This is a genomic window from Qipengyuania marisflavi (genome assembly GCF_005884405.1).
In the GTDB taxonomy this organism is placed as follows: Bacteria; Pseudomonadota; Alphaproteobacteria; order Sphingomonadales; family Sphingomonadaceae; genus Qipengyuania; species Qipengyuania marisflavi.
The window spans coordinates 1-53,359 of record NZ_VCAO01000006.1; the positions used below are offsets into that span (position 1 = coordinate 1).

General features: G+C 62.4%; 62 protein-coding genes and 1 tRNA gene (1 of these 63 cut by a window edge). 26 read left to right on the forward strand and 37 right to left on the reverse strand.

What is annotated here, in order from left to right; genetic code table 11:
- The coding region (locus FEV51_RS10505; RefSeq protein WP_138615238.1) for an IS3 family transposase at positions 1 to 261 on the forward strand (261 nt) is incomplete at its 5' end.
- A gap of 26 nt (positions 262 to 287) precedes the next feature.
- On the opposite strand, the gene FEV51_RS13485 is transcribed toward FEV51_RS10505, so the two are convergent.
- A complete protein-coding gene (locus tag FEV51_RS13485; RefSeq protein ID WP_425466622.1) occupies positions 288 to 485 on the reverse strand; it encodes a helix-turn-helix domain-containing protein in 198 nt (65 codons plus the stop codon).
- Between FEV51_RS13485 and FEV51_RS13365 the strand changes: the two genes are divergently transcribed.
- Positions 429 to 575 (forward strand): hypothetical protein, encoded by a 147-nt coding sequence (locus FEV51_RS13365; protein ID WP_246034534.1) that lies wholly within the window; start codon positions 429 to 431, stop codon positions 573 to 575. The two genes, FEV51_RS13485 and FEV51_RS13365, sit on opposite strands and share 57 nt — an antisense overlap.
- Before the next feature lie 78 nt (positions 576 to 653).
- Here the strand turns inward: FEV51_RS13365 and FEV51_RS10515 are convergent, their stop codons facing one another.
- The 9 genes from FEV51_RS10515 to FEV51_RS10555 all read right to left on the reverse strand — a co-directional run bounded on the left by FEV51_RS10515 (position 654) and on the right by FEV51_RS10555 (position 9,622).
- On the reverse strand, positions 654 to 1,013 hold the full coding sequence (locus tag FEV51_RS10515; RefSeq protein WP_138618704.1) for a TrbC/VirB2 family protein: 360 nt from the start codon (positions 1,011 to 1,013) through the stop codon (positions 654 to 656).
- Entirely contained in the window at positions 1,010 to 1,984 is a 975-nt protein-coding gene (gene virB11 / locus FEV51_RS10520) for a P-type DNA transfer ATPase VirB11 (RefSeq protein ID WP_138618706.1), read from the reverse strand. The genes FEV51_RS10515 and virB11 overlap by 4 nt, the downstream gene beginning before the upstream one ends.
- Before the next feature lie 2 nt (positions 1,985 to 1,986).
- Positions 1,987 to 3,036 (reverse strand): TrbI/VirB10 family protein, encoded by a 1,050-nt coding sequence (locus FEV51_RS10525; protein WP_138618708.1) that lies wholly within the window; start codon positions 3,034 to 3,036, stop codon positions 1,987 to 1,989.
- Complete coding sequence (locus FEV51_RS10530; RefSeq protein WP_138618710.1) at positions 3,029 to 3,748, reverse strand: TrbG/VirB9 family P-type conjugative transfer protein; 720 nt, start codon at positions 3,746 to 3,748, stop codon at positions 3,029 to 3,031. The genes FEV51_RS10525 and FEV51_RS10530 overlap by 8 nt, the downstream gene beginning before the upstream one ends.
- Complete coding sequence (locus tag FEV51_RS10535; protein ID WP_138618712.1) at positions 3,745 to 4,491, reverse strand: VirB8 family type IV secretion system protein; 747 nt, start codon at positions 4,489 to 4,491, stop codon at positions 3,745 to 3,747. The genes FEV51_RS10530 and FEV51_RS10535 overlap by 4 nt, the downstream gene beginning before the upstream one ends.
- Positions 4,488 to 5,693 (reverse strand): type IV secretion system protein, encoded by a 1,206-nt coding sequence (locus FEV51_RS10540; protein WP_138618714.1) that lies wholly within the window; start codon positions 5,691 to 5,693, stop codon positions 4,488 to 4,490. The genes FEV51_RS10535 and FEV51_RS10540 overlap by 4 nt, the downstream gene beginning before the upstream one ends.
- A gap of 1 nt (position 5,694) precedes the next feature.
- Positions 5,695 to 8,070 (reverse strand): VirB4 family type IV secretion/conjugal transfer ATPase, encoded by a 2,376-nt coding sequence (locus FEV51_RS10545; protein WP_138618716.1) that lies wholly within the window; start codon positions 8,068 to 8,070, stop codon positions 5,695 to 5,697.
- Positions 8,049 to 8,336 (reverse strand): VirB3 family type IV secretion system protein, encoded by a 288-nt coding sequence (locus tag FEV51_RS10550; RefSeq protein ID WP_138618718.1) that lies wholly within the window; start codon positions 8,334 to 8,336, stop codon positions 8,049 to 8,051. Before FEV51_RS10550 ends, FEV51_RS10545 begins: the two co-directional genes overlap by 22 nt.
- A 1,195-nt stretch (positions 8,337 to 9,531) precedes the next feature.
- Positions 9,532 to 9,622 (reverse strand) — tRNA-Ser (locus FEV51_RS10555).
- A 456-nt stretch (positions 9,623 to 10,078) separates the two neighbouring features.
- Here FEV51_RS10555 and FEV51_RS10560 point away from each other — a divergent pair.
- A complete protein-coding gene (locus FEV51_RS10560) occupies positions 10,079 to 11,122 on the forward strand; it encodes a peptidylprolyl isomerase (RefSeq protein ID WP_138618720.1) in 1,044 nt (347 codons plus the stop codon).
- Positions 11,119 to 11,433, forward strand: a complete 315-nt coding sequence (locus tag FEV51_RS10565) for a DUF1905 domain-containing protein (RefSeq protein ID WP_246034535.1) — start codon at positions 11,119 to 11,121, stop codon at positions 11,431 to 11,433. The genes FEV51_RS10560 and FEV51_RS10565 overlap by 4 nt, the downstream gene beginning before the upstream one ends.
- Here the strand turns inward: FEV51_RS10565 and FEV51_RS10570 are convergent.
- The 4 genes from FEV51_RS10570 to FEV51_RS10585 form a co-directional block, all read right to left on the reverse strand.
- Positions 11,430 to 11,792, reverse strand: a complete 363-nt coding sequence (locus tag FEV51_RS10570) for a VOC family protein (protein WP_138618879.1) — start codon at positions 11,790 to 11,792, stop codon at positions 11,430 to 11,432. The genes FEV51_RS10565 and FEV51_RS10570 overlap by 4 nt on opposite strands.
- Positions 11,792 to 13,882 (reverse strand): RelA/SpoT family protein, encoded by a 2,091-nt coding sequence (locus FEV51_RS10575; RefSeq protein WP_138618722.1) that lies wholly within the window; start codon positions 13,880 to 13,882, stop codon positions 11,792 to 11,794. The genes FEV51_RS10570 and FEV51_RS10575 overlap by 1 nt, the downstream gene beginning before the upstream one ends.
- 58 nt (positions 13,883 to 13,940) lie before the next feature.
- Entirely contained in the window at positions 13,941 to 15,143 is a 1,203-nt protein-coding gene (locus FEV51_RS10580) for an MFS transporter (RefSeq protein WP_138618724.1), read from the reverse strand.
- A 72-nt stretch (positions 15,144 to 15,215) separates the two neighbouring features.
- Complete coding sequence (locus tag FEV51_RS10585) at positions 15,216 to 16,214, reverse strand: hypothetical protein (RefSeq protein ID WP_138618726.1); 999 nt, start codon at positions 16,212 to 16,214, stop codon at positions 15,216 to 15,218.
- A 127-nt stretch (positions 16,215 to 16,341) separates the two neighbouring features.
- Between FEV51_RS10585 and FEV51_RS10590 the strand changes: the two genes are divergently transcribed.
- Genes FEV51_RS10590 through FEV51_RS10600 form a run of 3 tightly spaced genes read left to right on the forward strand, consistent with a single transcriptional unit; the run spans position 16,342 to position 18,919 of the window.
- On the forward strand, positions 16,342 to 17,787 hold the full coding sequence (locus FEV51_RS10590; RefSeq protein WP_138618728.1) for a cytochrome ubiquinol oxidase subunit I: 1,446 nt from the start codon (positions 16,342 to 16,344) through the stop codon (positions 17,785 to 17,787).
- On the forward strand, positions 17,787 to 18,782 hold the full coding sequence (gene cydB, locus FEV51_RS10595) for a cytochrome d ubiquinol oxidase subunit II (protein ID WP_138618730.1): 996 nt from the start codon (positions 17,787 to 17,789) through the stop codon (positions 18,780 to 18,782). Before FEV51_RS10590 ends, cydB begins: the two co-directional genes overlap by 1 nt.
- Complete coding sequence (locus tag FEV51_RS10600; protein WP_138618732.1) at positions 18,779 to 18,919, forward strand: DUF2474 family protein; 141 nt, start codon at positions 18,779 to 18,781, stop codon at positions 18,917 to 18,919. The genes cydB and FEV51_RS10600 overlap by 4 nt, the downstream gene beginning before the upstream one ends.
- Here the strand turns inward: FEV51_RS10600 and FEV51_RS10605 are convergent.
- Positions 18,906 to 20,810 carry a M1 family metallopeptidase gene (locus FEV51_RS10605; protein ID WP_138618734.1) on the reverse strand — a complete coding sequence of 635 codons (1,905 nt, stop codon included), beginning with the start codon at positions 20,808 to 20,810 and terminating at the stop codon, positions 18,906 to 18,908. The genes FEV51_RS10600 and FEV51_RS10605 overlap by 14 nt on opposite strands.
- 191 nt (positions 20,811 to 21,001) lie before the next feature.
- Between FEV51_RS10605 and FEV51_RS10610 the strand changes: the two genes are divergently transcribed.
- The gene (locus tag FEV51_RS10610; protein ID WP_222927455.1) at positions 21,002 to 21,901 is read left to right on the forward strand and encodes a glycoside hydrolase family 16 protein; all 900 of its coding nucleotides are present in this window, start codon (positions 21,002 to 21,004) and stop codon (positions 21,899 to 21,901) included.
- Between the two features lie 4 nt (positions 21,902 to 21,905).
- Here FEV51_RS10610 and hemF read toward each other — a convergent pair whose 3' ends face one another.
- A complete protein-coding gene (hemF, locus tag FEV51_RS10615) occupies positions 21,906 to 22,763 on the reverse strand; it encodes an oxygen-dependent coproporphyrinogen oxidase (protein ID WP_138618736.1) in 858 nt (285 codons plus the stop codon).
- 45 nt (positions 22,764 to 22,808) lie between these two features.
- Between hemF and pdeM the strand changes: the two genes are divergently transcribed.
- The 6 genes from pdeM (at position 22,809) to FEV51_RS10645 (ending at position 29,482) form a co-directional block, all read left to right on the forward strand.
- On the forward strand, positions 22,809 to 23,513 hold the full coding sequence (gene pdeM / locus FEV51_RS10620; protein WP_138618738.1) for a ligase-associated DNA damage response endonuclease PdeM: 705 nt from the start codon (positions 22,809 to 22,811) through the stop codon (positions 23,511 to 23,513).
- A 136-nt stretch (positions 23,514 to 23,649) separates the two neighbouring features.
- A complete protein-coding gene (gene infC, locus FEV51_RS10625; protein WP_138618740.1) occupies positions 23,650 to 24,168 on the forward strand; it encodes a translation initiation factor IF-3 in 519 nt (172 codons plus the stop codon).
- A 230-nt stretch (positions 24,169 to 24,398) separates the two neighbouring features.
- Positions 24,399 to 25,547, forward strand: coding sequence for a DUF547 domain-containing protein (locus FEV51_RS10630; protein ID WP_138618742.1), 1,149 nt, complete (start codon positions 24,399 to 24,401; stop codon positions 25,545 to 25,547).
- A 98-nt stretch (positions 25,548 to 25,645) separates the two neighbouring features.
- Positions 25,646 to 27,133 carry an SLC13 family permease gene (locus FEV51_RS10635; RefSeq protein ID WP_138618744.1) on the forward strand — a complete coding sequence of 496 codons (1,488 nt, stop codon included), beginning with the start codon at positions 25,646 to 25,648 and terminating at the stop codon, positions 27,131 to 27,133.
- A gap of 140 nt (positions 27,134 to 27,273) precedes the next feature.
- Complete coding sequence (locus tag FEV51_RS10640) at positions 27,274 to 28,587, forward strand: cystathionine gamma-synthase family protein (protein ID WP_138618746.1); 1,314 nt, start codon at positions 27,274 to 27,276, stop codon at positions 28,585 to 28,587.
- 7 nt (positions 28,588 to 28,594) lie between these two features.
- Positions 28,595 to 29,482, forward strand: coding sequence for an ATP-grasp domain-containing protein (locus FEV51_RS10645; RefSeq protein ID WP_246034536.1), 888 nt, complete (start codon positions 28,595 to 28,597; stop codon positions 29,480 to 29,482).
- Between the two features lie 19 nt (positions 29,483 to 29,501).
- On the opposite strand, the gene FEV51_RS10650 is transcribed toward FEV51_RS10645, so the two are convergent.
- Positions 29,502 to 29,840: a PilZ domain-containing protein gene (locus tag FEV51_RS10650; RefSeq protein WP_171033107.1), complete on the reverse strand. Its 339-nt coding sequence runs from the start codon at positions 29,838 to 29,840 to the stop codon at positions 29,502 to 29,504.
- Positions 29,841 to 29,957: 117 nt separating this feature from the next.
- Positions 29,958 to 30,491: a J domain-containing protein gene (locus FEV51_RS10655; protein ID WP_138618750.1), complete on the reverse strand. Its 534-nt coding sequence runs from the start codon at positions 30,489 to 30,491 to the stop codon at positions 29,958 to 29,960.
- 175 nt (positions 30,492 to 30,666) lie between these two features.
- Between FEV51_RS10655 and FEV51_RS13165 the strand changes: the two genes are divergently transcribed.
- A complete protein-coding gene (locus tag FEV51_RS13165; protein WP_171033108.1) occupies positions 30,667 to 30,816 on the forward strand; it encodes a hypothetical protein in 150 nt (49 codons plus the stop codon).
- A 76-nt stretch (positions 30,817 to 30,892) separates the two neighbouring features.
- On the opposite strand, the gene pal is transcribed toward FEV51_RS13165, so the two are convergent.
- From pal to hisB, 13 genes are all read right to left on the reverse strand, one after another.
- Positions 30,893 to 31,408, reverse strand: a complete 516-nt coding sequence (gene pal / locus FEV51_RS10660) for a peptidoglycan-associated lipoprotein Pal (RefSeq protein ID WP_171033109.1) — start codon at positions 31,406 to 31,408, stop codon at positions 30,893 to 30,895.
- Between the two features lie 71 nt (positions 31,409 to 31,479).
- A complete protein-coding gene (gene tolB, locus FEV51_RS10665) occupies positions 31,480 to 32,865 on the reverse strand; it encodes a Tol-Pal system beta propeller repeat protein TolB (protein ID WP_138618751.1) in 1,386 nt (461 codons plus the stop codon).
- Positions 32,862 to 33,674, reverse strand: a complete 813-nt coding sequence (locus FEV51_RS10670; protein ID WP_246034537.1) for an energy transducer TonB — start codon at positions 33,672 to 33,674, stop codon at positions 32,862 to 32,864. Before FEV51_RS10670 ends, tolB begins: the two co-directional genes overlap by 4 nt.
- Positions 33,675 to 33,684: 10 nt before the next feature.
- Entirely contained in the window at positions 33,685 to 34,164 is a 480-nt protein-coding gene (locus FEV51_RS10675; protein ID WP_138618755.1) for an ExbD/TolR family protein, read from the reverse strand.
- Positions 34,165 to 34,863 carry a protein TolQ gene (gene tolQ, locus FEV51_RS10680; protein ID WP_138618757.1) on the reverse strand — a complete coding sequence of 233 codons (699 nt, stop codon included), beginning with the start codon at positions 34,861 to 34,863 and terminating at the stop codon, positions 34,165 to 34,167. It lies immediately after the preceding gene.
- On the reverse strand, positions 34,860 to 35,312 hold the full coding sequence (locus FEV51_RS10685) for a YbgC/FadM family acyl-CoA thioesterase (RefSeq protein ID WP_138618759.1): 453 nt from the start codon (positions 35,310 to 35,312) through the stop codon (positions 34,860 to 34,862). Before FEV51_RS10685 ends, tolQ begins: the two co-directional genes overlap by 4 nt.
- 107 nt (positions 35,313 to 35,419) lie before the next feature.
- Positions 35,420 to 35,800: a histidine triad nucleotide-binding protein gene (locus FEV51_RS10690; protein WP_138618761.1), complete on the reverse strand. Its 381-nt coding sequence runs from the start codon at positions 35,798 to 35,800 to the stop codon at positions 35,420 to 35,422.
- Positions 35,800 to 36,114, reverse strand: coding sequence for a phosphoribosyl-ATP diphosphatase (locus FEV51_RS10695; RefSeq protein WP_138618763.1), 315 nt, complete (start codon positions 36,112 to 36,114; stop codon positions 35,800 to 35,802). Before FEV51_RS10695 ends, FEV51_RS10690 begins: the two co-directional genes overlap by 1 nt.
- Positions 36,115 to 36,181: 67 nt before the next feature.
- A complete protein-coding gene (locus FEV51_RS13170; RefSeq protein WP_171033110.1) occupies positions 36,182 to 36,343 on the reverse strand; it encodes a hypothetical protein in 162 nt (53 codons plus the stop codon).
- Between the two features lie 80 nt (positions 36,344 to 36,423).
- On the reverse strand, positions 36,424 to 37,182 hold the full coding sequence (hisF, locus tag FEV51_RS10700; protein WP_138618765.1) for an imidazole glycerol phosphate synthase subunit HisF: 759 nt from the start codon (positions 37,180 to 37,182) through the stop codon (positions 36,424 to 36,426).
- Complete coding sequence (gene hisA, locus FEV51_RS10705) at positions 37,182 to 37,907, reverse strand: 1-(5-phosphoribosyl)-5-[(5-phosphoribosylamino)methylideneamino]imidazole-4-carboxamide isomerase (protein ID WP_138618767.1); 726 nt, start codon at positions 37,905 to 37,907, stop codon at positions 37,182 to 37,184. Before hisA ends, hisF begins: the two co-directional genes overlap by 1 nt.
- Positions 37,904 to 38,530 carry an imidazole glycerol phosphate synthase subunit HisH gene (hisH, locus tag FEV51_RS10710; protein ID WP_138618769.1) on the reverse strand — a complete coding sequence of 209 codons (627 nt, stop codon included), beginning with the start codon at positions 38,528 to 38,530 and terminating at the stop codon, positions 37,904 to 37,906. Before hisH ends, hisA begins: the two co-directional genes overlap by 4 nt.
- A complete protein-coding gene (hisB, locus tag FEV51_RS10715; RefSeq protein ID WP_138618771.1) occupies positions 38,523 to 39,116 on the reverse strand; it encodes an imidazoleglycerol-phosphate dehydratase HisB in 594 nt (197 codons plus the stop codon). Before hisB ends, hisH begins: the two co-directional genes overlap by 8 nt.
- Before the next feature lie 138 nt (positions 39,117 to 39,254).
- Between hisB and FEV51_RS10720 the strand changes: the two genes are divergently transcribed.
- The 3 genes from FEV51_RS10720 to gmk all read left to right on the forward strand — a co-directional run bounded on the left by FEV51_RS10720 (position 39,255) and on the right by gmk (position 40,919).
- Complete coding sequence (locus FEV51_RS10720; RefSeq protein WP_138618773.1) at positions 39,255 to 39,758, forward strand: SspB family protein; 504 nt, start codon at positions 39,255 to 39,257, stop codon at positions 39,756 to 39,758.
- A 37-nt stretch (positions 39,759 to 39,795) separates the two neighbouring features.
- The gene (locus FEV51_RS10725) at positions 39,796 to 40,209 is read left to right on the forward strand and encodes a hypothetical protein (RefSeq protein ID WP_138618775.1); all 414 of its coding nucleotides are present in this window, start codon (positions 39,796 to 39,798) and stop codon (positions 40,207 to 40,209) included.
- Positions 40,210 to 40,271: 62 nt separating this feature from the next.
- Entirely contained in the window at positions 40,272 to 40,919 is a 648-nt protein-coding gene (gene gmk, locus FEV51_RS10730; protein ID WP_138618777.1) for a guanylate kinase, read from the forward strand.
- A gap of 54 nt (positions 40,920 to 40,973) precedes the next feature.
- On the opposite strand, the gene FEV51_RS10735 is transcribed toward gmk, so the two are convergent.
- The 5 genes from FEV51_RS10735 to FEV51_RS10755 all read right to left on the reverse strand — a co-directional run bounded on the left by FEV51_RS10735 (position 40,974) and on the right by FEV51_RS10755 (position 45,135).
- Complete coding sequence (locus tag FEV51_RS10735) at positions 40,974 to 41,186, reverse strand: helix-turn-helix transcriptional regulator (protein ID WP_138618779.1); 213 nt, start codon at positions 41,184 to 41,186, stop codon at positions 40,974 to 40,976.
- Positions 41,176 to 41,598, reverse strand: coding sequence for a hypothetical protein (locus FEV51_RS10740; RefSeq protein WP_138618781.1), 423 nt, complete (start codon positions 41,596 to 41,598; stop codon positions 41,176 to 41,178). Before FEV51_RS10740 ends, FEV51_RS10735 begins: the two co-directional genes overlap by 11 nt.
- Before the next feature lie 384 nt (positions 41,599 to 41,982).
- Complete coding sequence (locus tag FEV51_RS10745; protein ID WP_138618783.1) at positions 41,983 to 42,780, reverse strand: SDR family NAD(P)-dependent oxidoreductase; 798 nt, start codon at positions 42,778 to 42,780, stop codon at positions 41,983 to 41,985.
- A 48-nt stretch (positions 42,781 to 42,828) separates the two neighbouring features.
- Complete coding sequence (locus tag FEV51_RS10750) at positions 42,829 to 43,968, reverse strand: acyl-CoA dehydrogenase family protein (RefSeq protein WP_138618785.1); 1,140 nt, start codon at positions 43,966 to 43,968, stop codon at positions 42,829 to 42,831.
- Positions 43,969 to 43,971: 3 nt separating this feature from the next.
- A complete protein-coding gene (locus tag FEV51_RS10755; RefSeq protein ID WP_138618787.1) occupies positions 43,972 to 45,135 on the reverse strand; it encodes an acyl-CoA dehydrogenase family protein in 1,164 nt (387 codons plus the stop codon).
- Between the two features lie 172 nt (positions 45,136 to 45,307).
- Between FEV51_RS10755 and FEV51_RS10760 the strand changes: the two genes are divergently transcribed.
- The 8 genes from FEV51_RS10760 (at position 45,308) to FEV51_RS10795 (ending at position 53,097) form a co-directional block, all read left to right on the forward strand.
- Positions 45,308 to 46,168 (forward strand): SDR family NAD(P)-dependent oxidoreductase, encoded by an 861-nt coding sequence (locus FEV51_RS10760; protein WP_138618789.1) that lies wholly within the window; start codon positions 45,308 to 45,310, stop codon positions 46,166 to 46,168.
- Complete coding sequence (locus FEV51_RS10765) at positions 46,168 to 47,604, forward strand: MFS transporter (RefSeq protein WP_138618791.1); 1,437 nt, start codon at positions 46,168 to 46,170, stop codon at positions 47,602 to 47,604. The genes FEV51_RS10760 and FEV51_RS10765 overlap by 1 nt, the downstream gene beginning before the upstream one ends.
- A 92-nt stretch (positions 47,605 to 47,696) precedes the next feature.
- Entirely contained in the window at positions 47,697 to 48,992 is a 1,296-nt protein-coding gene (locus tag FEV51_RS10770) for an acyl-CoA dehydrogenase family protein (RefSeq protein WP_138618793.1), read from the forward strand.
- A gap of 10 nt (positions 48,993 to 49,002) precedes the next feature.
- The gene (locus tag FEV51_RS10775) at positions 49,003 to 50,094 is read left to right on the forward strand and encodes a Zn-dependent alcohol dehydrogenase (RefSeq protein WP_138618795.1); all 1,092 of its coding nucleotides are present in this window, start codon (positions 49,003 to 49,005) and stop codon (positions 50,092 to 50,094) included.
- Positions 50,094 to 51,197, forward strand: coding sequence for a phosphotransferase family protein (locus FEV51_RS10780; protein ID WP_138618797.1), 1,104 nt, complete (start codon positions 50,094 to 50,096; stop codon positions 51,195 to 51,197). The genes FEV51_RS10775 and FEV51_RS10780 overlap by 1 nt, the downstream gene beginning before the upstream one ends.
- Positions 51,198 to 51,228: 31 nt before the next feature.
- Positions 51,229 to 52,053, forward strand: a complete 825-nt coding sequence (gene dapD, locus FEV51_RS10785) for a 2,3,4,5-tetrahydropyridine-2,6-dicarboxylate N-succinyltransferase (RefSeq protein ID WP_138618799.1) — start codon at positions 51,229 to 51,231, stop codon at positions 52,051 to 52,053.
- 68 nt (positions 52,054 to 52,121) lie between these two features.
- A complete protein-coding gene (locus FEV51_RS10790; protein ID WP_138618801.1) occupies positions 52,122 to 52,415 on the forward strand; it encodes a hypothetical protein in 294 nt (97 codons plus the stop codon).
- Between the two features lie 277 nt (positions 52,416 to 52,692).
- The gene (locus FEV51_RS10795) at positions 52,693 to 53,097 is read left to right on the forward strand and encodes a potassium channel family protein (RefSeq protein WP_138618803.1); all 405 of its coding nucleotides are present in this window, start codon (positions 52,693 to 52,695) and stop codon (positions 53,095 to 53,097) included.
- A gap of 2 nt (positions 53,098 to 53,099) precedes the next feature.
- Here the strand turns inward: FEV51_RS10795 and FEV51_RS10800 are convergent, their stop codons facing one another.
- Positions 53,100 to 53,359 carry the 3' portion of a dipeptidase gene (locus FEV51_RS10800; RefSeq protein WP_138618805.1) on the reverse strand. 1,018 nt of this gene lie beyond the right edge of the window, so 260 of the gene's 1,278 nt are visible here — the last part of the coding sequence; its start codon lies beyond the right edge, outside the window; its stop codon occupies positions 53,100 to 53,102.

Sequence of the window (53,359 nt, forward strand, 5' to 3'; positions counted from 1 at the left end):
TCCTACGATTATCAAAAGATGCTGCAGGCTTACGGCCTGCGGCCATCGATGAGCGGCAAGGGTAATTGCTATGATAACGCCTCTGTCGAGACATTCTTCAAAAGCCTGAAGGCGGAACTAATCTGGCGGCAGAGCTGGCCAACACGGCGACAAGCCGAGGCCGCCATCTTCCAGTACATCAACGGGTTCTACAATACCCGCCGCCGCCATTCATATCTGGGCGGCATCAGCCCGCTCGCATTCGAAGCCAAAGTGGCATAATGAGATCAGTGACCGGCACAAAACCGTTACAAGTCCATGGCGGGACCGCGCTTGCCGGGAGTGCGGGCGAGCACTTCGCCGACCAGCAGCTCGTCGAAGGAGAGGTCGAGCAGCTCTGATAGGACCGGCAGCATGGCCGCGCCGACCCCGACGCGCCCGACCTCGTAATGGGCGAGGGTCTGCTGGGAGACGCCGAGCTGGTCGGCGAGCGCCTGCTGGGTCAGCCCGCGTTCCTTGCGCGCGGCGGCGATGCGCGCGCCCAGTTACTTGAAGAAGGCTTCGTTCCTGATGGCCATGCCTGCGATGATCCCTAGAATCGTCGGTTGGGTTCTGGCCACGCTAAACCTCCCAGTTTGGTGACGATGAGAACATCGTCTTAGTCACAGCTCCTCTTAATCCCGCCGCAACGAAGCCCCCGCATAGGGATCATAATCCGCTGCCGGTAAATTTCCGCGCGGGTCGGCTGCGGGCAGCGCTGAATAGGCTGGTCCCGGGGGCAGTGGTTCGCTGCGGAATGCGCCGGTGAAGCTGGCTGCGATGATCGGTGCGCCGAGCAGGATGAAGCAGCCCAGGATAACACGCGCGCCGCGGCGCAGGGGCAAACGTCCTTCGAGCATCAGGAGCCCCACCGTTGCCACCGCAATCACGCACAGCCCGATGGCGAGACTGCCGAGCATTGTGCCAGTCAGCCAGCCGGCTGCGCCCTCCAGCGGGCCGTTGGAGAATGTCGGGAAGGGCACTGGCCCGCTCATCCTTCTTCCCGCACCATGATCTGCGCGATGCGGCGCTTGCCGCTGCGCCGTTCGAGCTGGACAAAGACATCGATGCTTTCGCGCACATAATGCCGCACATCTTCGCGGGAGAGGCGCGATCCGGCTTTCAGCACCAGCAGCGCGAGCTGTTCGATCGCGCGGCGCGGGGTGTCGGCGTGAATGGTGGTCATCGAACCGGGGTGGCCGGTGTTGACCGCGCGCAGGAAGGTGAAGGCCTCGCCCCCGCGTAGCTCGCCCAGAATGATCCGGTCTGGGCGCATCCGCAGGGCTGCGATCAGCAGGTCTTCGGCGCTCACATCTGCTTCGGACAATTGCCCGCGCGCGGCGATCAGCCCCACCGCATTGGCGTGGCGCAATTTCAGCTCTTCGGTATCCTCGATCAGGATTAGCCGTTCGTCCGCTGGAATTTCTGCCAGCAGCGCGTTGAGGAAGGTGGTTTTGCCGGTCGATGTGCCGCCGGAGATCAGGATGTTGCGGCGCTGGCGCACGGCGTCGCGCAGGGCGTCCTCCGCCCCGCTGGCGGCGATGTCGCGGAATTGCGGTTCGGCTGGCTCGATTGCGGCGCCTGCAGCCAGTGTGTCCATCGCGCCCGCTTCTGCCCAGTCGGACAGCGACAGATCGGAGGAGACATGACGGCGGATCGCCAGCGCATGGCCGCTGCGCGTGGCAGGCGGAGCCACCACTTGCACACGGGACCCATCAGGCAATGATGCGGCCAGCAGCGGCTGCGCGCGGTTGATGCCTTGTGCGCCATGGGCGGCGATCTGGCGGGCCATTCGTTCGAGCAGGGTTTCGGTTAGGCTGGCATCCTCATGCCGCTCGATACCGCCGCCAACACGTTCGATCCAAAGCTCGCCGGGGCGGTTGATCCAGATGTCGGTGATGTCCGCATGCGCCAGCCATGGTGCCAGCGGGGCGAGGAAGGAATCGAGGTAGTAACCAGCATCCACAGTCAGGAATCGACGCCTGAGAAATCCAGATCGCGCGCGACGAAGACCGAGACGCTGGTGCCGTGCCTGACCTTGAGGGTCGGGCGGATTTCGTCGGAGCGGGCGCCGGAAATGTTCTGGGTGCTACCGGGTAATGCGACCACCACGCCATCGTTCGACCGGCGGGTTGCCACCCCGACCCCGATGTCGAGCGCGGTTTGCAGGATGGCGCTGCCGAACTGTTGCAGGAACTTGCCATCGACTTTCCCCTTAACACCGGCACGGCCCAGCGGGTCGGAGGCGGGCGAATCCAGCGAGATGATCGCGCCATCGGGTCGCAGCAGGCGGGTCCACCGGACTAGCGCGCGGTTCTGTCCGCGTTCCAGATCGGATTCATATTCGCCATAAAGGCGGCTGCCCCGCGGGATCAGCACGCGCGATCCGTCGAAGCCGAAAATATCACGCTGGACCAGCGCGCGGACCAGGCCGGGGCGGGTAGAATCCAGTGCGGTTTCGAGCACTGCGGGGATCACAGTGCCCAATGGTACGGTCAGCGATGGGTTTGTCAGCCGGGTCGCGCGGGCGCGCTCGCCAGAACTATCGCTGCTCGCCGCCGCCGCCTGCTCTGGCGCAGGCTCACCGCCAAAGAAAGTGGTGGCGGGCTGCGGTGCGGGAACGGGATAGGTAATCGGGGCCGGGGTGAAATCGACCGGACGCTGCGGCGGCGCAGGATAGCGGTCGGGGGCCGGTGTGACCGCACGCGGCAGGACCACGGGCGGCAACTGGCGGCGTGCCAGCAGCGGATCGCGCGCGGCCTCTGCGTCAAGGAACCGGTCGGGCACGGCGATTGGCGGCGGCGCAGCAATACGGCCAGCGCCGACGCCCGCCGGGATGGTGGTTGGCAATGCGCCCTGCTCGGCGCGATGGCTGCTTAGCAGGGAGAATATCCACGCTCCGCCCAGCAGCAGCACGACCACAAAGGCCCACAGGCCCAGATTGCTGGAGCCTGAAGTGCGCACGACCGGGCGGACATCCTGCGGGTCCGGGGCTGATGCTGCGGCTGTATCAGCCATTGCCACCCTCCGGCTGCGGTTCACGCCGCGCGGTCGCGCGTTTTTTGTCGATGCGGAACACCAGTTCGCTCCACACGCGGTCGATTACGAAGCGGTCGCCGCGCATGTAGCCATTGACCAGCTGCTCGTCGCCCGTGGCTCCGATGGCAAAGATGGCCGGTAGCGGGGCGTCCTGTGCGAATTCGATAAAGGTATGGCGGCCATCGTCGCGCACGCTGAGCGGTTGGACGACTTTGTCACCCTTTAGCCGGTATGGCCAAACCGGGCCAGCCGCCAGTTCCACGGGGGATGTGGGGGCGGCATCATAGCTTTGCGGAGCGGTGTCGGCATAGGCGAGCTGGACGAGATAGGCCGCCAGCAGATCGTTGCCCGTGCGCAGCGTAAAACGATAATTGCGGCGGTCGGTTGCCACCACCACCGAACCCAGATCGCCGGGTTGACGGGGGAACAGCAGGAAGCTGTCGCGCTCTGCCGAAATGCGCACGTCGAGACGGCTGGGATCGGCCAGTGTGACGCTGGAAATCTGTTCGCCGCGTTCGAGCACGACGGTCAGCCCAGTCGCAGGCAGCGCGGTCAGCCAGATTTCCTCACCCGCTTGCCAGAGCACGGTTTGCAAGCGCGGATTTTCCAGACCGGGTTGCGGCACAATTTGCGCAGCGGTGGGCGCGGCCAGTGCGGCAAGCGCGAGGAAAGGTGCAACCAGCACCCTCATTGCGAAGCGCGCGCGGGATTGGCGCGAACAGCGGGAATGGCGGCAGGCGTGGCGGTAACCGGCTCAGGCAGCGCCTCGGCATCGCGGCGATAGCGTGTCACCTGGAAACCCAGTGGATTGACCAAGCGGTCCGCCGCACTCATCTCAGCATCGCTGAAGCCGTAATTGACGACCGCAGCCCAATGCTCGGGCGCCTGCGGCTGCGCGCCAGGATCGGTGCGAATGGTGTCGAACCGCACCAATGCGCTGGCAGCGGAGAGCGAGGAAAGCGATTTCACTTCCACTGCAATGGTCCCGCCGCGCGGCATATAGCTGAGCGGGCTAAGCGGATTGTTCGCCTGCATCAGATTGACATATTGCTGACGTTCACGCCCCTGCGACCACAGCGCCACCTTGCGGTAATCATTGCCCACGCTGTCAGCATAGAAGCTCTCGCGTGCGATCACATATTGGACCAGGAATGACCGGGTCAGCGCGGCGTCGGGCGCAATGATCTGCCCGTCCAGCGGCGAAAGCCGTTCGACATGGCCAGTCTGCCTGTCGACCAGCAAAGTATAGGGTTCGACCGTTTTGAGCGGGAGCAGGATGACCAGCGCCGCCGCCAGCAACAGCGCGATCAGCGCCGCGACTGTGGCGACAATCCATGCCGTCCGGCGCGAGCGTTCCAGTGCATCGGTCACCGAATGCTCCCAGCTATCGGCAATCTCGATCTGCGACAGGTCGATGTCTTCGCGAGCGCTCACTTACCCAGATCCCTCTTTGTCCCTGCCGCCGATGTCCGGCGCGCTTCGCGGCGATAGGAACTGCCCAGCCGCTGCGGCTCTGCATAGCTGGGGGCAGGCCCGGAGTCACCCGGCGCACTGCCCGCCGCTGCGGGCGCAGGTGTCATTCCGCGATAGGCGCTCCGCTGATGCTCGATCCGTTCTTCATGGCGCATTTGCAGCGCCACGCTGTCGGAAATACGCTCGGCGCGATTGACGACCAGCGGTGGCTGGGTGGCGCGCGCATCAGCCTGCTGCACCCTTGCCGGAACCGCGTTTGCCACCTGTTCACGTATATCCTGCCAGCCGCGGGTGAAGGCGATCTTTCCCAGCAGCCAGACCATGCCAACCAGCACCAGCGCAAAGGCCAAGGTGAGTGCGAACAGTTCGATCGGAGCAGCTGGCGTGGCATAACCGAGCGAGCGGATCCGCAGCGCATCGGCAAGCCACGGTTCGACGACCGACAGCTCGACCGCCAGCACGACGCCTGCGCCCAGCGTGCCTAGCAAGGTCAGCACCAAACCCCTCAGCCAGCCTGAGAACAGCCCGCGTGTTGCCCCGAACAGCAGCAGTCCAGCCGCCAGCGGTGCCAGTGCCAGCAGCAATCCAGCCGCCAGTCGCATCAGCGCGAGCGAGCCGATCACCCCGGCAAGATAGAACAGCCGCGCATAGCCCAGCGCTTCCTCATCACGCAGCGCGGTGCCTGAGAAATTGCCGCCCAAGGCATCGTTTTGCAGGATAGCGCCATTCGCCCGCCCCGTACCTGCGGAAGTCAGTGACACCATCGCGCGGTCGGCGGCTTGCAACCGTGCCGGCAGTCCGCGCCCCTCGCGCGATAGCGATGACGGCGCGATACTGGCGGCGATCTGCGCCGGCCCGTCGAGCACCACATCATGGACCAGCGTCTTCCACGCGGGCCATGAGAATGCGAGCGTCAGCACCACGCCGATCTTCACCACATCCATCACAGTATCGCGCATTCCGGGGCCGGGGCCGAACAACAGGCGCAGACCATAGAGCGCGACAAACAGCGTCAGCAAACCGGCCATAAATTGTGCAGCGAAAGATCCCGGATCGGCCAGAGACTGATAGCCAAAAGTGCCCAGCTGGCGTGACTGGCAATCGATATGCATCAATACGCGCAGCAGGAATTCGTCGCCGGTTACGATGGTGGGGCAACTCATGTCAGGCCGCCCGTTCCAGCAGCGACTTCATCCAGTTCGCTGGATCGGTGCCGGTGCGTGTGACCAGATCGTCAAACAGCCGCACCGTGCTTTCCCGGCCCGACAGGATCGTCAGCAAATCCTTTTCGCCCGACAAATCCAGCCGCGCTACCACGCTATCATTGCCGTGACGGATCAGGAAGCAATGCGAATTGTCAGGCAGCGTCTTCACCAGATTGAATTCGTGCTGCGACAGCCCGAAACCGTTCATGTAATCCTCGGCGCGCGCCTTGGGATTGATCATGAAAATCTGGGTTGCAGCCTGTTCTATGATGGCGCTGGCAATCTTGCTTTCCAACGCATCCTGCGCGCTTTGGGTGGCAAAGCCGACAATACCATTGCGCTTGCGGATCGTCTTTTCCCAATCCTTGATGCGGCGCACGAAAACCTCGTCATCGAGCGCTTTCCAACCTTCATCGACCACGATGATCGCCGGTGTTCCGTCGAGCCGTTGTTCGACCCGATGGAAGAAATACAACATCGCAGGGGTGCGCGAGACCGGATCGTCCAGAATCGCGGTCATATCGAACCCGACGGTCTCCTGCGTCAGATCGGTATCGTCACGCGCATTGTCGAACAGCCAGGCGCGGTCGCCCTCGCCCCACCAGGGGCGCATTCTGGCATAGAGGTCACCCGCATGGGGCCGGTCACCGCCGCGAAACAATTCAACCAGATGGCGCAATCGGCGGCGTTCGGGTGGCTGCTGGAAACTGGTCTCGACCGCGTCGCGAATCGCCTCCTGCTCCGCCGCATCGGCCCCGCCTGCCAGCAATTGCAGCCATTCGGTCAGAAACGCGCGATTGGCAGCGTTATCCTCAATCTGCAGCGGGTTGAGCCCAGATGCCTCGCCCGGCCTCAGCCTGTCATACGTGCCGCCGATGGCGCGGATAAACAGCTCGGCACCGCGATCCTTGTCGAAGAAGATCGTGCGCGGGCGATATTTGCGCGCCTGTGCCAGCAGGAAGTTAAGCACCACGGTCTTGCCCGAGCCAGAGGGACCGATAACTGTGAAATTGCCCAGGTCGCGCTGGTGAAAATTGAAGAAATAGGGACCGGCGGCGGTGGTTTCGAACAGCGTTACCGCCTCACCCCAGTGATTTCCGCGTTCGCGCCCGACCGGGAAATTGTGCAGGCTGGCCAGTCCGGCAAAATTTGTGGTTGAGACCAGACCGCGCCGCGCGATATATTTGAAATTGCCCGGAAACTGTGCCCAGAAGGTTGGCTCCAGAGCGATATCCTCGCGCACGGCGTTGATGCCGAGATCGGCCAGCAGCGCGATAGTTTCGGCGACATTGCTGTCGAGCAGTTTCAGATCATCCGCATGGATCGCAATGGTGGTGTGATGCTCGCCAAATCCGGCACGCCCAGCCGCCACCTCATCCTTGGCGATGGCGAGTTCATCACGCAGCGACAGCGCCTCGTCCTCGGCAGCGCGCATTCGCCGCAGCGCCAAATTCATCTTGCCCAGCGCCGCCCCGCGCTCGACGAAAGCGAAGCTCTGGCTCACCGTCATTTCGAATGGCAGGCGGTGCAATTCGTCAAACATGCCCGGCATGGTGCGGCTGGGCCAGTCCTTGATCGACACCAGCGCAGAGAAGCGCCGCGCCAGCGGGCCTGCCGGTGCCAGCTCGACCGTATCCTGTCCAAAGCTGACCCGCCGCGACGGGATATGATTGCCCAGATCGCCGTGCGGAACCACTGCAGGGCGCATATCGCCATTGAACAGATAGGACAGGAATTCGAGCGGTTCGGACCGCGTTCCGTCATCGGCATCATAGGTCGACAGGACGTGCGGATCATACTGTCCCAAGGCCGCAACCAGCGCCTCGCGCGCATTATCGAGCGAGTGTTTCTCGCCCGCGATCATCGCGGCATGATCCTGAGTGCTCAAGGCGAACAGGCCGCGCAGCCGGTCGGCAATCCCCACGCGTCCCTGCATAGGTCGGCGCACAATGGTCAGGAACAGTTCGTTGACATAGAGTTGTTTGCGCCCCAGCCGGGCGCGCCAGCGCTGGTCCAGCCGCCGTGAAAACGCGTCCGGCCATTCCGCGTCCAAGGCCACATCGGCGCGGCGGCGAACCAGATGGTGATAGATCGCAAATTGCGAGCTACCCACTGCGCGCAGCATCGCATCGCGCAATTCTGCGCGGTAATTCAGCTCTTCGCTATCAGCGGTTTCGAACAGCAGACCGCCCAGCCGCACCGTCTGCATCAGCATCCCGTCGCGCGTTTGCAGCGTCACATCATCGATATGTCGGGCATAAGGCAGGTGCCGACCGGCAGGCGCTTCGCGCGCAGCGACCTTCGGGTCACGGGTCAGGGGCGGTAGGAATTGCATTGCCACAAGTCATGGTTGCGCACGCGCGGACAATTGCGCACGCGGGTAATCCATAGGTCGAAAAAGCGCGGTTCCCGCAGGCACAGCAGTACCCCGGCCCCGTGCAGCGCCAGTGCAATCAGCAGCACCCACCAGGCGCGGAAAATCAGGATCAGCTCAACCGCGATAACCGCGTTGATGATGAAAAACGTGTAAGTCACGCCGACAAACATCTGCGGCCGCGTTAATGCGGTGAACAATGTATCGCTGCGCAATTGTTCGGCCATCGAAAACAGCACCCCTCACGAATCCCAGAGCGGCAATGTCAACTAATCGGCCCAAAATACAAGTGCAGCCTGCGTATTGGGGATTGAGCGCCAACTCAATCGGGTCGTGAGAAGATCACCATTCCACTTTTGTCGACAGGATACGGGACTGTTCGGTGCCGCATACAAGACCAAGGTGGGCACCCAAATCGATGGTCGACCCGAGTCAATTTCCTGTAATTTGGTCAGCTTTGCGCCCCAGTCCTCGCCGTTCGAGGTGGCCGTCGCAGTGGTCGCAAGCTGTCGTTCGCTTGTCCAAACAATGTACAGGTAACGATCCGGCACATACCAAGTAGGAGGTCGATGATGTATGTGTTCAAATATTGTTTTGGTTCAATGGTATGGCCCGCATAGCCGAAGCCATGAATCTGAGGAGGTTATCCAAAACCCACAGGGCCTACGCAGCGGCGGAACGACTGCCGAACAGGGCTGAATAGGTAGCATAGCTCTTTCCTGCAGAAGCCTCCGATTGTAGTTGCCGCCAGCTGCTGCACTACTCCATCCAGTGGAGCGCGAAGCTCTTGGTACTTTCTGCGGCGCTCAGCCTTGCGTAGCTCCTCGGTTGCCAGTCCGGCTTTATCGTTCGCTTCTGCCAGATCCGTCACCGCAGTTTTTCCGAAACCAACACGCAAAGATTGCACCTCGGCATCGAGACGGCCGATATGAGCCTGCTCTGTCTCCACAATATTCTTTGGCGCGGCTGGCGCGGCGGCAAATCGGGCAGGGCGCCCCTCCAGCGCATGAAGCCGGGCTTCGGTAGCTTTCTCCCTGCCACGGGCCAAAGTGATGTCGAGGGTCGATCCTAAACCCATTTCAAAGCGCTTGCCGTTGATCGTCCCATTAAAAAACCAAGAGCGGCCCGACTCGCGAATCCTTAGATACTATCCTCCGCCGTCGGAATAAACGCCGACTTCCTTCAGGTGTTCGACCTGTTTTACGCTGAGCTTGTTACGCGCGCGCGGACCGCGCGGACATGGTTTCGCGACTTTTGCCGGCACCAGCCATCAATCAAACCATAGTTTCAGCCATAATTGCGGCACTGGTCTGGCACGGTCCACGATGGACCGCCGCGCAAGCAAATCCATAGGAAACCGTTGCACTTGAGTGGTTTACTATGTCCGCAGTGGTTCGCAATGGTCCGTAGGAATCCGGCATCTGGCGGAGCGGGTGGGATTCGAACCCACGATACAGGGTTACCGTATACACACTTTCCAGGCGTGCGCCTTCGACCACTCGGCCACCGCTCCGCATGCCTGTTTGGCAGACGCGCGCCTCTAGCGGGACATCGGCATTGGTGCAAGGCGGTGTGTGCGGTACGCGCCAAGGTGTTTTCCGCGATGAACGGGCCGCATGGCGCGACTGCGCGGTGTCGCGGCGTATCCGCCCACGGACAAACCTGATATAGCTTCGAGTCGTAGCGGTGCTGCGCGGAATGGCATTCCCTGCGAACATCGTATCAGAAGCCTCTTTTCGCCCCTCATAACGTGTGGAAAGAGGCTTTTGCTTGCCCGCGCTTAAGTAGCGAAGCGGTAGCGCAAAAAAGACGCGCTCAAGTAGCGAAGCGGTAGCGCAAAAAAGACGCGCTCAAGTAGCGAAGCGGTAGCGCAGAAAAATAATGCTCAAGCAACGCATCCGTAGCGCACTCACCACCCCAACTGCGAACCGCTAGCGCATCGGCGATTTCGGTGGCAGTATGCGCAGCCATGACCAAACATCTGATTTCGCTCGCTGCCGTGCTGGCCCTGTCCGCCCCTGCCATCGCTCAGGACGAGCCGGAGGGCGCGCCTTCGCCCAACCAGATTGTTGCCGATGCTCAGGCTGGCGAATGGGTTGCGATTGCGGGCGAGGATCTGCTGGTGATGACACTGGCCCCCGCCGCGGATGGATCGGTACGGCAGGTGGTGATGCAGTTGATGCCCGCGCCGTTCTCCGCCGGCTGGACTGGCAACATCCGCAAACTTGCCCGTGCGCAGTGGTATGACGGGATCAGCATCAACCGCGTGCAGGACAATTACGTCGTCCAGTGGGGCGATCCCAATGTCGACAATCCCGAGGCTACTGGGCCGGAAAAGGCGCTGCCCGCCGATCTGGCGACGATGACCGATGGCGATTACATCATCGCTGGCGAGGCGATCGGCCTGTCCACTTTAGCCGCCGATACCCAGCGCGATCTGGCGCTGGATACCGATGGCATGGCGGGCACTGACCCGACCACCGGGATCATCCTGGCCAACGGCCTGGTCGATTCCTACGCGCAGCTATCGCTGTTTCATGAAGGCTGGCCGCTGGCATCCGATATGGGCGGAGACAATGAGGGCGAGGCGCATGTCTGGCCCATCCATTGCTATGGCATGATCGGGGTTGGTCGGGGATACTCGCCGGACACCGGAACTGGGGCGGAACTGTACACAGTGATCGGCCATGCGCCGCGCCATCTGGACCGCAATATCGCACTGGTCGGGCGGATTGTTGAGGGGATAGAGCATCTTTCCAGCCTGCCGCGCGGTACCGGCGATCTGGGATTTTACGAAGACCCGGCGCAGCGTGTGCCGATCCTCTCGATCCGCGTTGCCAGCGATCTGGCACCGGGCGAGCGACCGCAGTTCTCCTATCTCGACACCGATAGCGAGAGCTTTGCACGCTATGCCGACGCGCGCGCCAATCGCCGTGATCCGTTCTTCATCGTGCCCGCTGGCGGCGCGGACATCTGCAACATTCCGGTGCCGGTCAAACGCCTGTCCGAGTGAGCGACACGCTGGTGTATTCTGGCCCCATGTGGCGCTGGACTGCGGGCAACGGGGTCAGCTGGCATTTCCTCACCATTGCTGGCGAGGCCGGGGAAAGTATTAGCGCAATCGAGGCAATGTGGCGGCTTGAGCTGGGCAAGTCGCGCGGTTTTCGCTCGGTAAAAGTGCAAGCGCGGATCGGGGAAACCAAGTGGTCAACCTCGTGCTTTCCAAACAAGGAAGGCGGCTGGCTGCTGCCGGTCAAGGCTGCGGTGCGCAAGGCCGAGGGGATTGCCGAAGGTGACGAAGTGCGGGTTGCGCTGGACCTTTAGGTTCGCTGCATCAGCTCGATCCGGTTGCCAAACGGATCGGCGATATCGCCGCGCAGATAGCCATCCAGCGGTTTACCCGCACGAAAGGGCACTCCGGCATCGTTCAATCGCTGCACCAGCGCATCGAGATCGTCGACCACCAAGGCGGGATGCGCGCGGCGCGCAGGCAGGAAGCCCTCCTCGACCCCGCAATGGATATGCACTGGCCCACTGGCGAACCAACATCCGCCATTGACCGCCAGCTGCGCGGGCTTGGCCACCTCATCCATTTCCAGCAGGCCGACGAAAAACGCGCGCGCGTGTGGTTCCCCGCCATGCGGCATCGCCAGCTGGACATGATCAATCCCCAGCAGCGCCATCACATACGCTCCGCCTGAGCCACCGAATCGCTGGCGCGCAAGGCGCTGAGGATGCGGGTGAGATGCGGCAGATCCTGCACCTCCAGATCAACCTCGTAAGTGGTGAAAGGATGGTCGAGCTGGGTCTGGTCCAGCGTCTTCACATTGACGTGATTCTGCGCGAAAATTCCGGCCATTTCGGCCAGTGTGCCGGGCCGGTCATACAATGTCACACGCAGCCGCCCGATCGCCCCGCGCGACCGCTTGCCCCATGACAGGTCGAGCCAGTCGGCATCGATCCCGCTGGCCAGTTGCAGGCAGTCGATCGCGTGCACTTCGACCCCCTCGCCCGGTTTGCGCAGGCCCACGATGCGGTCGCCGGGCACGGGATGGCAGCATTCGCCAAGCTGGAAGCCGACCCCGGCGGTCAGCCCGCGGATCGACAGCGCTTTGCCGCCACGCTGCCAGTTCTGTTCGTCATCCAGCTCAGCCGTGGAGCCGGGAACCAGCGCCTCCATAACATCGCGGTCTTCGATCTTGGCGGCGCCGATGGCGTAATAGAGGTCGTCCTCTTCCTCCATCTCGAGCCGTTTGAGTGCCTCACGCAAAGCCTTCTTGCCGACTTTGGCGGGCACGCGAGTGGCGATTCCATCGTATAGCTTGCGCCCGATTTCAGCGACTTCGGCATATTCTTTCAGCCGCACCGAACGGCGGATCGCCGCGCGCGCCTTGCCGGTCACGACAAAGCCCAGCCATGACAATTGCGGTTCGGAATTCTTGCCCTTGATGATCTCCACCACATCGCCATTGTTGATCTGCGTGCGCAGCGGGATGTGCCGCCCGTTGATCTTGGCACCCACCGTCTGTGCGCCCAGATCGGTGTGTACGGCAAAGGCGAAATCGACCGGCGTCGATCCCTTGGGCAATTGGAACAGCGCACCCTTTGGGGTGAACGCAAAGATACGGTCCTGATAGATTGCCAGCCGCGTATGCTCGAACAATTCTTCGGCATCATGGCTGGTGTCGACAATCTCGATCAGATCGCGCAGCCAGCCGACCTGCCCATCAGGCTTGTCACCTTGTTTGTAAGCCCAATGCGCGGCCAGCCCGAATTCATTGGTGCGGTGCATTTCGCGGGTGCGGATCTGCACTTCAACGCGCATGGATTTGCCATAGAGCAGCGAGGTGTGGAGGCTGCGATAGCCATTGGTCTTGGGGGTGGAGATATAATCCTTGAACTTGCCCGGCAGGAATTGCCACGTGGTATGCAGCACGCCCAAGGCGCGGTAGCAGTCGGCGACATCTTCGGTGATGATGCGGAACGCCATGATGTCAGTCACCTGGTCGAAGCTGACATGGCGCTCGGCCATCTTTTTCCAGATCGAGAAAGGGTGTTTCTCGCGCCCTGAAACCTCGGTGGTAACGCCCATTTCAGACAAAGCGTGCTTCATATCCAGCGCAATGGCATCGACTTGCCCGCCATCTTCAGCGCGGATCTGATCGAGCCGGTTGCCGATGGTCCTGAACGCCTCCGGCTCCAGCTGCGCAAAAGCCAGCATCTGCATTTCGCGCATATATTCATACATGCCCACGCGCTCTGCCAGCGGGGCATAGATATCCATCGTCTCACGCGCGATCCGCAGCCGTTTTTCGGGCTTCTTGATGAAATGCAACGTGCGCATATTGTGCAGCCGGTCGCCCAGCTTGACCAGCAGCACGCGGATATCCTCGCTCATCGCCAGCAGGAACTTGCGCAAATTCTCCGCCGCGCGCTCGTTCTCTGGCATCTGCTCGATCTTGCTGAGCTTGGTTACCCCGTCGACCAGCCGCGCAACATCGGGGCCGAAATTGGTCTCGATATCCTCGATCGTGGCCAGCGTATCTTCGACCGTGTCATGCAGCAGCGCGGTGGCGATGGTTTCCTGGTCCAGCTTGAGATCAGTCATCAGCCCGGCAACTTCTACCGGGTGGCTGAAATAGGGATCGCCGCTGGCCCGCGTCTGGGTGCCATGCTTCTGCACCGTATAGACATAGGCGCGGTTGAGCATCGCCGCATCGGCGTCAGGGTCATATTCCAGGACCCGTTCAACAAGTTCATATTGGCGCAGCATCCGCCTAGATGTGCGGATTGCCGGGCAAAGGGCAAGGGGAAAGCCGCAAGGTCAGAATTTAGCCAGTCTGATGCCGCCTGAGCGTTGCGGTCAGCACAGCGACCGCAGCGACCATCAACAGCGCCGCCAATAGGAACGGTGCACCCGGAAAGACCAACCCTTTACCATCGGCATAAGCGCCGAACACGCCGGTCATCACGGGCGGCCCAAGAATGGCTGTCAGACTGATCGTGCTGGCGATGGCACCCTGTAATTCGCCCTGCGCATCCTCGTCGATCCGCGCGCTCATCAATTGCTGCATTGCCGGGAAGCACATCCCCGGAACCGCGCCGACCACAATGCCCAAAATGACTGCCGGGGTGTTGGGTGCGAAGGCCAGGATCAGGAATGAAGGGATGGCAAACGCCAGACTGACCGTTGCCGTTCGGACCGGGCCGTAACGGGCAATCGATTTGCCCGACAGGATGCCCTGCGTCACCACCAGCAGCGCGCCGAACAGCGCGACTGTTCCGCCGATCACCAGCGGGGTCCAGCCAAACTTGAAGCTGCCGTAATAAGCCCACACCGACAGCTGAGACTGGCTGGCGAGCTGCATCAGGAAAATCGTCAGCAAGCATCCGGCGACCAGCGGAATGCGTGACAGCCGCTGCAGGCTGCCAAAGGGATTGGAGCGGAACGGATCGAAACTGCGGCGGCGCTCTGCTGGCAGCGTTTCCTTGAAATAGAGCAAGCCGTAAACCGTGCCCGCCGCGCACATGATGGCGGCGGCAACGAAGGGCAGCCGGTCACCAAACTGCCCGATCAACCCGCCGATTGCCGGGCCAAGGACAAAACCAGCCGCGCCTGCACCGCCCAGCATCCCGAACGCTGCACCGCGCCGCTCGCGCGGGATGCTGTCGGCGATGCAGCTGTTCGCCGCCGCCCAGCTGGCCCCCATGATCCCCGAAATGATCCGTCCCACAAATAGCCACGTCAGCGTGGGTGCCCACGCCATCAGCGCATAATCCACCCCCAGCAGCGCCAGTGTGGCGATCAGCACCGGACGCCGGCCAAAGCGATCGCTCAGCCCGCCGATGATCGGCGCAAACAGGAATTGCATCACTGCATAGGCGAACAGCAGCCAGCCACCGATTTCCGCTGCCCGGTCGACACCCTCGCCGGTCAGCCCCTCGATCAGCGACGGCATTACGGGCACGATCAGGCCAATGCCTGCGTGATCGATAAATACGATGATCGCCAGAACGATCAGATTGCGATTCATGTCAGAAATGCCCCCATCCTGCGCCGCTCTGATTGCGGTGCGATGAGGGCGGGCGCAAGCGGAAAGAGTGGGTTAGCCGTGTTTTCCGGCGAGCGCGGCGGTGAAAGCGGCAGGCTCGTCCAGCCGCAGCGCCACTGCGTTAATCTCGCGCCACAGGCCGAAACTGTTCTGAAACTGCACTGGACGGGTGAGCCGCACGAACAGGTTGGGATAGCCAAGGATCGCTGTGTTGAGCGTGCGCCTGTCCTTCACCTGATCGGCAGTGAAGGCTCCGCCAATTTCGCCAATGGCATCATGCGGAATGAAGGCGTCGACCAGCATCCCCAGCCGCACCTGCACGCCCGCATCATCGATCAGCACCGGATACAGCCGGAAGCTCTTGAGCAGCGCGATCAGCCACAGCACCCCGCCCACGCTCAGCGCCAGCAGCACATAGGCCACACTTGGGTTCCACAGCATCACCAGAAAATGGACCACCACCAACTCGATCAGTTGCAGCGTCAGCAAGGTCGCCAGCATCGGCGTGAGATAGCGGTGACAGGCAAAGCCCTGCGCCCCGGCTGGCACCTCGGGCGGCGCGCGCCACACGAACAGGGCCAGCCGCATTGCGCGCAATTCGTTGCAGTGGAACCTCACGAGCAGCGGCGGCAGCACCGCGCCCAGCGCCCGTTCAAGTGATTGGCTGCGGCGGTATTCCGCGGCGATCCGCAATCCGCTCCAGCCAAGCCATACGGCAATGGTCAGCGCCAGCGCCGTCAGCAGCGGGGGCCAGCCCAGCACGACATGGCGAACCGGCGGCGCTGCACCAAAGATAACAATGATCCCTGCCAGCGCCAGCGCGCCCAGCACTGCATAAGGGGCAGGTTTATGCTGCGGCGCGCGGGCCATCAGCGGCAACAGCAATCCGTCAGCGGCTACCCACAGGAACAGCCCCGCTGCCAGCGCAGCATTGGCTGCTGCCCAATCGCTATGCGTCATCCAGCGGGCAAGCAGGATCGCTGTCGGCGGAATGATCCACAGGGCGATACTGCGCAACCTGAACGGCAGGGCAGCGGAGGACGCGTTGGTCATGCGCGCCATCTAGCCCATTTCTGCAACGCTGCAAAAACCGTTTCCTGCGAACCGTGTTGCGCCCCGTGCAACTACGCGTGCGTAACAAGGGTTTGGCGATTGCCCGCCGCGCTCGTAAACCGCGGCCATGTTCGATGGCCTTGACGCCTTGTTACTCGCCCGCATCCAGTTCGCCTTTACGGTGAGCTTCCATTTCATCTTTCCAGCGTTCTCGATTGGACTGGCGAGCTATCTGGCGGTGCTGGAAGGCCTGTGGCTCAAGACCGGGGAGCAGAGATTCCTCGACCTGTTCCAATACTGGCTGAAGATCTTTGCCATCGCCTTTGCCATGGGCGTCGTGTCGGGCATCGTCATGTCTTATCAATTCGGCACCAATTGGGCGGTGTTCAGCGACAAGGCCGGGCCGGTTATCGGCCCGCTGATGGCCTATGAAGTGCTGACCGCATTCTTCCTCGAGGCAGGCTTTCTGGGCGTGATGCTGTTCGGGATGGAGAAGGTGGGCCGCAAGCTGCACTTTGCGGCCACGCTGATGGTGGCGCTGGGCACGTTTATCTCGGCCTTCTGGATCCTGTCGGTGAACAGCTGGATGCAAACGCCGACTGGTTTTGAAATGGGCGCCAATGGCCAGTTCCTGCCGGGGCCGAGCTGGTGGGCGATCGTCTTCAACCCCAGCTTTCCCTACCGGCTGGTCCATACCGTAATCGCCGCTTATCTGACCACGGCCTTTGTGGTCGGCGGGGTCGGCGCGTGGCATCTGCTGCGCGACCGGGACAACCGCCATGCCCGCACGATGTTTTCGATGGCGCTGTGGATGGCCGCGCTGGTCGCGCCGGTGCAGATCTTTGTCGGCGATATGCACGGGCTGAACACGCTGGAGCACCAGCCTGCCAAGGTGATGGCGATGGAGGGGCACTATACCAGCCATCCCGATGGCGCGCCGTTGATCCTGTTCGGCATCCCCAACAGCAAGGAACAGCGGGTCGATTACGCGGTCGAAATTCCCAAGGCATCCAGCCTGATCCTGAAGCACGATCCGAACGCGCCGCTGGCCGGGCTGGACACCATCCCCGAAGACGAACGCCCGCCGGTGGGCGTGGTGTTCTGGTCGTTCCGCATCATGGTGGGGATCGGCTTTGCGATGCTGGGGCTGGGTCTGTGGAGCCTGCTGGCCCGCTGGCGCGGCAAGCTGTACGACTGGATTTGGCTGCACCGCGCAGCGCTGGTGATGGGCCCGGCGGGCTTTGTCGCCGTAATCGCCGGGTGGGTCACCACCGAGGTCGGCCGCCAGCCCTACACCATCTATGGCCTGCTGCGAACTGCCGACAGCGCCAGCCCGCTCGCCGCGCCTGCTGTGGCGACATCGCTGGCCGCTTTCGTCATCGTCTATTTCGCAGTGTTCGGGATTGGCACCTGGTATATCCTGCAATTGATGAAGCAGCCCCCGCATAGCGGTGAGAGCGGCGTCAAGCGCGGGGCCGACGGACCAATCCGCAGCGCCGGCATCACGCCGGGGCCGACCCAGAATCCGGGCGATCCCGATGAACTGCCCAGGAACCAGGAGGAAGCCAGCTGATGGATCTGACTGTCATCTGGGCCTTCATCATCGCCTTCGCGATTTTTGCCTATGTGGTCATGGACGGGTTCGATCTGGGCATCGGCATCCTGTTCCCCACCTTTGCCCACGGGCCAGAGCGTGACCGCGCCATGAACTCCATCGCGCCGGTGTGGGACGGTAACGAGACGTGGCTGGTGCTGGGCGGCGGCGGGTTGTTTGCCGCCTTCCCGCTGGCCTATGCCGTGATCCTGCCGGCCACCTATCCGCTGATCATTGCGATGCTGCTGGGGCTGGTGTTTCGCGGGGTGGCGTTCGAGTACCGCTGGCGCGATCCGCGCCACCGCGGGTTCTGGGATTTCGCCTTTACCGGCGGATCGCTGGTCGCGGCGCTGGCGCAGGGGATGATACTGGGCGCATTGTTACAGGGCATCGCCATCGAAGACCGCGCCTATGCGGGCAGCTGGTGGGACTGGCTTACCCCCTACACTTTGCTGACCGGAGCGGGAACGGTTGCTGGCTATGCGCTGCTGGGCGCGTGCTGGCTGGTGTGGAAGCTGGACGGCGAAGGGCAGGCCCATGCCCGCAAGCTGGCGCTGCGCGCGTTTCTGGCGACCAGCGTGCTGATGGCAGTGGTCAGCCTGTACAATCTGGTGCTGCGGCCCGAATATGCCGATCGCTGGCTGAGCGCACCCGACATCTATTTCGCCGCGCCCATCCCGCTGTTGACTGCTATTCTTGCAGTGCTGCTCTATCGTTCGTTGACGACGGGCGGGGAAGGTAAACCGTTCTGGCTGGCGCTGGGCCTGTTCCTGCTGGGTATGGCCGGGCTTGGCCTGACGATCTGGCCCAATGTGGTCCCGCCATCGCTGACCATCTGGGATGCCGCCGCCCCGCCGCGCAGCCAGTCCTTCATGCTGGTGGGTGTGGCAATCACCATGCCGCTGATCATCGGCTACACCGCGTGGGCGTATTGGATATTTCGCGGCAAGACCGGGCACGAGGGATACCATTGACCCGGACACCGCCCGAGGCTCCGCCAGAACCGCCACTATGGCAGCGGCTGGCATGGCTGGCGGCGATCTGGGCCGCCAGCGTCGCCGCATTGGGCGTTGTCGCTTATGCGCTGCGGCTGTGGATCAGTCCGGCTTAGCCATCACCTTGTCGACATTGCCGCGCGTCATCGAATGGTATCCGCCGCGCGTCTTGGCATAGATCCGCCGGGCAATCGGCTCGCCCCAGCTGCCCTGCTCCATCAGCGTCTTGAACAGCGGCTGCACAAACTTGTTGCGCCCGACATAGCTCAGGAACTGCTCGGCACGCGGTACTGCCGGATCATAGCGATTGGCCAGCGCCAGCCTGAGCCACAGGAACAGCTCTTCGTTATTGTCGGATTTCGCCAGAGCCAGCTGGCTGTCGAGCTGCGCCAATTCCGCAGCGGACAGTTCGGCGGGCAGTTTTTGCAGGAACCGCTGCCGCTCTGCCGAAGTCCACTGCGCCCAATTTGCCGCCGCTGGAATGGTGCGCGCACTGCCATAGGCATCTGCGGCGCCGTCCACTGCCGCAAAGGCCGCCGGATCTGGTTTGGCAATGTTGCTGGGCAGGCCCGGCGCATAAATCCATTCGCGCAGTTTCAGGCGCTCTGCCTCAGCCGCATCGCGCGCCAGATTGGTGCGCAGATCTTCATAGACCATCGCCGAGGTGGCGGGCTGAAACGCATGGTTGTCGAACCACTGGCGCAGCCATGCATCGAAGCGCTGACGGCCCACCGATTGCTCCAGCGTGCGCAGGAACGCCGCGCCCTTGTTGTAAATGATCGCGCTGCCTGCACTGTCGGTGCCTTCGGGATGGTGCAACGCGGTGCCGGGGGCGTCTGCGCCGACTTCTTCCAGCTTGTTCACAATGGCCATGTAATCCAGCGCGACCTCCTGCTTGGCGCGCTTGGTGCCATAAACTTCCTCGACAATACGGTTTTCGAAATAAGACGTAACGCCTTCGTTCAGCCAGCTATCGCCCCACACCGCATTGGTGACCAGATTGCCCGACCAGCTATGCGCCAGTTCATGCGCGACCAGCCCGGTCAGGCTGCGGTCGCCCGCGATGAAGGTGGGTGTGAGGAACGTCATCACCGGGTTTTCCATCCCGCCATAGGGGAAGGCCGGGGGCAGTACGATCATGTCATAGCGGCCCCAGCGATAGGGGCCGTACAGCGCCTCTGCGGCCACCACCATATCTTCGGTATCGGCAACCTCGTAATGCGCGCGGTCGAGCACTGATGGCTCCGCCCATACGCCGGTGCGTGGGCCGATAGCCTTGAAATCGATATCGCCAGCGGCGATCGCGATCAGATAGGGCGGCACCGGCTTGTCCATCACAAAGTTGAACGCGCGGCGTCCGTCGCCCAGATCCTCAGGCTCGCCCTGCCGCACGCCCGACATCACCACGTCGAGCGGTTTGGGCGCGGTAACGCGCGCTTCCCAGGTCTGGCGGATGCCGGGGCTATCCTGCGTGGGTATCCAGCTGCGGTTGAGGATCGCCTGCCCCTGGCTGAACAGATAGGGATGAACGCCGCCAGCGGTCTGTTCGGGGCTCAGCCATTGCAGCGCCTCGGCACAGGCGGGGGCCATGTACTGGATGGTCACGTGACGCGCCGTGCCCAGCGCAATTGTCAGCGGCGCGCCTTTCTCGCCATCGGCAGCGGCTGTGCCCAGCGTGAAAGGCAGATCATTGCCGCGCCCATCGGTGACGCGGGCGATTTCCAGACCATTGCTGTCGAGCACTATTTCACTGGCGCCCGGCTGGGCAAGGATGTCGAGATCAGCGGTCCCGCCCACGCGGCTGGTGTCGAAATCCAGCGCCAGATCCAGCGCCACATGCGTCACCCGCGCAACCTGCGGCTGCGCATAGGTCGAACTGTCCAGCGCATCGGCAGTCGTCAGGATCGGAGCAACCAGCGCCTCGCGCGGCGCATCCATGTCGGTGTTCATGGTGGTGCAAGCGGTGCTGGCAAGCAGCATGCTGACGGCAAGGGCGACACGGCGCATGGTATTCTCCGGATTGAAAGATTGTGTGCGATACAACGTCTGAATGCCGCGCTGGTGCCGCGCTGCGCCCGCAGGCGCAAGCCCTGTGCAGGAATAGCGGCACCAATGGCGAGCGATGCGCGCTGCCAATTAACGCTGGCAATCCTTGGCCCGCCGCCATATCGTGAACGTTAACAATCAGGGAGAGAGCGATGCGCCATTGGAACCGGATGCCCGTCTTGACCGCGCTGGCAGTTGGCCTGTCGCTCGCCCAGCCCGCCGCGCTGAGCGCGCATGAACCACCAACCGAAGGCGAGCGTCCGCTGCTGTTCGCCGACGAGTTTGACGCCCCGTCACTCGACCGGGCGAAGTGGAACGTGATCGGCCCCGATTTCTGGGTCAACAATGAACAGCAAGCCTATGTGGACGATCCCGCGACAGTCGGCTTTGCACAGGACATTGCCGGGGCCGCTGGCGGCGTCCTGATGCTGCGCCCGCTGTACAAACCCGGTGTCGATCCCAAGGCCGACCGCAAGGCTGATTTCGTATCCGGCCGGATCGACAGCCGGGACAAGTTCGACTTCACCTATGGCCGCGCCGAAGCGCGCATCAAAATGCCCGATGCAGTGGGCGTTTGGCCCGCCTTTTGGCTGCTGGGCAATGGCCAATGGCCCGACACTGGCGAGATCGACATCATGGAATATGTCGGAGAGAAAGACTGGATCGGCGTGGCACTGCACGGCCCCGGCTATTCGGGCGAAACCCCGATAGTGAACAAGTTCTTCTTTCCCGAAGGTGTCGACGCCGCCCAGTGGCACGATTACGCCGTCGAATGGACGAAGGATGCGATCCTGTTCGAAGTCGACGGACGTGTAACCTACCGTGTGACCCGCCCGATGGTGGAATATTACGGCAAATGGCGCTTCGACACGCCCAAGCACATCATCCTCAATTTCGCGATTGGCGGGGCTTACCCGTTCAAGACCAACGGTATCGAGGCACCCTATAACGGCATGCCCGCCGAGACGGTCGAGCAGATCAAGACCGGCAACGTCGCCATGCTGGTCGATTGGGTCCGTGTGTGGGGGCCGAAAGACGCTCCTGTGGATTAAGCGATCAGGTCCACACCGCCTCGGGGGGCAGGCTCATCAGGATCGCATCGATATTGCCGCCTGTTTTCAGGCCGAACAGTGTGCCGCGATCATAGACCAGGTTAAACTCGGCATAACGCCCGCGCCATTCCAGTTGTTGCAGCTTGTCGGCATCGCTGAAAGCGCTTCCCATCCGGCGGCGCACCAGCTTGGGATAGATGTCGAGGAACGCTTCCCCCACATCTTTGGTGAAGGCGAAATTACGCGCGAACGCAGCATCGTCGGGGCATTCGAGATGGTCGTAGAATATCCCCCCCACCCCGCGATGGACGCCGCGGTGCGGGATATAGAAATATTCATCCGCCCATTTTCTGAAGCGTTCGTAATAGGTCGGGTTATGCGCGGCACAGGCAGCGCGGAACCGGGCGTGGAAATCCTCGGTATCTTCGGCATAGGGCAGCGGCGGATTAAGGTCCGCGCCGCCGCCGAACCACGCCTTGCCAGTGACCAGGAACCGCGTGTTCATATGCACCGCTGGAACATGCGGATTGGCCATGTGCGCCACCAGGCTGATGCCCGTGGCGGTGAAGCCCGGACTGTCGGCGCTGGCCCCGTTGATGGTTCCGGCAAATTCCGGCGCGAAGGCCCCGCGCACGGTCGACACATTGACGCCGACCTTTTCAAACACCCTGCCCTTCATCAGCCCGCGCATGCCGCCGCCGGGGTCGGGATTGCCCTCCTCCTCACGGTGCCATTCGGCAAAATCGAAAGCGGCATCGGAGCCGGCCTCGCGCTCGATGGCTTCAAATTCGTTGCAAATGCGGGTGCGCAGGGCTTCGAACCAGTTCCGGGCCTGCTCTGTCTGATTGGTAAGGTCGGTCATGCCAAGAGCCTTGCCATCGCCGAAACGCTGCGGCAATAGCCTGCTATGGTTCCCCTTTCGTTCGCTGGTGAAGAATGGCTCCTGACAGAGGGCCGTGCGCTGTATTGGCCGCGCGAGCGCGCTTTGCTGGTGGCTGATCTGCATCTGGAAAAGGGCAGCTTTTTCGCCCGGCACGGCCAGATGATCCCGCCCTATGACAGCCGCGAGACGCTGGAGCGCGTGGCGCTGGCCATTCGCGAAACGGGCGCGCGCCGGGTCATCACGCTGGGCGACAATTTTCACGATTCGCAGGGCTCTGCCCGGTTGGAGCCGCACGCCTGCGGAATGCTGGAGGCGCTGACCAAGGCAGTCGACTGGGTATGGATCACCGGCAATCACGATCCAGATATGGAGGCGCGCTGCGGCGGCACGCTGGCCGAGGAGTTGGAACTGTCGGGCGTAATCCTGCGCCACCGTGCGCAGGTGGGCGAGCTGCGTCCCGAACTGTCCGGCCATTACCATCCGCGCCTGCAGGTTACGCTGCGGCAGCGGCGCATCCGTCGCCCATGCGCAGTGGTCAGCGCTCAGGAGGGGCCGGACGGCGCGCCATCGGGCCGCATGATCCTGCCCGCATTTGGCGCCTATACCGGCGGTATGGACGCCGCCGACCCGGCGATCCTCAAGGCCATGCAACCCGCTGACCAGATCGACGCGGTCCTGCCTGCCGGCGGGCGTCTGGCGACCTTTCCGCTGTGGCGGCGCGCGGCCTGATCGCCACGTATTTCAAGTAATCTGCGGTGCAGCTGCAACAAACCCTTCCGAATCCCCGCGTCCATGCCTACATAGCGCGCCATCAACCTCGGCAATTTCAGGAGATCGATCCATAGCCCGTCCACCCCGGCGCAGTATGCAGCCCCCCGTCAAGAGCGGCCCGCGCTTTGACACCATGATTCAAGTCCCCAAGGTCCGCGTGATTGATCACGAAGGCGAGAACCTTGGCGTGATGATCACCCGCGAAGCGATGGAACAGGCGAACGAGCTTGGCCTGAACCTCGTCGAAGTGTCCCCCACCGCGGACCCGCCGGTGTGCAAATATCTCGATGTCGGCAAATATCGCTACGAGGCGCAGAAGAAGGCGAACCTCGCGCGTAAGACCCAAAAAACGCAAGACATCAAAGAGATCAAGATGCGTCCCAACATCGACACGCACGATTATGACGTGAAGATGCGGAACGTGAACAAGTTCATCGACGAAGGCGACAAGGTGAAAGTCACCCTGCGTTTCCGTGGCCGAGAAATGGCGCATCAGGAGCTGGGCTTGAACCTGCTCCGCCGCGTGCAGGACGATGTCGCCGAAACCGCCAAGGTCGAAGCGTTTCCCCGGCTGGAAGGCCGGCAGATGGTCATGGTTCTCGCACCCAAATAGGCGCGTGTCCCTTGCAGCGAAAACCGACCGGCGGGGCAAAGCATTGCGCCGCCGGTTGTTTTTGCCTGCAATCGACCAACCCCCCGCCCCGCTCCACCAGCAGCATTGAATATCATCCGTCACCCGCTTAGGCTGCGGTAAGCAGGGTCGTGAATTTCCTGCAATTCCCAGCGATTGCCCGCATTATCAGTGGCGATCCCCACCCGCATTTTTCCGGGACGCTTTTGACGATGAAAACCTTTGCGCTCACTCTCGCCGGCCTGTCGGTCGCCATGCTTCAGCCAGATATGGTGCAGGCGCAATCCGCCCCCGCGCCAGATGTTCTGCAGGCTTCTCCCGACGCCAGCTTTGCACGCTTCACGCCCCGCGACATGACCAGCAACACCCGCATCGACTATGATTTCTGGGATAACCAGCTGCGCTATATGGTGCTGTGGATGGGCCCTTCGACACGGCAGGGCGCCTCCAAGCCCTATGCTTCCACTGGAACGCGCCGGGTGTATGGCCACGATTCGCGCTATCGTCTCGAAGGTAACCGCATAATCTTCTCGTTTCTCGAAGATGGGTTCAAAGCCTCACTCGCCGAATATCGCGCCGACCTTGAGCAGACAGCGAATGTAGTCGATATCGCCACCCTGCCCCGTAACGAGCAGCTGGCGTTTTGGATCAATTTGCATAACGCAGCAGTTACTGATGCGATTGCACAGATCTATCCCGTGACATCACCGGACCGCGCCAAGCTGAACGGTGACAAGCGCCCACTCGACGAAACGCCCTTCATTACTGTCAACGGCGTGCAGATGAGTCCGCGCGATATCCGCACCAAAATCGTCTATCCCAATTGGGATGATCCGCGCGTCATTTACGGCTTTTTCCGTGGTGACATAGGTGGGCCGTCCATCCAGCGCCAGGCCTATACCGGCCAAAACGTCAGCGGCCTGCTCGCCGAATCTGCGCGCGAGTTCGTGAATTCGCTGCGCGGTGTCGAAAGTTATGGCGGCTCGCTGCTGGTCTCTAAGATCTACGAGGAAGCGGCCGGGTTCTACTTCCCGGATGGCGATGCAAGCTTGCGCAAGCACCTTCTCAAATTTGCCGATGAGCCGGTTGCTGAACTAATCGCCAGCAAGGACAGCACAAAATACAATGATTACGCGTCGGACATTGCCGATCTTGCGGGCGGCGAGCGAGAGCCCAGCTATAATTACGTCGAAATGGATGAGAATTCGGGAGGCCTCCCAATCTCGCAATCAATCCGGCGGATGCTGTTCGAGCGCGCGCAGAAATATGACAAGCTGCGCCGTGACGAACGCATTGGTCAGGTGACCGTGATCCTGGGCGAGCTGCCTGATGGCGACGGGCAGGTCAACGAAGTCGACTAGGGCTCGTTTCGCGCCGTTCATCGCACCTATTCCCGCACTAGCAATTGGCGTTTGCTGCCGCGCTTGCTAGCAGGCGGGAACGGGGGATGAGGGGTACGATGACCGCAGGACGGATTGGGTTTATTGTCGGCTTAGCCGCGCTGCTGCTGACAATTGTGCTGCCGCTCCCGGCGGGGATGGAGCGCGGAGCGTTTGTGACGGCCGGGCTGGTCGTGCTGATGGCCGCCTGGTGGATGACCGAGGCGATCCCGCTGACCGCAACCGCGCTGATGCCGTTTCTGGTCCTGCCATTTGCCGGGGTGATGTCCGCCAAGGAAACCGCCGGCGCGTATTATTCGGATATTCTGTTCCTGCTGCTGGGCGGCGCGTTCATTGCGCTGGCGATTGAGAGGACCGGACTGCACCGCCGTCTGGCGCTGGGCATCTTGCGGCTGACGGGCGAGAATGTCGGCCCGCGCGGATTGCTGCTGGCTTTTATGGCGAGTGCCGCGATCCTGTCGATGCTGATCTCCAATACCTCGACCGCGCTGATCATGATGCCGATGGCGTTGGCGGTACTGGCTGGCGGCGAGTCCTCAAGCAGCCAGGCGGTAGGACAAACAGAAACGCCCTCAAGCAGCGAAGCGGTAGGACAACCAGACACACCCCCCACACTACACAACAAAAATGGACTTTCCGGCGCGCTGCCGATGGGGATTGCCTTTGCTGCCAGCATCGGCGGTCTGGGCACATTGGTCGGCAGCCCGACCAATGCCATCGCGGTGGGCCTGCTGGACGAGCTGGCGGGGGTTCGCATCAGCTTTGCCCAGTGGGCAATGTACGGCATCCCCATCGTCGTGTTGGGCATCCCGCTGGCCGCGTGGATCATCGCGCGGGTGCAGCGGGTGACGGAGCATCCCTTCAACGTCGCCTCCGCCCGCGCCGCCATCGACACCCATTCGGCATGGTCGACCGCTGAGAAGCGGCTGGTCCCCATTGTCGCGGTGACATTCCTGCTGTGGATGGGTCAGATCTGGCTCAAGCCGCTGCTGCCCGATGGCTCGCTGACCGATGGCACCATTGCCATTATCGCCAGCCTGGCCTTGTTCCTGCTGCCCGACGGATCGGGCCGCCCGCTGCTGGTGTGGGAAGAGGCTGACCGCGCGCCGTGGGGCGTGATCATGATGTTTGGCGGCGGACTGGCGCTGGCGGCGGGCATGGGCAAAAGCGGGCTGGCGACATGGCTGGGGCAGGAATTGCTGCCGCTGCAATATGCGCCGCTGTTACTGGTCGCGCTGGCGATTGTGGCCATGGTCATCGTGATCACCGAATTCGCCAGCAATGTGGCCACCGCCAGTGCGTTCATACCGATCGTTGCCAGCCTGGTGGTCGCGCTGGGTGTGGACCCGCTGCTGCTGGCCATGCCTGCCGCGCTGGCGGCCAGCTGGGGCTTTATGCTGCCTGCCGGGACCGGCCCCAATGCCATCGCCTGGGCCACCGGACGCATCCGTATCGGCAGCATGGTGCGCGCAGGGCTGATGCTGGATATTGTCGGCGTGGTGCTGATTGTCGGCACAGTGTGGGCAGTGCAGACGCTTGTGACTTGAAAAGGCGCAGCACGCTCCGTAATCGGTCTGACGTAGCGGCAATGGCGGAGATGCGTTCCTGAGGAGGTTAGGAACGGGTGCCCCGGAACCTCACCAGCTCCCGCCTTCCTGGGAGCGTTTGCACAGGAAGGAATTCGCCCATGAGCGATTCGCCCATCGACCGCGCCGCACCGCGCAAGGCACCCAAACCCGAAGTCACCAAGATCGCCGGACGCGAACTGAAGCCCGCCACGCTGATGATGGGTCACGGCTATGATCCCACGCTGTCCGAAGGCAGCCTGAAGCCGCCGATCTTCCTGACCAGCACCTTCGCGTTCGAAAGCGCAGCGGCAGGCAAGCATCATTTCGAAGGCATCACCGGCAAACGTCCGGGCGGCGCCGACGGACTGGTCTATTCACGCTTCAACGGCCCCAATCAGGAAATCCTGGAAGACCGGCTGGGCATCTGGGACGGCGCCGAGGATGCGCTGTCCTTCTCCAGCGGCATGACCGCGATCTGCGTGCTGATGCTGGCTTATGCCGCTCAGGGCGATGTGATTGTCCATTCCGGCCCGCTCTATGCCGCATCCGAAGGCTTCGTTGCCAAGGTGCTGAGCAAGTTCGGCGTCACCTATATCGATTTCCCCGCCGGGGCCACGCGCGAGCAGCTGGACGCGGTGATGGACCGCGCGAAGACACAGGCGGACGAGCAGGGCGGCAAGGTCTGCATGGTGTATCTGGAAAGCCCCGGCAATCCGACCAATGCGCTGGTCGATGTCGAGGCGGTGCGCGATGCGCGCAATGCCGCGTTTGGCACAGACGGCCCGCCGATCGCCATCGACAACACCTTCCTGGGCCCCTTGTGGCAGCGGCCGCTTGATCAGGGCGCGGATATTGTGGTGTATTCGCTGACCAAATATGTCGGCGGTCATTCCGATCTGGTCGCCGGATCGATTGCCGGCGCGAAGAAGTGGATGAACCCGGTGCGCGCGCTGCGCAACACGATGGGCGGCATCTGTGATCCCAACACCGCATGGATGCTGCTGCGCAGTCTGGAAACCGTCGAATTGCGGATGCAGCGCGCGGGCGAGAATGCCGCCAAGGTGTGTGAATTCCTGGCAAGCCACCCCAAGGTCGAGGGGCTGGGTTATCTCGGCATGATCAAGGATGCGCGCCAGCAGGATATCTACGACCGCCATTGTCAGGGAGCGGGTTCAACCTTCTCGCTGCTGCTCAAGGGCGGCGAGGCGGAATGCTTTGCCTTCCTCGACGCGCTCAAGATCGCCAAGCTGGCGGTAAGCCTGGGCGGGACCGAGACGCTGGCCAGCCATCCGGCCAGCATGACGCATCTGTCGGTTGCCGAAGGCCGCCGTGCGGAGCTGGGAATTGGTGACAATCTGGTGCGGATCAGCATTGGCATCGAAGACCCGGATGATCTGATCGCCGACTTTGAACAGGCGCTCGAACAGGTCTGATCACCCGGTGAAAATTGGTTTCCTCGCCTGCGCCGCGACGCTGCCCGATGGCGGGGCGGAGCGGCGCGGCGATGCCTATGAGCATGACCTCGAAGTGGCGGCATTGCGTCCGCCCTTCGCGGCGCATGGCATGGAAGTGGTGGAGCTGGACTGGCGCAGCCCGATCGAGAGTTTCGACGGGCTTGCGCTGGTCCTGCTCGGCACCGCATGGGATTATCAGGACCACCCCGAGGAGTTTCTCGCGCGGCTTGAGGCGCTGGCGGCGCGCGGGATTGCCGTGTGCAATCCGCCCGAAATCGTCCGCTGGAATGGTGACAAGAAGTATTTGCAGGATTTGTCCGCACGCGGCGCAGTGACTGTGCCCACGCTGTGGCATGATGATGTCGGGCGCGGCGAAATTGCAGCGGCTCTGGCACATTTCGGCACCGACCGGGTCGTGGTCAAACGGCAGGTGGGCGCGGGCGGGCTGGGCCAGCACAGTTTCCGCGTGGATGATTTGCCCGCCGCGGACTGGCGGATGGGCCATGCGGCGATGATCCAGCCCTTTCTGCCTGCCGTGGTTGAAGAAGGCGAGTTCACCTTTGTCTTTATCGATGGGGAATTTTCACACGGCGTGCATAAGCAGGCCGCGCCGGGCGAATACCGCATCCAGTCACTCTATGGCGGTTGGGAGAGCGATTATACGCCGGCGCCCGCGGATCTGGCGCGGGCGCAGGCAGTGGTTGCCGCGCTGCCATTTGATAATCCGCTCTATTGCCGCATCGATATGGCGCGTCTGCCCGGCGGCGAACTCGCAGTTATGGAGGCGGAGATGATCGAACCTTACCTATACCCGGAACAGGGTCCGGGGATGGGCGCAGCACTGGCAGCGGTGATTGCGCGGCGGCTGGCATAGCGCTGATTGTCCTTAGCGGTCAGACCTGATGCTGATCGCCTTGATCTGACCGGCTCTGCGATACCGCTGCGGGCATGATATGATCAAGCCCGAACGCTTCGATTGCCGAACTTGGCAAGGCTCCGATAAACCGTACCCCGGCCTCATTGCCTTCAGCCCACACAATTTGCCCCGCTATATGCGTCCGTTCGCCAATATCGAATACAATGGTTGATCCCGGCATCGCGATATCGTCGATCAATTCGATCCGGCAGCCTTCGGGCGACGCATCACAAATAAAAGCGCGGGCCGGGCGGGCCGGTGTGCGGCAATGCAGGATGATGTCGGTGACCCGACGTTCGGATTCTCGGCGTTCCAAAATTCCACCTCCCCAACAATTCTGCAGGGGACTATACGTAAACAATTGTTAAAAAGCAATGAAACCCAAGTAATCACAAAAATTGTCGTATTTATACAATTTTCTATCGGGCTTTATTTAACCGTTCCACACGCGACGTTCTTCGGCGGACTTCAAAATCTCGTAAGATAACTGTAACTTACGGAACTCTTCCGCAGCCTCTGCATCGCCCGGGGCGACATCGGGGTGGACGGTCTTGGCTTTTTCACGCCACGCTTTCTTGATCGCAGCGAAATCGGCATCGGCTTCCAGACCAAGCACTTCCAGCGCGCGCATTTCGTCGACAGTGCGGCTGCCATCGCCGCTGCCCGACCAGCCATAATGCTGCGCCTCGGCATAGCCGGTGTTGTCGCGGCGTTCGGCCTGTGCGCGTTCTTCACGCTCGGCCTTGTCCAGACCTTCGAAATAATCCCATTTCGAATTGTACTCCGCCGCGTGCTTCTGACAGAAATGCCAGCGATCGGGACTGTTGGGGGCCTTGGGCGCGGGGCATTCGCCCGCTTCCTCACACCCGTGCCGGTCACACAGCTTGATGGTCACGGCGTCGCGCGCGCTTTCATAACCGCGCCAGCGGGGAAAACCCCAGTCATTGGTACGGCGCGGCTTAGCCACGATGGGTGATCGTCATGATTTTGGCGGGCATGGGCGCCTATCTAACCCTCCGGGCGATTGGCGCAAGGGCGATGCCCGGTTGGCTTGCTGTGTTTACAATTCCAGGAACCAGTTGCAATTTGAAATGTTGCAGTGCAATGATTGGTTTACTTTCTGCAAGTAGGACGACCCAGATATGAGCAAGCAACTGACCCTGTCCGCCACCGCTGCGGTTTTGAGCATGGCGCTGGTCGCCGTCGTGACCAGCTTTGGCGGCTTTTCGGGCGAACCCGCCGGGCAGCTGGCGGGCAATGCGCCGCTGTTCGGGTTGACGGTCACGCGTTAAACGCCCGTAGTACATGCGGCACACAAAACGGCCCGCCTTTCGCAAGGCGGGCCGTTTGTCGTTAAAGCGGCGGTGATCAGTTGATCGTGACGGTCGCCGCGCGGCGGTTCTGCGCCCACGATCCTTCGTCCGAACCCAGCGCGACCGGGCGTTCCTTGCCATAGCTCAGCGTGCGGATACGGCTCGCCGGAATGCCCAGGCTGGTCAGGTAATTCTTCGCTGCGTTGGCGCGGCGTTCACCCAGCGCGAGGTTGTAATCGCGCGTGCCGCGCTCATCGCAATGCCCCTCCACCGTGAACATCACATCAGGATATTGCGCGAAATATTGCGCCTGACGCTGCAATTTGGCGGCATCTTCGGAATCGACATTGAATCGGTCGGTATCGAAATAGATCACCGTGTTCGACATCCCGACCGCATCGGTGAAATGCTGCTGAGAACCCACGCCCGGCCCGGTCGCAATCGGGGTGACCGGCGTAGTGTCGGTATTGTCCATCGGCGGCGGGGGCAGTTCTTCGGGGGCCTTTTTCTGGCAAGCGGCCAGACTGGCGGTCCCGGCAAGAAGCATGATGGCAGCGAAACGCGTATTCATAGGCTGTCCCCTTTTAAACAGCGGTGGCAAGGCAAGGTGGCACTTTAATTCGACCCATTAAATCAATGCAATCACGGCAGGATCGGTCCCCACGCCGGGTCCGAGGCATCCACCGGAGTGGGCAGGCGACGTTCGTTCTCGCCGGTCAGGTCAACCTGCCACAGCGAGGTGCGGCCCGAACCGCGCTCGGTCCGGAAATACTGGATGATCCGGCCATTGGGCGCCCATGTCGGCGCCTCGTCCTGCCAGCTATTGGTCAGATAGCGCAGATTGCGGCCCGCCGGGCTCATCACTGCAATGCGGAAATTGCCCGCAATATGCGTAAAGGCCACCTGATCGCCGCGCGGGCTCCATTCCGGCGTCGCAGCGCGGCCACCGAAGAAGGACAGCCGCCGCTGGTTCGAACCATCGGCATTCATGATATAGATCTGCTGGCTGCCCGAACGGTCGCTTTCGAACACGATCTGGCGGCCATCGGGGGAATAGGACCCGCCGATATCGATACCCGGCGTATCGGTCAGCCGCTCGCTTCGGCCACCGCGCGCGCTGACGCGGTAAATGTCGGTATTGCCGCCCACCGCCATCGAATACAGCACATGGCGTCCATCCGGGCTCCAGCGCGGCGCGAAGGTGGGATCGGTGTTCTGCACCACCAGCGTCTGTTTGCCGGTACCGATATCATAGACATAGATGCGCGGATTGCCGTCGACATAGCTGAGATACAGCAGCTGGCGGTAATCGGGCGAATAGCGCGGCGTCAGGGCGGTTGAGCGGCCCGTGGTGATGAAGCGGTGGTTGGCCCCGTCGCTGTCCATGATCGCCAGCCGCTTGCTGCGGTTATCTTTGGGGCCGGTTTCCGCGATATAGGCGATGCGGCTGTCGAAGAACGGGCTTTCACCGGACAGCCTAGAATAGATCAGATCGGCGCATTTGTGCGCGGCGCGGCGCCAGTCGGCGGCGGGCACCACCCAGCCTTCGCGCACCAGCTGGCTCTGCAGCGCCATGTCATAGAGATAGCAGCCGACGGTGAGCTTGCCGTCGCTCCGTCCGCGAACATAGCCGTGAACCAGCATTTCCGCGCCCCGGTTCGACCAGGTGCCGAAATTGGGTGCGGTGATCTCGCCAAAGCCGGGCTGCGGCAGCGCGTCGGGGCCGGTGGGCTTGAACAGGCCGTTGTTTTTCAGATCAGCCGTGATGACCCGCGCCAGCTCCTTGCCCAGCGCGGCGGTGCCGTTCTGATTGGCGGGCGTGGGCACATTGGCATCGGTCGCAAAGCCGGGGATCGCAATGCCCAGATCGTCGAGATTGCCTTCGAAGGAGACATTGACCGACAGGCCCTCGCCCTCTTCGATGGTCTCGACCTCGCCGCCTTCGGGAACCGGCTGGCCAAGATCCTGGTTCTGCGCCGCGAGCGGGGCGGCGATCAACGCGAATGATGCGAAAAAGAGTTTCTTCATTGAGCCAGCTTCCAATCCAGATTGGCAGTAATCACCTTCCAAGCTTCGTAATACTCGCCCGGCAAGTCGAATGGGGCCGCCAGTTGCACAGCACGGACGGCCTGTTCACCGTGCCGCCCGGCCTGCGCGCTATTGGTGGCGTTGACACCGGTCTGGCGCACCACCTGCGGCTTGCCCGCCAGAGAGCCGTCGGCGTTGAGACGAAACTTCACGAAAGACACGATGCGTTCGACATCCTGACCATTGGGCGGCGACCAATGCGGCTTGATCTGTCGCGCCACCGCCTGCCCGATGGACGCCTTTGCGCTCGCCCCGATCTGCGAGGCCGGAGTGCGGGTTTCGCTGGTCGTGGCGCTCTCGCCAGCACCGGCCAGAAAATTATCACCCACGCGTGACCCGCCCGCTTTGGGGGCAGGCTTGGGCTTGGGAGGCGTGGTGGTGCGCGGCGGATCGGGGCGGCGGCGCGGGCGCGTGTCGGGCCGGGCAGCGGCGCTGGGCACCGGGACCGGCGGCTGGACGCGCGTTACCGGGCGTTCGACCGGCTGCGCCACGGGGCGTTCTTCCGGCGGAGAGATTGCGGGATTGTCGTCAAGCACCGGAGCCTGAGCCGCGCGGCTTTCGGCCACCGGATCGGGCGCGGTGGCGGACAGGCCGACATCTTCGGCCAGGCTTACGGTCATGCGTTCGGGCGTCAGCACCGGCTCGCGCGTGTCGGGCTGGAGCAATAACGCAGCGACCACCAGCACATGCAGGCCCAGCGCCACCAGCAAGCCGGCGCGTTCCTCTGTCCTGAAGGTGCCTGATGTCATTTCCATAGCGCTACGGACCGTCCGATGAACCGCTGTTGACCGGCGCAGGCGCCCCGCCATTGGTAATCAGCGAAATCCGGTTCAGCCCGGCGCGGTTCAGCTCGCCCATCACCGCCATCACCCGGCCATAGTCCAGCGCCCGGTCGGCGCGCAGCGTGATGTCGGGGCCAGTCCCGCCGGTGCGCGGCAGGCTGGCGAGCGCGTCTGGCAATCCGCCCACCGCCACGCGGTTGTCGTCGATATAGACGAAACCTTCGGCATCCAGGCTGATCGTCACCTGCTGGCTGTCCTGCGGCAGCGCATTGGCGCGGCTGTCGGGCAGGTCGATAGGCACACCGGCGGTCAGCAGCGGCGCAGTGACCATGAATATGATCAGCAGCACCAGCATCACGTCGACCAGCGGGGTGACGTTGATCTCGGACATGGGCCGCCGCCTTCCGCCCCTGCGGCCCCGGCGTCCCCCACCCCCCGATGCAAACCCCATCGCCATTTACTTGGCTTCCAGCTGGCGGCTGAAAGTGGCGTTCAGCTTGTCGGCAAAGCGTTGCAGCTGCGCCTCGTACCGGTCCACCGTATGGCTGAAACGGTTGTAGGCGATCACGGCGGGAATCGCGGCGAACAGGCCGATGGCGGTGGCAAACAATGCCTCGGAAATACCCGGCGCGACCACTGCGAGCGAGGAGCTTTCCTGCGCGCCGATCTGGAAGAAGCTGTTCATGATGCCCCACACCGTGCCGAACAGCCCGACAAAGGGCGCTACCGAGCCGACCGTGGCGAGGAAATTTAGACGCTCGGCGATATCGTCCGCCTCTAGCGCGATCTGGCTGTCCATGCCCCCGGCAATCCGCTGGCGCAGCGCTTCGGGATCGCGCACGCCGGTCTTGGTCGAGCGCCGCCATTCGCCCACTGCCGCCTGCGCCACGCGGGCGCTGGGAATGTCCTTGCCGCCGCGTTCGGACATGAAACGGTCGAAGCTTTCGGCCTGCCAGAACTCGCTTTCATAATCGCGCGTGCGGCTGCGCAGCCGCCCCATGCGCAGCGAGAATGACACGATGATCATCCACACCCACACGCTGGCCAGCAGCAGGCCCGCCATCACCACCTGCACCACAATATCGGCATCAAGGAACAGGCGGAGCGGATCGAGCCGCGTCGGGGCGGCGGCGGCGAGCAGGGAAAGGGCTGTCATGTGTCCTCTTGGGTTTTAAAGGTGTCAAAGGCGGCGCGCCATGCGGCAGGCTGGCGGATCGGTTTGCCATCGGGGGAGACAAAGCCGACACGCAGCTGCGCCTCGGCCAGCAGATCATCGCCGCGCCGGGCAATCTGGTGCATCCGGCAACTGGCGGCGCGCATTTCGGTGCAGCGCGTTGCGATCAGCACATCGTCATCCAGCCGCGCGGGGCGCAGATATTTCAGCGTGATTTCGGAAACCGCATAGGCCCCCTCGCCCGCCTCGATCGCGGCGCGCTGGTCAATCTCCAGCCGCCGCAGCAGATCGGATCGCGCGCGTTCAAACCAGCGCAGATAATTGGCGTGATAGGTGATGCCCGACAGGTCGGTATCCTCGTAATAGACGCGCACCGCATAAAGGTGGCGGCTGCCGTCGATCAGGCCGTCGGGAGGGTGGGGCAAGGTCATGTTTCGCGCCGCCTTTATCCCAGTGGCGAGTCGCTGGGCAACTGCAAACGACCAAACGGGCACTGCGGGCGACGGGCGGCGTCTATCGGGGCGGTCGAGAGTGCCTGTTAGCGGCGCAGGATCATCGGGCCCAGCGGCTGACCGCCAAACAGATGGACGTGCAGATGCGGCACTTCCTGTCCGCCATGCACGCCGGTATTGGCCAGCAGGCGATAACCCGGCTCCACCAGCCCCTTGTCACGCGCCACCATGCCCACCGCGCGCACGAAACCGGCGATTTCCTCGGCGTTGGCGCGGGCAGAAAAATCATCCCAGCTGACATAGGCACCCTTGGGGATCACCAGCGTGTGGATTTCGGCCTGCGGATTGATATCTTCAAACGCCAGCGCCCATTCGTCTTCATACACGCGGTTGCACGGGATTTCGCCGCGCAGGATTTTCGCGAAGATATTGGCATTGTCATAGGGCTGTGTGGGATCGATCGGCATTATTCGCTCCGGCTGGCTTTTTCCGCGATGCCCGATGTGCCTTCACGCCGGTCAAGCTCGGCGCAAACCTCGGCCAGCGGAATATCGCGCGCGCGCAGCAGCACCATCAGGTGGAAGATCAGATCGGCTGCTTCGCCGACCACATCCTGCCGGTCATGCGCCAAGGCCGCAACGGCTGTTTCAACCGCCTCCTCGCCCACTTTGCGCGCGATTTCGGGCAGGCCCTTGGCAAGCAGTCTGGCGACATAGCTGGCGGAGGGATCGCCGCCCTGACGCTGGGCGATCACGGTTTCCAGAGTGGTGAGTGTATCCATTGCCTGCGCGCTATGGACGCAGGCGCGCGCTGCGGTCAACGGTTCGGCGATATCGAAGGGGTCAGGCTCAATCGGCGTGGCGGTTAAGCAGGAAGCGTCCAATTAAAATCCCGGCAAGACCCACGGCCACCATCGTCGCCAGCGTGGGTTCGGACAGCTGCGCGGCCAGACCTGCGGCCCCGCTCATATCGGCAAATTGCGCTGCTAAAGAGACGATCTGACTGCTCACGATTGTGTCTGTAGCACAGCTGCAAGGGCGCTGCATTGTATCCATGCGAAATGTCCCGCCCGGAGACACTGACGCCCGTTTCAGCCCCGCGCGGGCAATCCGGCAGCGCGCAGCGCGTCATGCGCTTCGGCAATCGTGTGCTGGCCGAAATGGAAAATCGACGCGGCCAGCACCGCGCTGGCGTGCCCCTGCCGCACCCCTTCGACCAGATGATCCAGCGTGCCGACCCCGCCGCTGGCAATCACCGGGATGCCAACCGCATCGGCGATGGCGCGGGTTAGGCCCAGATCGTAACCGCGCTTCGTCCCGTCGCCATCCATCGACGTGACCAGCAATTCGCCCGCGCCCAGCTCTGACAGACGGCACGCGTGTTCCAGCGCATCCAGACCGGCGGCGCGGCGGCCGCCGTGGGTGAAGATTTCCCAGCGGTCCCCAACGCGGCGCGCATCGACGCTGGCGACCACGCACTGGCTGCCGAATTTGCCTGCGATATCGGCGACCAGCTCGGGCCGCTCAACCGCTGCGGAATTGACTGCAATCTTGTCCGCGCCTGCCAGCAACAATGCGCGCGCATCCTCTACGCTGCGCACCCCGCCGCCCACGGTCAGCGGCATAAAACACACCTCTGCCGTGCGCCGGACGATATCGAGCAAGGTGCCGCGCCCTTCATGCGTGGCCGAGATATCGAGAAAACACAGCTCGTCCGCACCCGCCGCATCATAGGCCTGCGCCTGCTCCACCGGATCCCCCGCATCGCGCAGATCGACAAAGTTTACCCCCTTCACCACACGCCCGTCGCGCACATCGAGGCAGGGAATGACGCGGATGCGGACAGTCATCAGCGCGCTGCCATTGCCAGCGCCGCGCTCAGGTCCAGACGCCCTTCGAACAGCGCGCGGCCTGTTATCACGCCTTCAATGCCCTCGTGTGCGTGCAGCGACAGGACGTGGATATCGTCCAGCCCCTTGACCCCGCCACTGGCGATCACGGGGATGTCGACGCGGCGGGCAAGCTCCAGCGTCGCATCGATGTTCACGCCCTTGAGCAGGCCGTCGCGCCCGATATCGGTGAACAGCAGGCTGGCGACCCCGGCATCCTCGAACCGGCGGGCCAGATCGACCACGCCGACATCGGATACTTCGGCCCAGCCTTCGGTTGCCACCATCCCGTCCTTGGCATCCACCGCCACCACGATGCCGCCGGCGTATTCGCGCGCCATATCCTTGACGAAATCGGGATCCTTGAGCGCGGCTGATCCCATCACGATCCGCGCCACACCAGCCGCGAACCAGCCTTCGACGTCCGCGCGCGTGCGGATGCCGCCGCCCAGCTGGACGTAGCCTGGGAAAGCCGCGACGATGCGCTGCACCGCCTTGCGGTTCTGCGCGCTGCCGGCGAAGGAGCCGTCGAGATCGACGACATGGAGATGCTCCGCCCCCGCCCCGGCAAACAGCATGGCCTGCGCCGCCGGATCGTCACCATAGACGGTCGCGCGGTCCATATCGCCTTCGGCCAGCCGCACCACCTGGCCGCCCTTCAGGTCGATTGCGGGAAATATGATCATGGCTTCCACTCCAGGAAACGCGAAAGCAGCGACAGACCGAAAGCCTGGCTCTTCTCGGGATGAAATTGCACGCCCAGCAGATTGTCACGGCCAATCGCCGCCACCAATCCGCCGCCGTGGTCGGTCATCGCCAGCACATCGGCACCGCTGCTGGCGTGAAAATGATAGGAATGCAGGAAATAGGCCTCGCCCGTCTCGACCACCGGATGCCCGCGGGCGTGCGGCGTCAGCGCGACATCGTTCCAGCCCATATGCGGCACCTTGATAGAACTGTCGGCGGGCACAATCCGGCGCACTTCACCGCCGATCCAGTCCAGTCCCGGCGTCTCGCCATGCTCCAGCCCGCGCGTCGCCAGCAATTGCATCCCCACACAGATGCCCAGAAACGGCGCGCCGCCCACGAACACCCGTTCGTGCATCGCCTCCGCCGCTCCGGTCACAGCGCGTAATCCCTCGGCGCAGGCCTTGAACGATCCGACACCGGGCAGCACGATGCGGTCCGCCGCGCGCAGCACATCGGGATCGGCAGTCACCTGGACATGCGCGCCAACCTTGCGCAGCGCGTTTTCGACCGAATGCAGATTGCCCGCGCCATAATCGACCAGCGCGACGACTTCAGCCACCAAGCTGCCCCTTGGTGCTTGGGACCATCCCGCCCTTGCGCGGATCAACCTCGACTGCCGTGCGCAAGGCGCGGGCAAAACCCTTGTAGATGCTTTCGCAAATGTGGTGGTTGTTCTGGCCGTAAAGCAGTTCAATATGCAGCGTCAGCCCGGCAGTCTGCGCCACTGAATGGAACCAGTGTTCGATCAGTTCCGTGTCCCATTCACCCAATTTTTCCTGCGTGAACCCGGCGCGCCACACCAGGTAGGGGCGGCCCGAAATATCCAGCGCCACCCGTGCCAGCGTCTCGTCCATCGGCGAATAGGCCGCGCCGTAGCGCGCGATCCCGCCTTTGTCTCCCAGCGCCTGCGCCAGCGCCTGACCCAGCGCCAGCGCGCTGTCTTCGGTGGTGTGGTGCTGATCGACATGCAGATCGCCCGTCACCTGCATCGTCACATTGATCAGGGAATGGCGCGATACCTGTTCGACCATGTGATCGAGAAAGCCGATCCCGGTCGACACATCATAGGCCCCCGTCCCGTCGAGATTGACCTCGACCAGAATGCGGGTTTCTTCGGTGTTGCGTTCTATCCGGCCTGTTCGCATGGCCGCAGCGCTAGAGAGGATGATGCGCCTGCGCAAGACATCGCCGCATCATCGCCTCGCACGCCCCGCCGCTGTGGTCAGGGTAAAGCCGCAGTTAAAGCCCTTGACCCGCGCCGACCGGCGCTCCACCTACGCCCCATGAGCGAAGACACGCCCGACAGCCTGATCCCCTATGATGCCATCGTGCAGGAGGCCCTGCGCGCAGTGGTCGGCCGCGTGCTGAATGAAATTGTGGACGGCGGCAGCGAACTGCCCGGCAACCACCATTTCTACATCACTTTCAAGACCCACGCGCCCGGCGTCACCATTCCCGACAGCCTGCGCCAGCGGTTTCCCGATGAAATGACCATCGTGCTCCAGAACAAATTCTGGGACCTCAATGTGCGCGAGGATGGCTTTGGCGTCGGCCTGTCGTTCAATCAGGTCCCTGCCATGCTCGACATCCCTTACGCAGCGATCACGCAATTCGTCGATCCGGCGGTGGATTTCGGGCTGCAATTCCAGGCGACCGTCGCCGACATGGCACCCGCCCCCACCGATCTGGCTGGCAATGACGGGCTGGAACAGGGCGGGGATGACGGCGTTAAAGGAGCGGATGACGGCTCCAATGTCGTCACGGTCGATTTCGGCCGCAAGAAATAGCTGCCGGGGCCGACCCCGGCATGGCAAGGGGCACGACATGGCGAAGAAAGCCAAGCATATTACCGACACAATGGGCAAGAAAATCGCCAGAGCCGGGCGCAAGGCGTCCGATGAAAACACCGTACCCGGCCCCAGCACCGATCCTTCGACCAATCTGATCATCCATGACATCGTGTTGCGCAGCGCCGGGCGGCTGACCCGCCTGACGCTGGAAAAGGGCCTGCTGGGCCGCCGTTACGGCACCCGTTTTGCCAAGGATGTGGTCGAAAACCGCTCGCTGCTGCACACGCTGGCGGCTTATGGCGTTACCAAGCTGGCGACCCGTTCGCTGCCCGGTGCGGCGCTGGTCGGCGGCGGCCTGCTGGTCAAGACCATCTTCGACCGCAGCAAGTCCAAGCGCGCCGCCAAACGCGATGGCAACAGGGTGCTGCGCGAACAGGCCAAGGAATAAGGCCCGCCAACAGCAATGCATCGGGGGTTGATCTATGCCCCCGCCATGCGGCAACAGCGCGCATGACCGAATCCGTCCAGCATATCGACACGCTCGCCCGGCGCGGCATCATGTTCATCCTTTCCTCGCCTTCTGGCGCAGGGAAAACCACGATTTCCCGGATGCTGCTGGCCGCTGATGACCAGATCAAGCTGTCGGTTTCAGCCACCACCCGTCCGCCCCGCCCCGGCGAGGAAGACGGCGTGCATTACCATTTCGTCGATGACGCGGCGTTCGACCGGATGATCGAGGAAGACGATTTCTACGAATGGGCGCATGTCTTCAATTACCGTTACGGCACCCCCAAAGGGCACATCCGCAGCGGGCTGAAAGACGGTCAGGACGTATTGTTCGACATCGATTGGCAGGGCACGCAGCAGCTGTTCCAGAAGGACCAGCAAGATGTGGTTCGCGTGTTCATCCTGCCCCCCAGCATCGCCGCGCTCCAGCGCCGCCTGGAAAACCGCGCCACTGACAGCGGTGACGTGATCGAAAGCCGCATGGACCGCGCCCGCTCGGAAATCAGTCATTGGGATGCCTATGACTATGTCGTCATCAACGACGATGTCGATGAATGCTTCGCCAAGGTCCGCGATATCCTGGCCGCCGAACGTATGAAGCGCCAGCGGCAAACGGGGCTCATCCCCTTCGTGCGAGAATTGATGGGCTGATTGTCGGCTTACGACCCAATTGCGGACGCAACAGGTCTGGAGGGGCTTTTCGCTTCATGTCTCCGGAAGGGAAAAAAGGGTGTCGAAGGTTGTCTCCAGCGCGCGGGCGATTTTTAAGGCCAACACCGCCGACGGAACGAATATGCCGTTTTCGACCGAGTTAATGGTTTTTCGCGTCACACCGGTCTGCTCCGCAAGCTGAGCCTGGGTAATGCCTTTTTCAGCGCGACGAACCTTCATCGTGTTGTGCAGCCGCTCATTCGTCATCGGGTACCGCTCGTTCCATCAGTGCGAACCCGATTATCGGGAGCGACAATCCTACGATTAGCATTGCGCGCAGAAGGTCATGGGCAGGCACGGTTGTGTTGCTTGCGACGAACAGGGCGATCAAGTTGGCACCGATCATGAGGCAATAGCCCCAAGTGAATGCCCTACGGCGATTCTGACGCGTAAGTTCGTCCTCGGTCGACATTCTCGGTCGTGCAAAAATTGGCGTTAGCAAGGCTACGACGGCGAGTGTCAGGAGCGTGAGGGCCATGGGGCCGATCATCGAAAACGCGCTTCCGGATAATTTTTCCTGCACGTGATGAAATTCGGTCAGCTGCCACGCAGCAAAGGCAATACCGAGGAGAAGAAGGAATCCGGCGCGGCCTCTGGAAATTTGATTGATCGTTGACACTAACGTTCTCCCATTGTGTGGAATGAGTAGTGTGCGTTACAACAGGAGAAGTCAACTACTCATTTGATTGGCGAAGATCGGGTCCGCTTCCCACCCCAATTCCAGAAATCCGGGGGCGAACGGGAAACCTTTTTCCTACAGTCGTGCGCATCGATAGGGTCTGATTGGTTCCTTCATACCGTCGATCAAACAGGCACGTTCAGCGGTTGCCGAATAAACGCGGCAATCCCGCGCAAATTTCGAGTGCACTTTGCGCGACTGCCTAAGGTTACACCAAACCGCGCGAACAGGAGCATAACTTGCTGAACAAAATCGAAAATTAAGCCCGACAAAGTTTTTTAAAAGGCCCCGGTGTGTGTAACACCCCGCCGCCGAAATGGCTGGTCAGAGCGCCTCGGCAAAATGGCTGGGCAGATGCGCGTTGACGATGCCGCCGTCCACGGTCAGCGTTTCGCCCACGGTGTAATCGCCCGCCCGGCTGGCGAGATAGACCGCGCTGCCGCCCATATCGAGCTTGTCGCCGACGCGTTTGTTGGGGATGCCCTTGGCGGATTGTTCCTCGTGGTCGCGGGCCACCTTGTTCATGCTCGACGGGAAGGCACCCGGCGCAATCGCGGTGACATAGACATTGTCCTGCACCAGCCGCGCCGCCATCCGGCGGGTGAGGTGGATCAGCGAGGCTTTGGAGGCCTGATAGGAATAGGTCTCCCACGGATTGATGCGCAGCCCGTCGATCGAACAGATGTTGATGACCTTGGCCGGGCGATCCTTGTTGGCCGCCGCGGTCAGCAGTGGGTGCAATTGCTGGGTCAGGAAAAACGGCGTCTTGACGTTGAGGTCCATCACCTTGTCCCAGCCAATCTCGGGAAAATCGAGATATTCGGCGCCCCATGCGGCCCCGGCATTGTTAACCAGAATGTCCAGCTTGCTCTCGCGCCCGGAAATCTCTGCGACCAGTGCGGCGATCCCGTCCATGGTCGAGATATCGCCCTGAATGCCAATCACCCGGTCACCCAGTTCGGCGCAAGTGTCTTCGATCTCGTTGATCTTGCGGGCGCTAATGTAAACCCGGTCGATGCCCGCCGCGAGGAAGCCCTCGACGATCATCTTGCCGATCCCGCGGCTCCCGCCAGTAACCAGTGCGGTGCGCCCCTTGAGGCTGAAAAGGTCTTCGAGGGTCATAATTATTCTCCTGTCGTCATCGCGGCGGAGGCCGGGTGACGGTAGTGTTTAATAGCCCGACAACTCTGCCACGCGGCCGGCGTGGTAATATTGGTCGCCAAGGAATTCCTGCAGCGCCCGGTCGCGTTTCATAAACAGGCCGATATCGTATTCATCAGTCATGCCGATACCGCCATGCATCTGCACACCTTCGCGGACCGCCAGACCGGCGGCCTGCGCCACCTTGGCCTTGGCGACCGAGGCCATCAGATCGGCCTTTTCGCTGCCCGCGTCCAGCAGCTGCGCCGCCTTGATCGTGGCGGCCCGGGCAATTTCGACTTCGGAATACAGATGTGCGGCGCGGTGTTGCAGCGCCTGAAACTCGCCGATCAATTTGCCGAACTGCTTGCGCTGCTTGAGGTAATCGACGGTCATGTCCATCGCCCCGCTGGCCACGCCAACCCCTTCGGCAGCCGCGCCGATGCGCCCGGCCATCAGCATCTGGTTCAGCACCGCGCGGCCACCATCGACCTCACCGATGACCGCATCGCCGTCCAGCTCGACATCGGCGAATTTGGTGTGCGTCGCCATCGAGCTGTCGACCAGCCGCACCGCCTCATGGGTCATGTTGGCGGCATCCCTGGGGACTGCGAACAGGGTGATCCCGCCCTCATCATTGTCATCTCCCGACGTGCGCGCGGCGACCACCAGCATATCGGCGCTGGCGCCCTGGAGCACAAAGTCCTTCTGTCCCGACAGGCGGAACCCGTTGCCCGATTTCTGGGCGCGGGTCTTGATCCGTTCGGGGCGGTGCTTGCCGCCCTCGTCGATTGCCACGGCAAACACGCTGTCACCGGCGATCAGGCCGGGAAGCCAGCGGCCCCTGGCATCATCGCTGCCATGCGCCAGCGCGGTGGCGGCGAGCACGGAGGAGGTGAGGAAGGGCGAGGGTGTCAGATTGCGACCGATTTCCTCCAGCACGATGCCGGCTTCGACATGGCCCATGCCCAGTCCGCCATCATTCTCGGCTACCAGCATCCCGGTGAAACCCATTTCGGCAAACTGCTTCCACAATCCGTGGCCGAAACCGTCCTTGCAATCACGGTCACGCCAATGGCGCAGCTGTTTGGTGATCGCACCTTCGTCAGCCATGAACTGGCGGGCGCTGTCGGCGAGCATCGCCTGGTCGTCGTCATGATAGAGCGGCATGGATCAGGCTCCCGGCAGATCGAGGATACGTTTGGCGATGACGTTGAGCATGACCTCGGACGTGCCGCCTTCGATGGAATTGGCCTTGGTCCTCAGCCAGCCGCGTGCCGCCTTGCCGCCGCCCGTTTCGGCGCTGTCCCATTCCAGCGCCCGGCTGCCGCCCGCCGCCATCATCAGCTCGTGACGGCGCTTGTTCAGCTCGGTCCCGGCGTATTTCATCATGTTCGGCTGGGCGGGATGGCCCTTGCCGACATTGACCTCGTCGAGGAATTTCTCGCCCATTGCGGAATAAGCCAGCGCATCGACATCGAACTGCGCCAATTGCGCGCGCAGCACCGGGTCGATCTCGCCCACCATTCGCTTGATCACCGCGCCAATCCCGGCAGTGCGATCACCGCCGCCCGCGCCGGAAATCATCTCGCGTTCGTGGCCGAGCAGATATTTTGCCACGTCCCACCCGCGATTGATCTCACCGACATGCTGTTCTTTGGGGACCTTCACATCGTCGAAGAAGGTTTCGCAGAACGGGCTGTTGCCACTGATCAGCAGGATCGGCTTGGTGCTGACGCCAGCCGTTTCCATGTCGAACAGCATGAAGGTGATGCCCTGATATTTGTTGCTCTTGTCGGTGCGGACAAGGCAGAAAATCCAGTCGGCTTCATCGGCGTAAGAGGTCCAGATTTTCTGGCCATTGACCACCCAATGGTCGCCCTCGTCAGCGCCAAAGGTCTGCATCGACACCAGATCGGAGCCGCTGCCGGGTTCGGAATAGCCCTGACACCAGCGGATTTCACCGCGGGCGATCTGGGTCAGATAATGCTTCTTCTGCTCCTCGGTACCGAATTTGAGCAGAGCGGGGCCGAGCATCCAGATGCCAAAGCTGGACAATGGCAGACGCGCGCCGATGCTGGACATTTCCTGGCGCAAGATCTTGGCCTGGGCAGCGGACAGGCCCGCGCCGCCGTAATCCCTGGGCCAATCGGGAACGGTGTAACCCTTGTCGCGGCAGGCCAGGAACCACTGCTTTTGCGCGTCGCTGTTGAAAACGGCCCGGCGTCCGCCCCAGAAGACATCCTCTTCCCCGCGTACCGGTTTGCGCATTTCTTCGGGGCAGTTGGCTGCCAGCCAGTCACGCACCTCGGTGCGGAATGCTTCCAGATCGGACATTGTCCAGGCTCCTCTCGATAAGCTCCCAATTGACGCTTACGTTAGGGTGATTCGCGCCGCCCAAGCAAGCGCGTTGATGCCGCATCGCGATGCCGTAGCGTCACCCTGTTTCCGTTGACGCGAAGGGCAGCTCGCCTAAGCTGAAAGCCGCAGAAATTGGGAGATTGGACGCGTGCGATTCTCGGGAAAGACGGTGGTTGTGACCGGCGGTGCATCCGGTATCGGGGCAGCGATTGTCCGCCTTTTCGCCTGTGAACAGGCGGTGGTTTACGCCGCCGATATCGATGCCGATGGCGGCGCGGCGATGGCTGCCGAGACGGCTGATGAAACTGGCGGCGATGTCCGTTTCCAGCTGTGCGATGTGACCGACCCCGATGCGATCCGCCAGCTGATGGACCGCGCGGCGCAGGAAACCGGCGGGATCGATACGGTTGTAAACAATGCTGGCGCTGGCGGCGCGCGCGCCTCCATCGCAGAGATCGAACCGGAGGAGTGGGACCGCACGATGGACCTGCTGCTGCGCTCGGTCGCATTCGGGATCCGCTATGCCGTGCCGCATATGAAGGACCGCAGCGGCGCCAGCGTGGTCAACATCAGCAGCGTGGCGGCCATCGGCCCCGGCTATTCGCCCACCGCCTATGCGGTGGCCAAGGCGGGGGTGCTCAACCTGACCCGCTGCGCCGCGACCGATCTGGCGCAATTCGCCATCCGTGTGAATGCGGTGCAGCCGGGTTTCATCAACACCAATATCTTTACCGCCCCGCTCGAAATGGATGCCGCGACCGAGGTGCAGGCCAAGGCGGCCATCGCGCATGTTTCTTCCGGCGCGCAGCCGGTGGCGCGTGGCGGCCAGCCCAGTGACATCGCCGATGCAGTGGCTTTCCTTGCCAGCGATGCCGCAGCGTTCATGACCGGCGCTTCGCTGGTGGTCGACGGCGGGCTGACCTTGGGGCCGCGGCAAAGCTGGGATCCGGCCCAGCCGGGCATCACTGCCACGCTGGAAGCGATGGTCAAGGCGCAGCAACCCGCCTGATGGCGTTTGTGACCGGCCCCCTGCCCCAGCGGCTCAAGCTGATCCACGGGTTTGGCGCGGTGGCGTTCGGGATCAAGGACAGCGGCTTCAGTTTCTTCCTGCTGATCTTCTACAATCAGGTGTTGGGCATGGATGCCGCCCTGGTCAGCCTGGCGTTGGCGCTGGCGCTGCTGGTTGATGCCGTGATCGACCCGCTGCTGGGGAATCTGTCCGACCGCACGTACACCCGCTGGGGCAGACGGTTGCCGTGGCTCTATACCGCGCCGATCCCGCTGGCGGTTGCCTGGATCATCCTGTGGAGCCCGCCCGGCGGCAGCGAGCCCAGTTTCTGGGGCCTGCTGGGGATCGCAGTAACCGTGCGGATGCTGCTGTCGGCCTGCGAAGTGCCATCGGTCAGCCTGCTGCCCGAAATCACATCCGATTATGTCGAGCGCACCACGCTGTTCCGCTATCGCTATCTGTTCGGATGGCTGGGCGGCATTCTGGTGATGGTGCTGGCCTATACTGTCTTCATGGCCGGGCCAGAGGGGATGCTGGAGGCAGAAGGATACCAGCGGTTCGGCATTTTCGGCGGCATATTGATGGCGATTTCGGTGATCGGGTCGGCGCTGGGCCAGCACCGGCTGGTGGCGCATCGCCCCGCAGTCAAGCCGCCGCCCTTCAGTATCAGAACCGCGTTTTCGGAAATCCGCGAGGCTTTTAGCGAAAAGGCATTCCTGATCTTCGCCGCCGGGGGTCTGGCTGCTTATATCAGTCAGGGCATGACCTTCTCGCTGTCGAATTATCTCAATCTGTTCGTCTGGCAATTCGACCGTGCGGCGTTGATTGCCTATCCGGTGATCCTGTTCGTCTCGGTCGTGATCATGTTCTTCATTGTCGGGCCGATGCACCGCAGCTGGGGCAAGCCGAAAAGTGCCGCGATGTCGGCTGTCGGATCGCTGATCCTGATGCTGATGCCCTACAGTTTATTGCTGGCAGGCTTCTGGCCGCCGGTCGGCACTTTGGCGTCGACTGCGCTGCTGTACGCCTTCATCCTGTGCGCCAACACGCTGGGCGTGGTGGTGATGATTTCTGCCAGCTCGATGATTGCCGAGATCGTCGAGGCGTTTGAAGAGCGCACCGGACGCCGCGCCGAAGGCAGCTTTTATTCGGGGCATTGGTTCGTCCAGAAATGCGCCACCGGGGTTGGCATCCTGCTCAGCGGCCAGATTATCGCGCTCTCGCATTTTTCAACCGATGCCGTACCGGGCAGCGTGCCTTCTGGCGCGCTATCATCGATGATCCTGATGTATTGCGGGATCAGCATCGGGCTGGCGCTGTTCGCCGCATATTGGCTAAGCCGTTTTCCGATTGACCAGGCCCAGCATGAGGCACGGCTGGCCACGCTTGACCAGATCGCGCGCGCCGATCCCGACGCGAGCATTACGGCGCCATGACATCAAAACCGCCAATGGACAGTGCCGCTTCCCGCGGGCTATGTAAGTTTCACAGCGCAACGCATTTGAATTGAGAGAGAGGACGAAGCCAGATGGATTTTCAACCGACCGAGAGGCAGCAATATTGGCGCGACCGGGTCCGCAATTTCGTCCAAGACCATGTCCGTCCGGCGGTATCGACCTATCACGCGCAGGATGCCGAGGGGGATCGCTGGAAAGTCATCCAGGTGGTCGAGGATCTGAAGGCCAAGGCCAAGGATCAGGGCATCTGGAACCTGTTCATGCCGCCGCGCAATGACGGGCACCACCACGTCGAGGAAAGCTTCGAGTTTGAAGGGCCCGGCCTGACCAATCTGGAATATGCGCTGTGCGCTGAAGAGATGGGCCGCATCGGCTTCGCCAGCGAAACCTTTAACTGCTCAGCCCCCGACACCGGCAATATGGAGGTGCTGCACCGTTACGGTACGCGCGATCAGAAGGACCGCTGGCTGGCCCCGTTGATGCAGGGCGAAATCCGCTCTGCCTTCCTGATGACCGAACCGCAGGTCGCCAGCTCCGACGCGACCAATATCGAATGCCGGATTGACCGTGATGGTGATGACTATGTGATCAATGGCCGCAAATGGTGGTCATCGGGTGCGGGCGATCCGCGCTGCAAGATTGCCATCGTGATGGGCAAGACCGATTTCAGCGCCGGCCGCCATGCGCAGCAGTCGATGGTGCTGATGCCTCTGGACGCGCCGGGCGTGAACATCCTGCGCCACCTGCCCGTGTTCGGTTATGATGATGCGCCGCATGGCCATATGGAAATCGAGCTGAAGGATGTCCGCATCCCGGCAACCAATATGCTGCTGGGCGAAGGCCGCGGTTTCGAAATCGCGCAGGGCCGCCTCGGGCCGGGCCGTATCCATCACTGCATGCGCACCATCGGCGTGGCCGAAGAAGCGCTGGAGAAGATGTGCCGCCGACTGCAGGCGCGCGAAGCTTTCGGCAAACCGATTTACAAGCATTCGGTCTGGGAAGAACGCGTTGCACAGGCGCGGATCGACATCGACATGACCCGCCTGCTCTGCCTCAAGGCGGCGGATATGATGGACAAGGTTGGCAACAAGGCCGCCAAGCAGGAAATCGCGATGATCAAGGTGCAGGCGCCCAATATGGCGCTGCGCATTATCGACAATGCGATTCAGGCGCATGGCGGCGGCGGCGTGTCCGAAGACTTCGGACTGGCCAAAGCCTATGCCCACCAGCGCACACTGCGGCTGGCCGATGGTCCCGACGAGGTTCACGCCCGTTCCATCGCCCGCATGGAGTTTGCCCGCCACACTCCCCTGCCCGGCGAGGCCGACGACACTCTGAGCAGCGGCGATATGGGCGCAACACGCTGAGGAGCAGCTGATGGCTAAAGCGGCGATACTCGAACAGCCCGGCAAGGGTCTGGTGATCGGTCATGTCGAGCTGGCCGATCCCGGCCCGCACGAAGTCCTGATCGACACCAAGGCCTGCGGGCTGTGCCATTCGGACCTGCACTTTATCGAAGGCACCTATCCCCACCCAGTCCCCGCCATTCCGGGGCACGAGGCGGCGGGTGTGGTGCGCGCGGTGGGCAGCGAAGTGCGTATGGTAAAGCCCGGGGATCACGTCGTGACATGCCTTTCGGCCTTCTGCGGACAGTGCGAATTTTGCGTCACCGGGCGGATGGCTTTGTGTTTGGGCGGGGGCACTCGCCGATCAAGCGCTCAGTCGCCCCGGATCAAGCGCTTGATTGACAACTCTCCGGTCGCCCAGATGCTCAATCTGTCGGCCTTTTGCGAACAGATGCTGATCCACGAAAACGCCTGCGTCGCAATCGACAAGGCGATGCCGCTGGACCGTGCGGCGGTGCTCGGCTGCGCAGTGACCACCGGTGCGGGTGCGATTTTCAACGCCTGCAAAGTGGTGCCGGGCGAAACCGTGGCAGTGATCGGCTGCGGCGGAGTGGGACTGGCGACAATCAACGCGGCCAAGATTGCGGGAGCGGGCAAGGTCATCGCCATCGACCCGATCAAGGAGAAGCGCGATCTCGCCGAAGTGCTCGGCGCGACCCATGTGGTGGATTCCGCCGCTGACGATGCGGCGGATCAGGTGCTGAAACTGACCGGCGGCGGTGTGGATCACGCTATCGAAGCGGTCGGACGGGAAGCCAGCGCCGACATGGCGGTCAAGATCCTGCGCCGCGGCGGTACAGCGACAATTCTGGGCATGATGCCGCTGGACTGCAAGGTTGGGCTGGGCGCGCTGGACCTGCTGGGCGGCAAGAAGCTGCAAGGCGCAATCATGGGGATGAACCACTTCCCGGTCGATTTGCCTCGGCTGGTCGATTTCTACCTGCGCGGCCTGCTCGACCTCGACAGTATCGTGGCCGACCGCATCCAGCTGGAAGCGATCAACGAAGGGTTCGAAACGATGAAAAGTGGCCATGCCGCGCGCAGCGTGGTGGTGTTCAACTGATGACCCAGACCGGCGCACCGCAGATCGATTACGAGAAGGAAATGGTCGGCACCGTCGCGGTGCCCGAGCGTGACAGGCTGGACGAGGCCGCGCTGACCGCTTGGATGGAAGCCAATGTCGCGGGGTTTGCAGGCCCTCTGACGCTTTCAAAATTCAAGGGTGGTCAGTCCAACCCTACCTACCGCGTCGACACCCCGGCCCAAAGCTATGTCCTGCGCCGTCAACCGTTTGGCAAGCTGCTGCCGAGCGCCCATGCTGTCGATCGCGAATACAAGGTGATGGCGGCGCTTGGCCCCAATGGCTTCCCGGTGCCCAAAACCTATGGTTTGTGCGAAGACCCTGAAGTGCTGGGTAGCATGTTCTTCGTGATGGGCCTCGCCGATGGCCGGTCGCTGTGGAACGGGGCATTGCCGAACAGCTCCAAGGCCGAACGGCGCGAAATCTACCACGCCATGATCGACACCATGGCAGACCTGCATCTGCAGAAACCCGGTGCCATCGGGCTGGGCGATTACGGCAAGCCGACCGACTATTGCGCGCGCCAGATTGCGCGCTGGTCCAAGCAATATAAATTGTCCGAAACCGAGCACATCGCCAAGATGGAGCGGCTGATCGAATGGCTACCGCAGACCATCCCGCCGCAGCATGAAAGCAGCGTGGTTCACGGCGACTACCGGCTCGACAATATGATCTTCGCGCCCGATGCCAACCGCGTGCTGGCGGTGCTCGATTGGGAATTGTCGACGCTGGGCGATCCGATTGCCGATTTCAGCTATCTGATGCTCAACTGGTTCAACCCCGCTGATGGCCGTGCGGGGCTGGAGGGGCTTGATCTGGAAGAGCTGGGCATTCCGGGCGTAAAGGAAGCGGTTGCCCGCTATGTCGCGCGTACCGGTTATCCCGTGCCGCCGATGGATTGGTACTTTGCCTATAATCTGTTCCGACTGGCGGGGATCATGCAGGGCATCAAGAAACGCGTGATCGACGGCACTGCCTCCTCTGCTCATGCCAAGGCGATGTCGGAACGGGTCTATCCGCTGATCGAACGCGCTTATGAATTTGCGCTCGCGGCGGGGATGGACGATGCGGCGCCGGGCGCTTAACGACGCGGCAACTGATTTGCCGGAGAATTGCATGACCACCGACCTTGCCACCACCATCGAAGCAGCGTGGGAAGACCGCGCTTCGGTCACACCCGACAGCACCGACATCCGCAGCGCGGTCGAGGCGGCGCTGGCGATGCTCGACAATGGCAGCGCGCGGGTGGCGCAGCCTGATGGCAATGGCGGCTGGCAGGTCAACCAATGGCTCAAGAAAGCCGTGCTGCTCAGCTTCCGGCTCAACGACAACCGCGTGATGGAAGGCGGCAGCGCGGGCCATCCGGCGTTCGACAAGGTGGCATCCAAATTCGCCGGTTGGGACGATGCCCGGTTTCGCGAAGCGGGGTTCCGGGTCGTGCCCGGTGCCATTGCCCGCGCCGGCGCGCATATTGCGCCGGGCTGTGTGCTGATGCCCAGCTTCGTCAATATCGGCGCCTATGTCGGCGAAGGCACCATGGTCGACACCTGGGCCTCCATCGGCAGCTGCGCTCAGATCGGACAGAACTGCCATATCTCCGCAGGCGCGGGGATTGGCGGGGTGCTGGAACCCATGCAGGCCAACCCGACCATTATCGGCAACAATTGCTTTATCGGCGCGCGTTCCGAAATCGTCGAAGGCGTGATCGTGGGCGAAGGATCGGTCGTCGCGATGGGGGTTTTCGTGACCCAATCCACCAAGATCGTCGACCGCGCGAGCGGAACGGTTACACGCGGTGCCATCCCGGCCTATTCGGTGGTGGTACCCGGCACTCTGCCCGATCCGGCAGGCGGCCCTTCGCTGGCCTGTGCGGTGATCGTCAAGACAGTGGATGCTCAGACCCGCGCCAAGACCGAAATCAACGACCTGCTGCGCGACTGAGCGCAGACAGGAACATCCGCCAAACGCATTCGTAAACCCTACGACACAGATTTGATGGGAGATCCGCAATGGAAGACCAAGACGGCAAAGTGCATTTGAACGAGGAAGAGGCCAGCGGCGGTTCGAAAGAAGGCGTCGTTCGCTGGATCCTGCTTGGCGGCTTGCTGCTGGCAATCGTGCTGCTGTCGGTCACCTGGATCGTCCCCGCCATGATGCAGGGCGACGTCGAGGAAGAGGCCACGGTGAGCGGCGAAATTCAATCGCGTGAAGATGATGGCGGCGACACTGATAGCATCGTCAGCGATCAGTTCGCACCCGATGCCGAGCCGACTGCCGTGCCGGAGCCTGCGGAGACCAACTAAACCTGTGATTCAACGTGTCAGCCGCCACGCGAATGCCCCGCTGTCAGACGTTCATAATCGGTCAGCTAATGGAGTGCAGCCGCCTGCGTTTGGCAGGTGTGATCGGCTTGGTAAGTTACGGGAATTCGATGAGGCTGCGAGTCATTGGCAACGACATTTCTAGGGCTGCGCCGCTGATCCCGGACGCGCCGGGGATAGCGCTATTCTGATATCGATTCCCGACAATGCGCAGGTCATCAGCGCAACTTTCAGCCAGCAGCTTGCCATCGGTACCGGGATGATCGCGCTGTGCGTGGTCATCCACGGAATCGGGCTGTTTTCGCTTCAGCGGATCATGTCGCGTGAGCGGATGTCGGCTCGCTTTGAAACTCTGGAACCATTGTCAGTAACCGGCGCCATATTCACGCTGCTGACGGTGTTTTCGATCATCTTCATCCACTTTGTAGAGATCTGGCTGTTCGCCTTCCTCTACGACTATCTTGGCGCGCTGAGCTCATTTAGCGAGTCCCTATATTTCTCGACCATCAGCTATGCGACGATTGGTTATTCCGATGCGTCGATACACGAAAAATGGCGCATGATTGCAGCGCTTGAGGGGATTCTCGGCGTGATCCTGCTGGGCTGGTCGACGGCCTTCTTTGTCCGTGTTCTGGGCAAGCTTGAAGGCGACGACAAGAAATAGCGTCAATCCGCCTCGCCATCCGGAACCGGGGCCTCAATCGGCAGCGCCCCGCTCTGGCTGGCAGCATATTGCTCGGCCGTTTTAAGAACCTGCATCATATTGTGTGAGGCGATCTGCTCCAAGTCAGCCTGTGAGTAGCCTCGCCGCGCCAGTTCTTCGAACAAGGCGGGATAGCCGGTGACGTCTTCCATCCCGATCGGCCCGCTCGCCATCCCGTCATAATCGCCGCCAACGCCGATATGCGCGATCCCGGCCACCGCGC

What these genes read in the sequence shown, in the direction of transcription:
- FEV51_RS13365 (WP_246034534.1), top strand. Translation starts at nt 429, where the DNA reads ATGGGCGAGGGTCTGCTGGGAGACGCCGAGCTGGTCGGCGAGCGCCTG.
- FEV51_RS10515 (WP_138618704.1), bottom strand. Translation starts at nt 1,013, where the DNA reads ATGAGCGGGCCAGTGCCCTTCCCGACATTCTCCAACGGCCCGCTGGAG.
- FEV51_RS10525 (WP_138618708.1), bottom strand. Translation starts at nt 3,036, where the DNA reads ATGGCTGATACAGCCGCAGCATCAGCCCCGGACCCGCAGGATGTCCGC.
- FEV51_RS10530 (WP_138618710.1), bottom strand. Translation starts at nt 3,748, where the DNA reads ATGAGGGTGCTGGTTGCACCTTTCCTCGCGCTTGCCGCACTGGCCGCG.
- FEV51_RS10540 (WP_138618714.1), bottom strand. Translation starts at nt 5,693, where the DNA reads ATGAGTTGCCCCACCATCGTAACCGGCGACGAATTCCTGCTGCGCGTA.
- FEV51_RS10545 (WP_138618716.1), bottom strand. Translation starts at nt 8,070, where the DNA reads ATGCAATTCCTACCGCCCCTGACCCGTGACCCGAAGGTCGCTGCGCGC.
- FEV51_RS10550 (WP_138618718.1), bottom strand. Translation starts at nt 8,336, where the DNA reads ATGGCCGAACAATTGCGCAGCGATACATTGTTCACCGCATTAACGCGG.
- FEV51_RS10560 (WP_138618720.1), top strand. Translation starts at nt 10,079, where the DNA reads ATGACCAAACATCTGATTTCGCTCGCTGCCGTGCTGGCCCTGTCCGCC.
- FEV51_RS10570 (WP_138618879.1), bottom strand. Translation starts at nt 11,792, where the DNA reads ATGGCGCTGCTGGGGATTGATCATGTCCAGCTGGCGATGCCGCATGGC.
- FEV51_RS10575 (WP_138618722.1), bottom strand. Translation starts at nt 13,882, where the DNA reads ATGCTGCGCCAATATGAACTTGTTGAACGGGTCCTGGAATATGACCCT.
- FEV51_RS10580 (WP_138618724.1), bottom strand. Translation starts at nt 15,143, where the DNA reads ATGAATCGCAATCTGATCGTTCTGGCGATCATCGTATTTATCGATCAC.
- FEV51_RS10585 (WP_138618726.1), bottom strand. Translation starts at nt 16,214, where the DNA reads ATGACCAACGCGTCCTCCGCTGCCCTGCCGTTCAGGTTGCGCAGTATC.
- FEV51_RS10590 (WP_138618728.1), top strand. Translation starts at nt 16,342, where the DNA reads ATGTTCGATGGCCTTGACGCCTTGTTACTCGCCCGCATCCAGTTCGCC.
- cydB (WP_138618730.1), top strand. Translation starts at nt 17,787, where the DNA reads ATGGATCTGACTGTCATCTGGGCCTTCATCATCGCCTTCGCGATTTTT.
- FEV51_RS10605 (WP_138618734.1), bottom strand. Translation starts at nt 20,810, where the DNA reads ATGCGCCGTGTCGCCCTTGCCGTCAGCATGCTGCTTGCCAGCACCGCT.
- FEV51_RS10610 (WP_222927455.1), top strand. Translation starts at nt 21,002, where the DNA reads ATGCGCCATTGGAACCGGATGCCCGTCTTGACCGCGCTGGCAGTTGGC.
- hemF (WP_138618736.1), bottom strand. Translation starts at nt 22,763, where the DNA reads ATGACCGACCTTACCAATCAGACAGAGCAGGCCCGGAACTGGTTCGAA.
- pdeM (WP_138618738.1), top strand. Translation starts at nt 22,809, where the DNA reads ATGGTTCCCCTTTCGTTCGCTGGTGAAGAATGGCTCCTGACAGAGGGC.
- infC (WP_138618740.1), top strand. Translation starts at nt 23,650, where the DNA reads ATGCAGCCCCCCGTCAAGAGCGGCCCGCGCTTTGACACCATGATTCAA.
- FEV51_RS10630 (WP_138618742.1), top strand. Translation starts at nt 24,399, where the DNA reads ATGAAAACCTTTGCGCTCACTCTCGCCGGCCTGTCGGTCGCCATGCTT.
- FEV51_RS10635 (WP_138618744.1), top strand. Translation starts at nt 25,646, where the DNA reads ATGACCGCAGGACGGATTGGGTTTATTGTCGGCTTAGCCGCGCTGCTG.
- FEV51_RS10640 (WP_138618746.1), top strand. Translation starts at nt 27,274, where the DNA reads ATGAGCGATTCGCCCATCGACCGCGCCGCACCGCGCAAGGCACCCAAA.
- FEV51_RS13165 (WP_171033108.1), top strand. Translation starts at nt 30,667, where the DNA reads ATGAGCAAGCAACTGACCCTGTCCGCCACCGCTGCGGTTTTGAGCATG.
- pal (WP_171033109.1), bottom strand. Translation starts at nt 31,408, where the DNA reads ATGAATACGCGTTTCGCTGCCATCATGCTTCTTGCCGGGACCGCCAGT.
- tolB (WP_138618751.1), bottom strand. Translation starts at nt 32,865, where the DNA reads ATGAAGAAACTCTTTTTCGCATCATTCGCGTTGATCGCCGCCCCGCTC.
- FEV51_RS10670 (WP_246034537.1), bottom strand. Translation starts at nt 33,674, where the DNA reads ATGACATCAGGCACCTTCAGGACAGAGGAACGCGCCGGCTTGCTGGTG.
- FEV51_RS10675 (WP_138618755.1), bottom strand. Translation starts at nt 34,164, where the DNA reads ATGGCGATGGGGTTTGCATCGGGGGGTGGGGGACGCCGGGGCCGCAGG.
- tolQ (WP_138618757.1), bottom strand. Translation starts at nt 34,863, where the DNA reads ATGACAGCCCTTTCCCTGCTCGCCGCCGCCGCCCCGACGCGGCTCGAT.
- FEV51_RS10685 (WP_138618759.1), bottom strand. Translation starts at nt 35,312, where the DNA reads ATGACCTTGCCCCACCCTCCCGACGGCCTGATCGACGGCAGCCGCCAC.
- FEV51_RS10690 (WP_138618761.1), bottom strand. Translation starts at nt 35,800, where the DNA reads ATGCCGATCGATCCCACACAGCCCTATGACAATGCCAATATCTTCGCG.
- FEV51_RS10695 (WP_138618763.1), bottom strand. Translation starts at nt 36,114, where the DNA reads ATGGATACACTCACCACTCTGGAAACCGTGATCGCCCAGCGTCAGGGC.
- hisF (WP_138618765.1), bottom strand. Translation starts at nt 37,182, where the DNA reads ATGACTGTCCGCATCCGCGTCATTCCCTGCCTCGATGTGCGCGACGGG.
- hisA (WP_138618767.1), bottom strand. Translation starts at nt 37,907, where the DNA reads ATGATCATATTTCCCGCAATCGACCTGAAGGGCGGCCAGGTGGTGCGG.
- hisB (WP_138618771.1), bottom strand. Translation starts at nt 39,116, where the DNA reads ATGCGAACAGGCCGGATAGAACGCAACACCGAAGAAACCCGCATTCTG.
- FEV51_RS10720 (WP_138618773.1), top strand. Translation starts at nt 39,255, where the DNA reads ATGAGCGAAGACACGCCCGACAGCCTGATCCCCTATGATGCCATCGTG.
- FEV51_RS10725 (WP_138618775.1), top strand. Translation starts at nt 39,796, where the DNA reads ATGGCGAAGAAAGCCAAGCATATTACCGACACAATGGGCAAGAAAATC.
- gmk (WP_138618777.1), top strand. Translation starts at nt 40,272, where the DNA reads ATGACCGAATCCGTCCAGCATATCGACACGCTCGCCCGGCGCGGCATC.
- FEV51_RS10735 (WP_138618779.1), bottom strand. Translation starts at nt 41,186, where the DNA reads ATGACGAATGAGCGGCTGCACAACACGATGAAGGTTCGTCGCGCTGAA.
- FEV51_RS10745 (WP_138618783.1), bottom strand. Translation starts at nt 42,780, where the DNA reads ATGACCCTCGAAGACCTTTTCAGCCTCAAGGGGCGCACCGCACTGGTT.
- FEV51_RS10750 (WP_138618785.1), bottom strand. Translation starts at nt 43,968, where the DNA reads ATGCCGCTCTATCATGACGACGACCAGGCGATGCTCGCCGACAGCGCC.
- FEV51_RS10755 (WP_138618787.1), bottom strand. Translation starts at nt 45,135, where the DNA reads ATGTCCGATCTGGAAGCATTCCGCACCGAGGTGCGTGACTGGCTGGCA.
- FEV51_RS10765 (WP_138618791.1), top strand. Translation starts at nt 46,168, where the DNA reads ATGGCGTTTGTGACCGGCCCCCTGCCCCAGCGGCTCAAGCTGATCCAC.
- FEV51_RS10770 (WP_138618793.1), top strand. Translation starts at nt 47,697, where the DNA reads ATGGATTTTCAACCGACCGAGAGGCAGCAATATTGGCGCGACCGGGTC.
- FEV51_RS10775 (WP_138618795.1), top strand. Translation starts at nt 49,003, where the DNA reads ATGGCTAAAGCGGCGATACTCGAACAGCCCGGCAAGGGTCTGGTGATC.
- FEV51_RS10780 (WP_138618797.1), top strand. Translation starts at nt 50,094, where the DNA reads ATGACCCAGACCGGCGCACCGCAGATCGATTACGAGAAGGAAATGGTC.
- dapD (WP_138618799.1), top strand. Translation starts at nt 51,229, where the DNA reads ATGACCACCGACCTTGCCACCACCATCGAAGCAGCGTGGGAAGACCGC.
- FEV51_RS10790 (WP_138618801.1), top strand. Translation starts at nt 52,122, where the DNA reads ATGGAAGACCAAGACGGCAAAGTGCATTTGAACGAGGAAGAGGCCAGC.
- FEV51_RS10795 (WP_138618803.1), top strand. Translation starts at nt 52,693, where the DNA reads ATGATCGCGCTGTGCGTGGTCATCCACGGAATCGGGCTGTTTTCGCTT.